The following is a 47,819-nucleotide window of genomic DNA, read 5'->3' as shown; positions in this document are numbered from 1 at the left end:
GCGCCAGCACGTCGCGGTCCAGCCCGGCGCGCTCCAGCCCGGCGCGCTCCAGCCCGGCGCGCTCCAGCCCGGCGCGCTCCAGCCCGGCGCGCTCCAGCCCGGCGCGCTCCAGCCCGGCGCGCCCCAGCCCAGCGCGCCCCAGCCCAGCGCGCCCCAACCCGGCGCACGCCAGCCCAGCCCAGCGCCCCTACCCGGCGCAGCCCTACCAGACGCACCTCACCCGAAGCCCCACCGCGCGCACACCCGACACCCACCGCGCACCCACTCGCCGAACCACAGGTTTGGCACTCGTGATCAGCGGGTAGAGCCGTTCCGGGCTCCGGTGGTTGCGGCACCTGATCATCGGGCCTACGTTCGTTCCACCCGCCGAGCCGTGCCGCGGTCCGGCGGGTGGGGCACGACGAGGTGCCGGGCGGTGCGGTCTGGCTCCTTGAGTTGTCGGGAAGGAGGCAGGGCCGATGAGGCGTCATCGGTTGGCCGCCGCCGGGAGTGCCGTGGTCGTCGCGGCGTCCGCGCTGGCGGGGTGCGGCTCGGGTGACGGCGGGGTCACCATCAACGTCTACAAGTACCCGCAGGAGAACTTCCAGAAGATCGTCGACCGCTGCAACGAGCAGGCCGACGGCTACCGAATCGTCTACCACAAGCTGCCCCGCGAGGCCGACGGCCAGCGCGAGCAGATGGTCCGCAGGCTCGCCGCCGAGGACAGCGGCATGGACGTCCTCGCCCTGGACGTCACGTGGACCGCGGAACTGGCCAAGGCCGGCTGGATCAAGGAGTTCACCGGCTCGGCGAAGTCCCAGGTCGAGAACGGCACGCTGGAGACCCCGCTGAACACGGCCCGTTACGAGGGCCGGCTCTACGGCGCTCCGGACAACACCAACGTCCAACTCCTCTGGTACCGCAGCGACCTCGTCCCCACCCCGCCCAGGACCTGGGACGAGATGATCAAGATGGCCACCGACCTCAAGAACCAGGGCAAACCCGGCCTGGTCGTGGGCCAGGGCAAGCAGTACGAGGGCCTGGTCGTCCTCTTCAACACCCTCGTCAACTCCGCCGGCGGGCAGATCCTCGACGAGAACGGCACCAGGGCCATCATCGACGACAACGCCGTCAAGGCGCTGGAGGTCCTCAAGACCTTCGCCACCTCCCCGGTCGTCGACCCGTCCTTCTCCAACGCCGCCGAGGACGACGCCCGCCTGGCCATGGAGAACGGCAAGGCGGCCTTCCAGCTCAACTGGCCCTACGTCTACGCCGCCGCGCAGAAGAACCCGACCCTCGCGCCCAACTTCAAGTGGGCCCCGTACCCGTCGATCAACGGCGACGAGGCCAAGGTGACCGTCGGCGGCATCAACTACGCGGTCAGCGCGTTCACCGAGCACTCCGAGCAGTCGTTCGACGCCGTCATGTGCCTGCGCAGCGCGGAGAGCCAGAAGTTCGCGGCCATCAACGACGGCGTCCCGCCGACCATCGAGTCGGTCTACGACGACCCGGAGATGGCCAAGCCGTACCCGATGAAGGAAGCGATCCTGGAGACGCTGAAGGGCGCGAGCGTCCGCCCGCGCACCCCGGCCTACCAGAACGTCTCGACCGTCATCTCCACCATCCTGTCGCCCCCCGCGAGCATCGACCCGAAGGCGACCGCGGACCGGCTGCGGCAGGAGTTGCAGGACGCGCTCGACTCGAAGGGGGTGCTGCCGTGAGCCACGCACTCACCACGGAGACCAAGGAGAAGCCCGGACCCTCCCCGAAGGCCAAGGCCGCCCTGTCCGAGGGCAAGAAGGCCGAGCGCCGCCTGGGGCTGCTGCTCTGCGCGCCCGCGATCCTGGTGATGGCGGCGGTCGCCGGGTGGCCGATCATCTACTCGGTCTGGCTGTCCCTCCAGCGCTTCGACCTGAAGTTCCCGGACCGGGTCGAGTTCGTCGGCCTGGACAACTACGTCACCGTCCTGTCCAACTCGTACTGGTGGAACGCCATGTGGATCACGATCGTGATCACCGTGGTGTCCGTCCTGATCGAGCTGGTGCTGGGCATGGCGCTGGCGCTGATCATGCACCGCACGCTGGTCGGCCGGGGCATCGTGCGCACGTCCTCGCTGATCCCGTACGGCATCGTCACCGTCGTCGCCGCGTTCTCGTGGCGGTACGCGTGGACGCCGGGCACCGGCTACCTCGCCGAGATCGTGGCCGGTGGCGAACCCGTGCTGACCGAGAAGATCCCGGCGGTCATGGTGGTGATCCTGGCCGAGATCTGGAAGACCACGCCGTTCATGGCGCTGCTGCTGATGGCGGGCCTGGCCCTGGTGCCCGACGACCTGCTCAAGGCCGCCGCGATGGACGGCGCGAACGCGTGGCAGCGGTTCATCAAGGTCATGGTGCCGGTGATGAAGCCCGCGATCCTGGTCGCGCTGCTGTTCCGCACCCTCGACGCGTTCCGCATCTTCGACAACCTGTTCGTGCTCACCGGCGGTTCCCAGGGCACGTCGTCGGTCTCGATGATCACCTACAACAACCTGATCAAGGGCCTGAACCTGGGCATCGGCTCGACCATGTCGGTGCTGATCTTCATCGCCGTGGCGATCATCGCGTTCATCTTCATCAAGCTGTTCGGCACCGCGGCGCCGGGCAGCGACAACGGGAGGCGCTGATGGCAGGCGTCGGCGGCGCCGAGACCACGGGCCGCAAGGCCCGCTGGACGGTGCTCAACATCCTCGTCGTGGTCTACGCGCTGTTCCCCGTGCTGTGGATCGTGTCGCTGTCGTTCAAGTCCAAGGCCACCCTCGCGGACGGCAACTTCATCCCGCGGGAGTGGACCCTGGACAACTACGCGGCGATCTTCTCCACCACGGAGTTCGTGCGGGCGCTGGTGAACTCGATCGGCATCGCGCTGATCGCCACCGCCATCGCGGTCGTGTTCGGCACCATGGCCGCCTACGCGATCGCCCGCCTGGACTTCCCGGGCAAGCGGTTCCTGGTGGGCGTCTCGCTGCTGATCGCGATGTTCCCGCAGATCTCGCTGATCTCGCCGCTGTTCCAGATCGAGCGGTCGCTGGGGCTGTTCGACACCTGGCCCGGCCTGATCCTGCCCTACATCACCTTCGCGCTGCCGCTGGCGATCTACACGCTGTCGGCGTTCTTCCGCGAGATCCCGTGGGAGCTGGAGAAGGCCGCGAAGATGGACGGCGCGACCCCGGGCCAGGCGTTCCGCCGGGTCATCGCGCCGCTGGCCGCGCCGGGCGTGTTCACCACGGCCATCCTGGTGTTCATCTTCTGCTGGAACGACTTCCTGTTCGCGATCTCGCTGACCTCCACCGAGAACTCGCGCACGGTCCCGGTGGCGCTGTCGTTCTTCACCGGCAGCAGCCAGTTCGAGGACCCGACCGGGTCGATCGCCGCCGCCGCGGTGGTCATCACCATCCCGATCATCCTGTTCGTGTTGTTCTTCCAGCGTCGGATCGTCGCCGGTCTGACCTCCGGCGCCGTCAAGGGGTGAAGCAATGGCCGAGATCGTGCTCGACAAGGTGACCAAGCAGTACCCGGACGGCGCCGTGGCCGTGAAGGACGTGGACATCGAGATCGCCGACGGCGAGTTCATCATCCTGGTCGGCCCGTCGGGCTGCGGGAAGTCCACGACGCTGAACATGATCGCCGGGCTGGAGGACATCACGTCCGGCGAGCTGCGCATCGGCGGCGAGCGGGTCAACGAGCGCGCGCCCAAGGACCGGGACATCGCGATGGTGTTCCAGTCCTACGCGCTCTACCCGCACATGACGGTGAAGGAGAACATGGCCTTCCCGCTGCGGCTGGCGAAGGTCGACAACGCGACCGTGGAGAAGAAGGTCCGGGACGCCGCCGAGATCCTGGACCTGACCCAGCACCTGGACCGCAAGCCGTCGAACCTGTCCGGCGGTCAGCGGCAGCGCGTGGCGATGGGGCGCGCGATCGTGCGCAGCCCCAAGGCGTTCCTCATGGACGAGCCGCTGTCCAACCTGGACGCCAAGCTGCGCGTGCAGATGCGGACGTCGGTGTCGCGGCTGCAGAAGCAGCTGGGCACCACCACCGTGTACGTCACGCACGACCAGACCGAGGCGATGACCCTCGGCGACCGGGTCGTGGTGATGCGCGGCGGGGCCGTGCAGCAGGTCGGCGCGCCCCAGTTCCTCTACGACCACCCGGCGAACCTGTTCGTCGCGGGGTTCATCGGCTCGCCGTCGATGAACTTCGTGCCCGCCGGGCTGGAGAACGGCGTGCTGCGCTCGGCGCTGGGCGACGTCCCGCTCACCGACCGGGTCCGCGGCCTGCTGGCGGGCGCCGACGCGCCCCGCGAGGTGATCATGGGCCTGCGCCCGGAGCACTTCGAGGACGCCCGGCTGGTCGAGGAGCACCTGCGCGGTGGCGGGGTCACGTTCACCAGCAACGTGGACGTGCTGGAGTCCATGGGCTCGGACAAGTTCGCCTACTTCAGCCTGTCCGGCGAGCAGGCCACCTCGCAGGAACTGGCCGAGCTGGCCGCCGACGCGGGGTCGGCCGACGTGCCCGGCGGCGGGGTCTCCCTGGTCACCCGCATCTCGGCGGCCTCGACGGCGACCGAGGGTGAGCAGGCGGAGATCTGGTTCGACGCCGACAAGGTCCAGCTGTTCGACCCCGACACCGGGCGCAACCTCACGTATTCCACCGAGTGATTGCCGCCGGGGGCCGCCCGACGTGCGCGGACGGCCCCCTTTTGGCGCTTGTCACGCGGAGTTACTGACCAGCCAAGACCATAGGTCGGGACGAACTCCATAGGCCATTCAGCGCAGCAAAGCCGCATCTCGCCGCTTTCGCGCCGCTTTCGCTTCTGTCGGTCACCACCCTGGTCGAAGGCGGGGATAACCCCGATCGACCGCTTCGGGGTAGGGGAGACCGCCGAGCACAGAAGAGAGCGCGCGATGGGGATTCTTGACGGAAAAGCAGTCGTGATCACCGGTGCGGGGCGGGGGCTGGGCGAGGCCTACGCGATGCACGCCGCGCAGGCCGGCGCCGCCGTGGTGGTCAACGACGTGGACGCCGACCTCGCCGAACAGGTCGCGGAGCACATCCGGGCCTACGGCGGGCGGGCGGTGGCGAGCACGCACACCGTGACCGACCCGACCGAGGCCGAGAAGATCGTGGGAATGTGCGTGACCGAGTTCGGGCGGCTCGACGGCCTGGTGAACAACGCCGGGCTGAACTACGAGACCCAGTCGTGGGATGACGACCCGGAAACCGTGCGCCGAACGGTCGAGGTGAACCTGCTGGGTGTCATATACACCGGTATCGCGGCGATGCGGGTGATGCGCGAACAGGGCAGCGGTTCCATCGTGAACATTTCCTCGGGCGCGTTCTTCGGGCAGCGCAAACTGGCCACCTACGCGGCCACCAAGGGCGCGGTCGCCTCGCTCAGCTTCTCGTGGGCGCTGGACCTGGAGACCGAGGGCGTCCGGGTGAACGCCGTGTGCCCGGTCGCCCACACCCGCATGGTGTGGAAATCGGAGCGGTCCCTGCGCGCGATCCCGGCCGACCGCACACCCGGCAAGGTCGCGCCGCTGGTGCTGTTCCTGCTCAGCGACGCCGCCGAGGGCATCACGGGCCAGATCGTGCGCTGCAACGGCCGCCAGCTGCACCTGGTGGGCCATCCCTACTTCAAGCAGCCGATCCTGGAGAGCGACTGCTGGGACACCACGTCGGTGAAGCGGGCGTTCGACGGCGTCCTCCAGGCCCACCTGGAGCCGTTCGGCCTGGAGAAGCGCATGCCCCCGCGCCTGCGCGAACTGGTGGAACCGGGCCGCACGGCCTGATCCCCTCGTGACGGGACCGGACCACCCCCGCGCGGTGGCCCGGTCCGGCCGGTGCCGGGCGCGCCGACCGCCACAGGGGGTGCGGTCGGCCGTCCGCGCCGGTGATCCACGCAGGTCACGCATACTGTCGCGGATGTCCTCCGAGAGACCCTGGCGCGTGACGCTGCACGACGACGACGTGACCACGTTCCCCGTCGTCGTGCCGGAGCCCGGCCTGCTGCGCCGCAACTCCGCGTCCGGGGTGGCGCGCCGCGTGTTCCCCGACGCCTACCGCGACCGGGCCGAGTCCGCGGACTTCCGCGCCCGGCACCGCGAACGCTTGCGCGACACCGGCCCGGCGATGCGCGCCGCGGAGTCCTGCCTGACGGGGTCCCCGTTCGTGCTCGACGCGGACGGCGTGGACGACTGGATCAGCACCATGGGCTTTCTGAGCAAGCTCCGGTCCCCGCTCGACGGTGCCCTGACGTCGGTGAACGGGAGCTGGTACACGCACATCCAGCCCCGTTTGGTGCCGGCCGCCGACCCGGCCCTGGCTTGATCACTCGGACGGCTGAGTGAAACGGAACGGGCCGGTGTCACCATCGGAAGTGTGGGGACGCGCAGGCCACGGGTGACGGACTGGCGGCTGGTGGTCCAGTCGCGGTTGGACCGCGTCCGCGCCGACCTCGCGGCCCTGGGTCCGCCTGACCCGCTCGACCCGGAGAGCCGGCAGTGGCGCGAGGTGGCCGAGCAGGAGGCGGCCGTCGTCGACGACATGATCAACCGGGAGGAGTCGCGGCTGCGGACGGTCGCCTCGTGGTGGTCGGGCTGGCACATCGAGCGGGCGTGGCGGTCGTTGCACGAGGCGGAGATCGCGGTCGTCGCGGCCGGGGACGGGTTCCTCGGGCGGCTGCCGGGGTTGAAGGCGCGGGTCGCGGAGAACCTGGACGAGGACGACCCGAGGCGGGTCGCGCTGGAGGAGCTGCGGCCGGGCGAGTTCCCGTTGTCCATCGAGCGCGAGATCGTGGTGGACGCGCTGCGGGCGGCGTTCGACAAGTCCGACTTCGCCCACGCGGGGTCGCGGGCGTTGCGGAACAAGCTGATCGCGGCGTCGTTCGTGCTGTTCGTGGTGAACACGCTGCTGGGCATCATCGGGCTGGTGAAGCCGGGGCTGATCCCGATGTGCGTGGGTTCGGAGCGGCTGCCGACGGTATGCCCGTCGGGGCGGACGGCGGCGGGCGCGGACGTGTGGCTGATCCAGGTGCTCGGCGCGTTCGGCGCGATCCTGTCGGCCGTGGTCCTCCTGCTGCGCCGCCGCCCCAGCCTCTCGCCGTACGTGATGATCGGCTACCAGGCCACCATCAAGATCCTGCTCGGGGCGGCCTTGGCGGTGATCGGCATCCTGGCCCTTGGCGCGGGTGTCACGACGGGCTTGATCGGCGTGGCGTCCCAGGCGGCTTTACTCCTGTGGGCCGTGATCCTGGGCTACTCACAGCAGATCGCCACCCGCCTCCTCGACAGCTACACCGACCGCGTCATGGACCAAGCCCGTCCGCTCCCCAGACTCGAAGGCCAGCGCTAGCGGCGGCGTGAGCGGAGGGCGTCGATCACGTCCGGGTCCCAGCGGTGGGTGCGGATCAGGCGGTAGCGTTCGGCGGCGACCCACATGTAGGCCTCGGTCTCCGTGCGGTCCCCCACCAGGTGGGCCTGGCGCAGCATCTCCACCACCGGCACGTACTCCTCCCGGTACCACCGCATCGCCACCGTCGCCCGGTCCAGGAACGCGCCCTCGTCCTGCATCAGGCGGAACCCCCACGCCTCGACGTGCTCGCCGAGTTCGGCGTAGTCCCACGGGTCCGACAGCAGCACCTCCGCCCTGGCCTGGCCGGACAGCGGCACACGCTCCAGGAACAGCCGGCGGTAGTCCTTCACGATCAGGTCGCCCCGGTGGCGGATGCCGTGGGCCGCGATCCGGGTCACCACCTCCGTCACGTACGCGTCGATGGTCTCCAGACCCAGGGCGTGCGCGACCGACACCCGGTGGTGGCCGTCCTGGACGAAGTGCAGGTCGCCCACCCGGTACACCTCGATCGGCGGCACGGACTCGCCCCGCCGCGCCGCCAACGCCAGGCGCTGCCAGCGTTCGCGGGTCCGGGCGGAGGTGGGGCGGAATCGGCGGTCGAAGTCCCGCGTCCGGTCGACGCTGCCGACGATCGAGTCCAGGCGGACGGTCTGCAGCCCCAGCCTGCGTTCGCTGACCACCCCCAGCGCCTCCACGACCTCGTGGAACGGCAGCATGATGTTGACGTCGTCGGGCTCCCGGCGCAGCCACGCCGCCAGCCGGGACAGCACCTGCCGGCGGCGGGCGCGCAGGAAGTCGTTCTCCGCGTCGGCTTGCGGGAAACCGGTGTCCCGGCGCATCAGGGAACCTCCAACACCTTGTACCCCACCACGTTCACCACCCGGGTCCGGCCCAGGTGCCGGTCGGGTTTCGGTGCCCCGTGCGGGTGGATGTGGCCGTGCAGCAGCAGTGTCGGGCGCAGCCGGCGGACGCCGTCGTGCAGGCAGGCGAACCCCCGGTGCGGCGGGTCGGGCTCGTCGCCGCAGTCCAGCGGCGGCGAGTGGGTGAGCAGGACGTCGACGTCCCGCCCGTCGCGCAGCTTCCGCCACGCCGCCAGCCGGGTCAGCCGCCGCAACCGGCGCGCCTGCTGGCGCTCGGTCCACTGGTTCGGCCCCTCGTTGTACCGGATCGACCCGCCCAGCCCGGCGATCCGCAGCCCCGCCACGTCCACCACCGCGCCGTCGGCGTTGACCCCGCCCGCCGGACCGGGCCAGCGCGCCGGCAGCCCCGCCCGCGTCCACAGCCCGCGCACGTTGGCGTACCCGGACAGGTCCACGTCGTGGTTGCCGGGCACGAACACGCACGGCCGGTCCAGCGCCGAGGACAGGAACTCGAGGTAGTCGAACGGCAGGTCGCCCGCCGCGACGACCAGGTCGACGTCGTGGCGCCGCACCTGTTCGGTCCACAGCTGCTCGACCACCTCGTCCGCCACCGCGAGCACCCTCGGCATCCGTCGAGCCTAAGCGGAAAGCCGGCTGCCGACGAACCGGTGGAACCGGTGTTTCCCCTGGTGCCGCACGGGGAAATCCGGTCTACCGTGCGAGACGTGCTCGCCGAGCTGTTCCTCGACGCCGCCGCCCTCTGCCGCGACCGCAGCCCGCTCACCCACACCCTGCTGGTGTCGGCGGCGGAGGACCTGACGCGCGGCGGGACCACCGCGAAGGTGATGGCGGGCAGCGAGTGCGACCGCAAGGGCAGCGTGCCGGGACTGCGGTTCGCGAGCGCCCTGCACCGCCTGGTCCTGGAGGGCCGCGCGCCGACCCTGGCCAAGCACTACCCGACCGTCGGCGGCGAACCGCACCTGCCGACGCTGTGGGCCGACGCGCTGCCCGTCCTCGACGAGCACGCCGACGAACTCCGCGCGCTGATCGCGTCGACCGTCGTGCAGACCAACGAGCCGGGCCGCAGCGCACCGCTGTTCGGCGGCCTGCACACGGCCACCCACCTGGCCGCCGAGGCCGCGGGCCGGCGGACCCCGTTCTGCGTGAAGCTGCTGGAGGTCGGCGCGTCCGGCGGCCTGAACCTGCGCCCCCACCGCGTCGCCTACCGCTTCGGGGACACCGTGCTGGGCGACCCGGGCAGCCCGCTGGTCCTGGACACCGGCTGGACCGCCCGCCCGCCCGTCGACCTGACGCACAGCCTGCGCCTGGTCGGCCGCGCCGGCTGCGACCTGAACCCGGTCGACGTGTCCACCGAGGAAGGCCGGTTGCACCTGTCGTCGTTCGTGTGGGCCGACCAGCTGGCGCGCTGGGACCGCCTCCAGGCCGCCCTCGACCTGGCCGTGCTCGACCCGGTCCCGGTGCGCCGCGCCGCCGGTCCGGAGTGGCTCGCCGACCAGCTGGCCCAGCCGGAACGCGACGTCCTCACCGTCGTCTGGCACTCGGTGGTCTGGCAGTACGCCTCCCCGGCCGACCGTGCCATGGGCCGCGCGATCCTCGCCGACGCCGCCGCCCGGGCCACGCCGATGGCCCCGCTCGCCCTCCTCGTCTTCGAACCCCGCCGGACCCACGACCAGACCCGGTACGAGTTCCAGCTCCTGCTGAAACTGTGGCCGGGCGGGGTTTCGCTGCGCCTGGGCGCGGGCGCGGGCCACGGCATCCCGTTCGAGTGGAACACCCAGCCGTGGGCGTGAACACGCGCAGCGCGCCGGAACAGCGCGCTGCGCGGCGAAAAGGGCTCAGTTGCCGGTGGCGATCAGCACGGTGACCGTGGTCAGCCAGCCGATGAGGAAGGCGACGATCCAAAACCGCAGGTTGGTGAACATTCTGGTCATGTCGGGGCATCCCGTCGGGGTCGGGGTGGAAGGGGGCTACAGCCAGCGGTTCCGACGGAATATTCGGTACAGGGTCAGGCAGGCGACCAGGATCACCGCGATCACCATGGGGTAGCCGTACTTCCAGCGCAGTTCCGGCATGAAGTCGAAGTTCATGCCGTACACGCCGACCACCATCGTGGGGACCGAGATGATCGCGACCCACGCGGAGATCTTGCGCATGTCCGAGTTCTGCTGGAGCGTGATCTTCGCCAGCGTCGCGTTCACCAGCGTGGTGAGCAGCTCGTCGAAGTTGATCACGCGCTCGGACACCTCGGTCAGGTGGTCGTCGACGTCGCGGAAGTACGACCGGACCTGCTCGGGGATCAGGGGCGTGTAGCCCTCGGCCAGCCGGCGCAGCGGGACGGCCAGGGGCATCACCGCGCGGCGCAGTTCGAGGACTTCGCGCTTCATCAGGTAGATCTGGTCGGCGCTGACCCGGCTGCGGGGCGCGAACACCAGGGCTTCCATCTGGTCGATGTCGTCCTCGATGTGGTCGGTCACGTCGAGGTAGTTGTCGACCACGTGGTCGGCGATGGAGTACAGCACCGCCGCCGGCCCCACCTTGAGCCGCTCGGGCTCGGCCTCCAGCTCGCGGCGCACCACGGCCAGGCCGGAGTGGTTGCCGTGCCGGACGGTCACCACGAAGTCGCGGCCGAGGAAGACCATGACCTCGCCGCTCTCCACGATCTCGTTGGCCGTGTCGGGCGACGCGTTCTGCACGTACCGGACCGTCTTGAGCACCATGAAGAGCGTGTTGTCGTACCGCTCCAGCTTGGGGCGCTGGTGGGCGTGCACCGCGTCCTCGACGGCCAGCTCGTGCAGGCCGAACGTCTCGGCGACGCCCTGGATCTGCTCCTCGTCGGGCTCGTGCAGGCCGATCCACACGAAACCTTCGCCGCGCCCGCGCACCTCTTCGACGGCGTCGGTGTGCGACCACCGGCCGGGCAGGCGCTCGCCGTCGACGTAGACCCCGCAGTCGACCACGTACGCCGACAGCGGCACCGGGATGGGCACCGCCGGGCGGTCGCGGTCGGGCACGCGGCCTCTCAGGCCGCCGAGCGAGGGCAAGCTGGGCACGAGTCCTCCAGTGGGGGGCGTCGGCTGCACGACGAAACGCGACGGCACGTCCCCGACCGGGTGTTGCTCCGGGCCCTAGAAGATCGACCCTCCGCTGAGGACGCGCGAGGTACTCGCAGGATGGGGGTCGTTACTCATCGGTAGTCCTCACCTCCTCGGGTCGGTCGTCCGCGGCGGTGGAGTCGCTCACAGACCGGTTGCCGAGGGTACTCCTCCCGAGTTCACACTGTCGTCCCGGTCGTGAGGGTTCTCGATCACAAGCCAACGGAGGCGTGCGGTGCAGTTCGGGCGTTACTACGAGGAGTTCGAGGTCGGCGCGGTCTACAAGCACTGGCCTGGCAAGACGGTCACGGAGTACGACGACCACCTGTTCTGCCTGCTCACCATGAACCACCACCCGCTGCACATGGACGCGCACTACGCGGCGGAGACCACCGACTTCGGCAAGAACGTCGTGGTCGGCAACTACATCTACTCGCTGCTGCTGGGCATGTCCGTGCCGGACGTGTCGGGCAAGGCGATCGCGAACCTGGAGATCGAGTCGCTGCGGCACATCAAGCCGACCTTCCACGGCGACACCATCTACGGTGAGACGGAAGTGCTCGACAAGACCCCGTCGAAGTCCAAGGACGACCGCGGCGTGGTCTACGTGGAGACGCGCGGGTACAAGCAGGACGGCACGGTCGTCTGCGTGTTCCGGCGCAAGGTGATGGTGCCCAAGCGGTCCTACGGCGACGCTCGCGGTGGCGAGCAGCCGGGCAGGCCCGAGCCGAAGGAGTGAGATGACCTCCGTGGACCTCGCGCGGCAGCGACTGGCCCGCTTCGCCGAGCTGGAGGCGCACGGCGTCTCCCCGCTCTACGAGCACCTGGCCGCGCACGCCGCCGAGGACCCGGAGGTCGCCGGCCTGCTGACCGCCGCCCCGGAGCGCTTCGCCCACGCGACGCTCCTGCTGGCGGCGGCGCACCGGCTGGTCCAGGCCGAACCGTTCCACGAGCTGTCGAACTACTACCCGTCGCTGGGTGGCACGTACGGACCGGACGAGGGCACGTGGCCGCTGTTCCGGTCCTTCGTGCTGGACCGCGCCGACCGCATGCGCGAACTGATCTCGGCCCGCTCGACCCAGACCAACGAGGTCCGCCGCGCGGCGCTGCTGTACCCGGCGGTGGCGATGGTGAAGGGACCGGTCGGCCTGCTGGAGGTGGGTTGCTCCGCGGGCCTGCTGCTGGGTCTGGACCAGTACGCGTACCGGTACCAGACGCAGGAGGCGGGCCAGCTGGTCGCCGGTCCGGCGAAGGCCGCGGTGGGCGTCCACTGCGCGCTGGAACTGGCGCCCGGGGCGACGCTGCCGAAGATCCCCAAGACGGTGAAGGTCGGGGCGAAGGTCGGCCTGGACCGGGCGCCCGCGGACCTGGCCGACGAGGACACCTACGCGTGGCTGGAGGCCTGCGTCTGGGCCGACCAGCCCGAGCGGCTGCGCCTGTTCGGCGTGGCGGCGGCCGTGCAGCGCAAGTCGCCGCCTTCCCTGGTCGCCGGTGACGCCGTCGCGGACCTCGGGAAGGCCGCGGCCCTGGTGCCCGCCGAGCTGCCGCTGGTGGTGATCACCAGCAACGTCCTGCCGTACGTGCCCGGCGACGAGTTCGTCGCGGCGCTGCGCGGCCTGGACCGGCCCGCGTGGTGGGTCAGCCACGAGGGCTACGCGGCGGGTCTGGAGCACGTGCTGCCCGGCCGGGACGACCTGCGGGCCGACGAGTCGGCCTTCGGGGTGCTCGGGCTCGCGCGGATCGAGGACGGCGAGGTCCGCTCGGCCAAGGCACTGGGCAAGACGGCCCTGCACGGCCAACGCCTGACCTGGCTGCTGTGACATCGGCGCCGCCTCCGGCGTCGCGGCGAGGCCGCCTGAAAGTCGGCCCATCGCGGCGGGTTTCCTCCGATCGAAGGGCGTGATCGGAGGAAACCCGCCGCGACAGACCGACGCGGCCTCGCGGGGCGGTGGGACCCGATCGGGCGAAGTCGATCAGGTCCGGGGGAGCTGTCCCCAGGCCTCCAGGGTCGCGTAGAGGCCTTCGGAGAGCGGAAGTGTGTCCAAGATCGCACCCGTCACCCATCGGACCTCGGCGGCGTCGTCCCCCGCTCGGAGCACACCGGATCGCACCTGGCAGGCGTAGTCGTGGATGTCGTACACGCCGTGCACCGCCGGTCGGGTGACGTTCCCTATCAACTCACCCACCGTCACCAGGAGACCGGTCTCCTCACGGATTTCGCGGATCACCGCCGTCCGGTCGTCCTCGCCGGGCTCGACTCGTCCACCCGGTATCGACCACTGTCCCTCACCTGGGGGATTGGCCCTTCGCACGAGTAGCAGTCGCCCGTTCGAGTCATGCACGATGCCGCCGACACAGCGGATCAAGGGGGCTCCATCGGCCGTCATGGTGACTCAGTGTAGTCACCCCGGAACGGCGGTGCAGGGCGCTGACCCAAGTGCGGTACAAAACTCCCAAGGTGCCGCGTGGTGCGGTACAACGGTTTTCACTGGCGCCAAACGGGTGCGGTAGCGAACGGGGTTGATCACCGTGAATCTGAAGAAGATTCTCACCTTCGCCGGGGTCGGCTTGCTCCTGTTCTTCCTCATCGCGGAGCCGAACCAGGCGGCTCAGCTGGTGCAGAACATCTTGGGCACGCTGCGGGAAGCTGCTGAGGCGCTCATCACCTTCGTGAAACAATTGTTCTGAGGCAGGCGCCCGGCACCTCCACCCACGGCGAAGGGTCCACCGGCATGTTCGCACCACGTGACCCCGACGAGTACCTGCTCCCGACGGAGCGGCGGGTCATCCGGGTCCGCAGGCACTGGAGCAGCCTGCTCTGGGATCTCCTGGAGGCGGCGGCGCTGCTCGCCGGCTGCATGATGATCTCGTACCTGCTGCCCCAGAACCTGGGCGTGGTCCAGAACATCCTGTGGTACGCGGCGCTGTTCGTGCTGCTCAGGCTCACCTACTTCGTCATGGAGTGGTGGGTGGAGCGCATCGTCGTCACCGACAAGCGGTTCATGATCTCCTCGGGGGTCTTCGAGACCAAGGTGGCCATGATGCCGATCAGCAAGGTCACCGACCTCACCTACGAGCGCTCGGTGCTCGGGCGGATGTTCGGCTTCGGCACCCTGATCGTGGAGTCGGCCGGTCAGATCCAGGCGCTGAACCGGATCGAGTACCTGCCGAACCCCGAGGAGGTCTACGACGCCATCTCGGAGCTGACCTTCGGCGACAAGAAGGCGCAGGCCGAGCGGTTCTCGATGATCAAGGCGCAGCGGGCGGCGCGCGGGAAGAAGATGGTGCCGTAGGTCAGACTGGGTGGGTGCGCATCGACCTGCACACCCACTCGACCGAGTCCGACGGGACCGACACGCCCGCGCAGCTGGTGACCGCCGCGGCGGCCGCCGGCCTGTCCGCGGTGGCGCTGACGGACCACGACACCGCGGCCGGCTGGGCCGAGGCGGCGGCGGCGCTGCCCCCGGGCCTGAGGCTGGTGCGCGGCGCGGAGCTGTCCTGCGCGTCCGACAACGGTTCCGGGCGGACGATCACCGTCCACCTGCTGGCCTACCTCTACGACCCGACCTCGCCGGCGTTGGTCGAGGAGCAGTTGCGGCTGCGCTTCGAACGGCGGCAGCGGCTGCGCAAGATGGCGCTGCGCATGGTGGAGGACGGGTTCCCGATCGACCCGGACGAGCTGATGGCGTCCATGCCCACCGACGCTCCGGCGGGCCGACCACACCTGGCGATGGCACTGATCCGGGCCGGCGTGGTGTCGACGGTCGACGAGGCTTTCGCCCGCTACCTGACCGGCGGCCGGTACTACGTGCCGCGGACGGACACACCGGTCGCGCGGGCGATCGAGATGATCGCCGAGGCCGGCGGGGTGACGGTCTTGGCCCACCCCTTCGCGTCGTCCCGCGGCCCGATCGTCTCCGAGCAGGTCCTGGCCGACTTGACGGACTTGGGCCTGACGGGCGTGGAGGTGGACCACCCAGACCACGACCCGGCCACCCGCGCCCGCCTGCGCGGCCTGGCGGACGAGCTGGGCCTGTTGGTCACGGGTTCTTCGGACTACCACGGCACCAACAAGACCGTGAAGCTGGGCGCCGAGACAACGTCCCCCGAGGTCCTGGACGCCTTGGCCGACCGGGCCACCGGCTCCAAAATCCTGGTCGGCTAACTCCTCCCTGCTCGCCACCCCTAAAACTGTCGTACCCCCGCGCGACAATGGAACCGGGGGCCGGAGGCCGCCCCCACCACACCAACCACCCCCGCCACCACAGCCTCGCTCCCACACCCACCCACCGCTGCGCCAACCCTCCCTCGCCCGCCCACCGCTGCGCCAACACTCCCGCGCCCGCCGGGCCGCGCCACCCTGCCGCGCCTACCGCGCCGGGCAGGCCGCGCCTCGCCCGGCCTGCCCGCCCCGCTCTGGCGCCCGGCCCCGCTCGCCCTTCCACGCCGGCCCGCCGGCCCCGCCACTACAGACAGCCGCTGGGTTGACTGTCGGGGTACCTGGGTAGCGTTGTGAGCGTGGCGGATCAGTTGGGGTTCGACTTCGGGGTCATGCCGAAGAAGTTGGTCAAGGTGACGCCGGCGAAGCTCGCCACCTGGGCTGATTGCCCGCGGCGCTTCCGCATGGCCTACCTCGACCGGCCCACCCCGCCCCGCGGCGGGGCCTGGGCGCACAACACGCTCGGGGCCGTGGTGCACAACGCGCTCAAGGCCCTGTTCGACCTGCCCGCGGAGAAGCGCACGCCGGAGCAGGCCGTCGCGCTCCTCAACCGGCAGTGGAAGGACGAGGGGTTCCGGGACGCCGAGCAGGCCGCCGTCTACCGCACCCGCGCCGAGGGGTGGGTCCGGGACTACGTGGCCGACCTCGACACGTCGATCGAGCCGATCGGGATCGAGCGGTGGGTCTCGACACCCACTCAGCGGATCGTCGCCGAAGGGCGGGTCGACCGGATCGACCTGCGTGACGGGGAGCTGGTGATCGTCGACTACAAGACCGGCCGGCACGCGTTGACCGTGGACGACGCTCGCGGCTCGCAGGCGTTGGCCTTGTACGCGCTCGCCGCACGGCGTACCTTGCGCAAGCCGTGCCGACGGGTCGAACTGCACCACCTGCCCACCGGCACGGTGGCGGTGTGGGAGCACACCGAGGAGAGCCTGGCGCGGCACGTCTCGCGGGCCGAGGAGTCCGCCGACGAGTTGGGGCTCGCGAGCGACACCCTCGCCGCGGGCGGCGACCCGGAGATCCTCTTCCCGCCCCGCACCGGCAACCAGTGCACCTGGTGCGACTTCCGCCGCAGCTGCCCGGAAGGGCAGCAGGCGGCCCCGACACTCGATCCGTGGGCGCTCCTCGCGCCGTAGGGAGACACGTGACACAGGTGGAGACCGAACCGCGGCTGCTTCGGGTGTGGCGCGGTGTCAGCGGCGCGGTGGCCGTGGGTCTCGTGCTGCTCGCGTTGGCGTTGCTCGGGGTGCAGGTCTACGCGGGGACCCGTGAGCTGCACGGTCCGGGCGTCGACATGGTGGTGGGCCACGTGGTGGCGGGACTGGTGGCCGTGGTGGGCCAGGTCGTCGCCGACCGGGCTCGGCGGTGGGTGGCCGCGGGGGCCGGCCTCGGGGTGCTCATGGTCGGTGCGCTGGTGTTGTGGGTCTACTGGTGGGCCTGAGTCAGGACGCGTACTCGCTGCGGATCAGGCCGGCGGAGGGCCGCCATGATGGCTTGGGCGCGGTTCGATGCGCCGAGCTCCTCGTAGAGGCGTGAAACGCAGGTCCTGGCGGTTGAAGCTGGCCGGTGTCCTGGGGGCGGCGCTGGGCCGGCCGGGGTGGCCGGATCTGGTGTTGGCGGCGCGCCGGCCTTCGTTCTGCCGGCTCTGACGACCCTGGCGCTGCTCGCGGCGCGGCGGATCACCGTGCGGGACGAGTTGGCGTTCGGCCCGTTCATGCTGGTCGGGGCACTGATCGCGATCGCCGTCTAGCGGTCAGGCCGAGAGCCAGGCGCGCCACGTCGGCAGGAGGGTCGCCAGGAGTTCTTTCGGGGCCTCGGTGTTGGGGGAGTGCATGACGCCCTTCAGGACCGCGAAGTCGGCGTCCAGGCGTTCGGCCATGTCCCGCTGGCCCGCCGCCGACCAGGCGTCGTCGAGTTCGCCGCACACGACCAGGCACGGGATGCAGGCCGCGCGCAGGGTCCGGGCCAGCTTGGCCACCAGGTCCGGCTCGGTGCGCAGGGAGTCGCCCATGCCGAGCAGGCCCGCCGGGGTGGAGCGCAGGAAGCGTTCCCGGTAGAAGTCCTTCAGCTCCTGCGGCATCAGCGACCACCTCGGGTGCAGGGCGGCGCGCACCTCGTTCAGCCGCTGCGAGGCCTCGATGCCCTGCTCCCGGAGGGTGATCTCGCCGTAGTCCAGCGCCGTGCGGCGTTCGCCCGGCGGGAGTTCGGACGGGCCGGAGGACAGCAGCGTCAGGCCGGAGATCGGCGCGCCGGCCAAGACGGCCGCGCGGGCCACCAGGCCGCCGTAGGAGTGACCCAGGAGCAGGACCCGGCGGCCTTCGGCGGTCAACTTGCCGACCAGTTCCGCCAGCGCCGCGCCGAGCGGACCCGGGCGGTAGTCGGCTTCGGCGGTGGGGCCGGCCGACTCGTACTGGCCGGGCAGGTCGATCGCGACGACCTCCAGGCCCGCGTCCGCGATCGGGTCGATCATCGGTGCGAAGTCCTCTTTGGACCCCGTGTAGCCCGGTACCAGCAGCGCCGTCGCACCGAGGTCGACGCCCGCGGCGGAGGCGCGCAGGGCGGCCACCGGGCCGTAGCGGCCCGGCAGGTCGACCCGCTGCGCGCGGTGAGGGCTGAGCTGGGAGTACACGCTTCGAAGTGTGCCGCACGACGCGGCCTCGTGCGTGGTCGAATCGGCACTCGCCGGGGACGCGCTGCGGTGCGTCCCCCGGCGAGTGGCGGAGCGTGAGCGGGGTCAGCGCAGGGCGACGAGGGTGTCGCCGCGCTGCTCCAGCACGATGGGGCCTTCCGTGGCCATCTGCACCGGACCGTCGTAGCCGCCCCGGTCGACCGGGATGCGGCCCGCCTCCTGGCCGGTGAGCTGGTCCACCACGGCCAGCGCGCCGGGCACCGGCACCAGGACCCGGCCCGCGAGCGTCGTGCCAGGACCCTTGGACGGCATGGACCACACCGGCTTCAGGTCGACCAGGGACAACGCGACCGTGCGCGACCCGGTGAACCAGTAGACGTTCGCCGTGCTGGTCATGGTCGGCACCACGCGGCCGGGCGGGTCACCCGCCAGCTCGTCGGCGGTGACCTCGACCGGGTAGTCCGCGACCAGGCTGCCCGAGTCGGTGTCGAACACCTGCACCTTGCCGGGCACCGCGACGGCCACCCGGTTGCCGCTCACCGCGATCACCCGCGCGCCCTTGGCGCCGATGATGACGGTGCTGAGCACCTGCGGCTCGTCGGACTTCTCCGGGTTGGGCTTGAGCACGGTCAGCCGGTCCGACGGGTCCTGCGCGTAGCAGCGCTCGACCACCGCGAGCTTGCCGCCGGTCACCGCGAACGACCCGTACTGGCAGCCGGGCCGGGGCTGCTTGTTGGGGTTCACGATGGCCCGCAGCGTGCCGTACTCCAGCGAGCGGACCAGGTCGTCGCGGCGGTAGACCTCGAAGTAGGTCTCGCCGGTGGTGGCGACGTGCGAGCCCTCGTTGAGCAGGCGGGTGTCGAGGGCGGCGTCGCCGTTGCGCTGCGGGCCGCGCTTGCCGGACGCGGCGTCCAGCGTGGTCAGCTCCGAGCAGTTGGTGTCCTTGCGGTAGAGCGCGAACACCCGGCCCCACGCGGTGCTGACCGTGCACAGCGGCCAGTCGCGGCTGTACCGCCAGCGGACGTCGCCGGTCACCGCGTCCCGGCCGACGACCTCGCCACCGTCGCCGGTCACCACCACGGAGTCGAGGCTGACCGGTTGCTGGGTGGCGCCGCTGGGCGCGCGCCACACCTCGCCCATGGACGGCGGCAGCACCGTCACCGGCGGCAGCGGCGTGACCTGGCTCGGACCGGTCTGCGACACGGTGTTCCGGGCGTCGCTGAACGCCCACACCAGCAGGCTCGCCGCCAGCACCCCGACCACCAGCAGGGTCAGCGCGATGTAGTCCCCGCGCCGCCGCCAGGACCGCGCGGGCAGCACCGGCTCGTCGTCGACCGGTGGGGTGTGGTCGCCGCCCAGGACGTCCTCACCGGGCGCGTGCCCGGTCTCGTGCTCGGCCGGTCCGTCTTCGGTCGTGGTGTCCACGACGACCCGACTGTTCGACTCCGCCTGCTCCGGCTGACCCACTGCCCGGCTCCCGCTGCGTTTCGGTGGGGTGATCTGTCCGGCCACATGCTGCCGCACGTGGCCGGTGATCCGTGTAAGGCGTCAGTCTGCCGACGCGGTGGCGTCGGCGGAACCGCCGGTCTCCACACCGGAGCGGCGGCGACGACGGCGGCGGGGGCGGTCCGAAGAGCCCTCGGCGGCCTGCTCGGACTGGGCCGGGGCCTCCGAGGTCGGGGTCTCGGCGGTGTTCTCGCCGTTCACGACGACCCCGCCGCGGCGGCGGGTGCGGTTGCGGGTGCGGCGGGGGCGGGTGGTGTCCTCCGACTGCTCCTCGGCCTGCGGGGTGTCACCCGACGTCGAGGCGGAGCCCGAACCGGAGCTGCGGCGGCGGCGCTTGCGCTTGCCCTTGCCGCCGCTGAGGTCCTCCTCGACCTCCGCGTCCAGCCCGGCGCGGGTGCGCAGGCCCAGCGGGAGGCGGCCGGTCGAGCCGGCCGGGATGTCCAGGTCGGCGAACAGGTGGTCGGACGTCGAGTACGTCTCCACCGGCTCCGGCTTGTCCAGGCCCAGCGCGTCGCTGATCGACTTCCAGCGCGGGATCTCGTCCCAGTCCACGAGGGTGACGGCGACACCCGTGCGGCCCGCGCGACCGGTGCGGCCGATGCGGTGCACGTAGGTCTTCTCGTCCTCCGGGCACTGGTAGTTGATCACGTGCGTGACGCCCTCGACGTCGATGCCGCGCGCGGCCACGTCGGTCGCCACCAGGACGTCGATCTTGCCGCTGCGGAACGCCCGCAGCGCCTGTTCGCGCGCCCCCTGGCCCAGGTCGCCGTGGACGGCGGCGGCGGCGAAACCGCGTTCCACCAGCTCGTCGGCGACCTTCTGGGCGGTGCGCTTGGTCCGGGCGAAGATCATCGACAGGCCGCGCTCGCGGGCCTGGAGGGCGCGGGCCAGCAGCTCGGTCTTGTCCAGCGCGTGGGCCCGGTAGACGAACTGCTCGGTGCGCTCGTGGATCGCGCCGGCGTCGTTCTCCTCGGCCCGGACGTGCGTGGGCTGGTTGAGGAACGTGCGGGCCAGCGTGATGATCGGGCCGGGCATGGTCGCCGAGAACAGCATGGTCTGCCGCTGGTCGGGCACCATGCGCAGGATGCGCTCGATGTCGGGCAGGAAGCCCAGGTCGAGCATCTCGTCGGCCTCGTCCAGCACCAGGCCGCGGACCTTGCCCAGCACCAGGTGGCGCTGCTCGGCGAGGTCGAGCAGGCGGCCCGGGGTGCCGACGACCACGTCAACGCCCTTGCGCAGGGCCGCGATCTGCGGCTCGTACGGCCGGCCGCCGTAGATGGCCAGCACGCGGACGCCCAGGTGCTTGGACGCGTCGGTCAGGTCGTGGGTGACCTGGAGGCACAGCTCGCGGGTCGGGACGACCACCAGCGCCTGCGGGGTGCCATCACCCGGCACGGTGATGCGCTGGAGCAGCGGGATGCCGAAGCCCAGGGTCTTGCCGGTGCCCGTGCGGGCCTGCCCGATGACGTCGTCACCGGCCAGGGCCAGCGGCAGCGTCAGCTCCTGGATGGCGAAGGCCCGCTCGATGCCGGCCTCGGCCAGCGCCCGGACGATCTCCTCGCGCACACCCATCTCGGTGAACGTGGGGGAGTCGCTGCGGACCGGCGCGTTCGCGACCAGCGGGTGGGAGGTGTCCTCATCGGGCACTCCGGCCTCGGAGTGCTCGAGGGCCACCGGATCAAGATGCGTTCGTTCGTTCGTCGCGGTCAGGATGATCGCCTCTCTCGTACCAGCGCGCACGGCCTGTACGGGCCGCTCGACCACGCCTGCCGCCTCTCGGCCGTGGGGAGCGGCCGGGCAGTGGCGCGGGAGGGCCTGCGAGGTATGCGCGCACCCTCTCCGGGCGGCACGGTGCCGCCGTAGTTTCAGCCTGCGGCACCGCTGCGAGCCCCCACTGGGCCGCGCCGCGCCGGGCGTCAAGGGGCGAGTCTACCCGGCGACTAGGCCGATCGGGGTGGAACAGGCGGAGTACCTGCGGCTTCCCACGCGTGGCCTGTTGCCAACACCACTGTGTTGGATGGCGCCGCCTCCGGCGTCGCGGGCGGGGTCGCCGGGGAGTCGGCTCGTCGCGCCGCGTTTCCCGCCGACCGAAAAGCGTGATCGTCGGGAAAGGCGACGCGACAAGCCGACGCGGCCCCGCCGGACACTAGGCTGCTCGGCATGGGTGAGGCGGAGGCGGGTCAGACGGTGGTGTCCGGGCAGGTGGCGGAGGGCGTGGTCGACCTCCTCGGCGCGCTCGCGTACGGCGAGCTGTCGGCGTTCGACCGGTTGGCCGAGGACGCGCGGACCGCGCCCACCCTCGCCGGCCGGGCGGACCTGTCGGCGATGGCGGCGGCCGAGATCGGGCACTACACCCTGATCGAGAAGTACCTGGCTGCCCACGGCCACTCGGTCGAGGACGCGATGCGCCCGTTCGTGTCGGGCTTCGACGCCTTCCACGCCTCCACCGCGCCCAAGTCGTGGCACGAGTCGCTGGTCAAGGCCTACGTCGGCGACGGGCTGGCGGCGGACTTCTACCGCGAGGTCGCCGGGTGGCTCGACGACGAGCCGACCAAGGAACTCGTGCTCGCCGTGCTGGCCGACACGGGGCACTCCGCGTTCGCCGAGCGCGAAGTCCGGGCGGTCTGCGAGAACGACCCGAAGGTGAGGGACCGGCTCACTCTGTGGGGTCGCCGGCTGCTCGGGGAAGCGTTGACGCAGGCCCAGTACGTGGTGGCGGAGCGCGATCCGCTGGCCGAGCTGATCGTGCGCGGCTCCGGGGACCTCGCGGGCATCGCGGCGCTGTTCCGGCGGCTCCAGCAGAGCCACACGCGCCGCATGACGGCCCTCGGCCTCGGCTAGGGTTGGTTTCGACAGTTGTCGGACCGCCGCCGCAAGCCGGTGGTCCACGCGTGTACGGAGGTCAGCGTGGAGGTCAGGGTCGGCGTCGCGGACAGCCCGCGTGAGCTGGTGGTGTCGAGCGCTCTTTCCCCCGACGAGGTGGAGACGCAGGTCGCGGACGCGCTGAAGGCGGGCAGCGGTCACCTCACGCTGGTCGACCAGAAGGGCGCCCGGTTCGTGGTGCCCTCGGCGCGCATCGCGTACGTGGAGATCGGGCCGAGCGACTCGCGTCGCGTCGGTTTCGTCGCGGACTGAACGAGCTTTCGAACGACGAGAGGGGCACCCGCCGCGGGTGCCCCTCTCGTCGTTCTTGCAGGTCGGCGCTACTCGTTCAAGCCCGGGAGCGAGGGCGCGTCGTCCTGACGCGGCGCGTTTCCCGCCGATCAGCTCTTCCGATCGGCGGGAAACGCGGCGCGATGGGCCGACTCTCAGGCGGCCTCGCCGCGACGCCGGAGGCGGCGCAATCAAACGCGGAACGGCGGGGTGGAGATCCCCGCGACGCGGTAGCGCGACCAGGGGTCCGGGTCGGTCAACTGGCCGGTCGCCGAACCGTCCGGGGTGCGCAGCAGCGCGGTCCGCGCACCGCCCTCCACCAGCTCGGTGACCTGCTCGTTCGCCGCGACCCGGCCGTACCAGTGGTACCGCCCGTCGATGGGCTGGAAGTACCCGCGCAGCGCCACCTCGACCGGCACCTCGCGCTGGTCGAACACCAGGACCGCGGACCCGGTGTAGCCGTCCTCGTGGTGCTCCTCCTGCTCCTCGTGCTGCACGGACATCACGCCTCCTCGCCGTTGACGAGCCGCAGCCGGGCGGGCTCGGTGGAGAAATCGGTGGTCAGCGGCGCGTCCGGGTCGAGTTCGATGCCCGCGGAGCGGAGCAGGCCGTCGATGGCGTGCCAGATGATGGTGGTCAGGTAGTCGCTCAGGCTCGCCCGCGTCATGGACTGGCGCTCCAGCCACCAGTCGCCGGCGTTCTGCACCATGCCGACCAGCGCGTGCGCCCACGGCTCGGCGCCGCCGGAGTCCATGTCGAACGCGCGCAGGTAGTCGCCGAGCAGCCGGGCCAGGGCCGCCGCGATCAGCTCCTTGTCCTCCTGCACCACGTCCTGCTCGACCGGCCGGTCGGCGAAGGACTTGCGCACCACGAACCGGTACAGGTTCGGGTTGTCCTCGATGACCGTCAGGTACGCGTCCACGATCCGGCGGATGCGGGTGCGGATCGGGCCGTTCTCGGCGATCGCCGGGACCATCGACTCCATCAGCAACTCGGTGCCCCGCCGCCCGACCGCCAGGTACAGGTCGGACTTGTCGGTGAAGTGCCGGTACAGCACGGGTTTGCTGACTCCCGCCTCGGCGGCGATCTCGTCCATCCCCACGTCGGGGCCGTGCCGGGCGACCGCGCGGATGGTCGCCTCGACGAACTCCGCCCGGCGCGCCTCGCGGTGCCCCTTCCAGCGCTCCCGACGTGCGTCCGTTCCGCCCTTGACAGTTCGAGCCATGTGACGCACGCTACCAGAAGTAACTGTTACCTCAAGTCACAGATAAACCCGAGCGGGGAGGGACCCGATGACGAGGACCTTGAAGGTCGCCGATCGCGAGAAAACCGCCGAGCGGCTGCTCAACTCCTCGGCTGACAAGTTCTACGACCCCGAGGTCGACATCGACTGGAACGCGCCGCTGGTCGAGGGCCTGCGCTACACCCCCGAGCACCGGTGCTCCCTCTACGGCACCGCGCTGTGGGAGCGCATGTCGGAGGAGCAGCGGATCGACCTGTCCCGCCACGAGGTCGCCAGCGTCGCCAGCGTCGGGCTGTGGTTCGAGATCCTGCTCATGCAGATGCTGCTCAAGGAGGTCTACCGGTCCGACCCGACGACCAAGCACGCGCAGTACGCGCTGACCGAGGTCGCCGACGAGTGCCGGCACTCCACCATGTTCGCCCGCATGGTCGAGCGCATCGGGTGCCCGCCCTACGGCCCCCGCCGCTACACCTACCACCTGGCCAAGCTGCTGCCGGTGATCGGCTACGGCCCCGCGCTGTACGGCTCGATCCTGGTCGCGGAGGAGATCCTCGATAAGCTCCAGCGCGAGACCATGGTCGACGAGACCGTCCAGCCGCTGGTGCGGATGGTCAACCGCATCCACGTGCTGGAGGAGGCGCGGCACGTGCGGTTCGCCCGCGAGGAGGTCGTGCGCGGGATGCAGACGATCACCAAGAAGGAGCTGCCGTTCCAGCGGTGGCTGCTCGCGACGACGTCGATGTTCGTGACTCGGTCGATCATCAACCCCGAGGTGTACGCGGCGGTCGGCCTGGACAGGGACGAGGCGCACAAGGCGGCCCTGTCCAACCCGCACTGGCACGAGACGATCCAGTGGGCGGGCAAGGGGATCATGAAGTTCCTCGACGACAACGGTCTCGTCGGCAAGCCGGGGATGCGCGCGTGGCGCCGGTCGTTCCTCATCGGATGAGCGCCCCCTGGGAGCCGGGCCACCGGTTCGTGACCGCGGACGGCACCGCCCTGCACGTGGTGGACACCGGTCCGCGCGACGCCGACGTGACCACCGTGCTGGTGCACGGGTGGACGCTGGACCACACGTCGTGGGACCACGTCGCCCCCGCGCTGCCCGGCCGGGTCCTGCGCTACGACCACCGCGGACATGGCGGATCCGCGGCGGCGACGGCCCAGGACGCGACCATCGCGCAGTGCGCGGACGACCTGGCCGAGCTGCTCGCGGCACGGGTGCCCAAGGGGCGCATCGTGTTCGCCGGGCACTCGATGGGCGGCATGACGCTCATGGCGCTGGCCGAGCGGCACCCCACGCTGCTCGACCGCGTCGCCGGGGTCGTGTTCGTCGCGACCTCGTGCGGTGAGCTGTCCGGCTCGACGCTCGGGCTCCCGGGCCTGCTGGGCCGGGTGTTCCTCGCCGGCGAGGCCGCGTCGAACCGGCAGCTCGCGAAGCTGAAGCGGGCGCAGTTGTTGCAGCGCACGGAGGTGTTGCGGCCGGGGCTGCGGTGGCTGCTGTTCGGCAAGCGGCCGTCGTGGGCGGACGTGGCGTCGACGGCGGCGATGGTCGGCCGGTGCAACCCGGTGGCCATGGTCGCGTTCCGCGAGTCCCTCAACGACCACGACCGGAAAGCTGCTTTGAAGGAGTTCGCCGGGATTCCCAGCGTGGTCTTGGCGGGTGGGGCGGACAAGCTCACCCCGCTGCGGCACGCGCGCACCATTGCGGACGAGTTGCCGGGCACAGAATTGGTGATCTACCCGGGAGCGGGGCACATGCTGCCGCTGGAGAGATCAGCAGAGGTCACAGCACACATCACCGCGCTGCTGTGAACAGGGAAGAGGGCCGGTCGCGGGGGACCGGCCCTCTTCCGGGCTGCCGGCCACCACGCGAGGCCGCGTCGGCCTGTCGCGTCGATTTCCCGCCGACCAGCTTCACCGATCGGCGGGAAATCGACGCGATGGGCCGACTTTCAGGCGGCCTCGCCGCCGCGACGGAGGCGCCGGTCATTCAACTCAGTGCTGGAGCGGGAAGCCGCCGCCGATGCCGCGCCAGGCCAGGTTGGAGATCAGCGCGACCGCGTCCTCCTTCGGGACCTTGCGGTCGTCGGCCAGCCACGAGCGGGCCGTCACCTGCGAAAGGCCCACCAGGCCGACGGCCAGCAGGCGCGCGCGGTCCTCGTCGAGGCCGGTGTCGGCGGTGATGGTCTCGGTGATCGCGTCCACGCTCTCGGTCGTCGCGCGCTCGACCGCCTGGGCCACCGCGGGCTCGCCGCGCAGGTCCGACTCGAACACCATCCGGAACGCCTGGCCCTCGCCGTCCACGAAGTCGTAGAACGCCGCGACCGTCGCCTTGACCCGCTGCTTGTTGTCCGTGGTGGACGCCAGCGCGCCGCGCACCCGGTTCACCAGCTCGTCCACGTGGGACTCGAGCAGGGCCATGTACAGCTCGAGCTTGCCCGGGAAGTGCTGGTAGAGCACCGGCTTGCTGACGCCCGCGCGCTCGGCGATCTCGTCCATCGCGGCGGCGTGGTAGCCGTTGGTCACGAACACGTCCTGCGCCGCGGCCAGCAACTGGGCACGCCGGGCGGTGCGTGGGAGGCGGACCCCTCGTCCCGCGCCGCCGTTGTGCCCGACCGTGGTCTGGGCCGTCTCCGTCATGGTGCCTCCAGCCAGCCTTCACATCGCGGAACCGGCGGGGGGTGGCCTCCCCGGTTCGTCGGGAGCAACCTTACTCGCTGGTAGCAGCGTTGCGGGAAAGCTTCCCGTTTCACGGGACGTCCGAGCAGGCATCCTGGTGACGTGACCGAGACCCTGGAGGCGCGCAGACCCGCCATCACCCACGTGCCCCTGTCCTCCGCACCGCTACCTCCCCTGGACACAACGAGCGGCCCCTGGCCTGGTGACTACGTCGAGGTGGCGGGGCACCGCGTGCACGTCCGGCGCACGCCCGGCCCGGCCGCGGAAACCGCCGTCTACGTGCACGGCCTGGGCGGTTCGGCGACGAACTGGACCGACCTCGCGGGCCAGCTGTCCGGGCACGTCTCGGGGCACGCGCTGGACCTGCCGGGGTTCGGGCGGTCCGAGCCGATCCCCGGCTACACGTTCAGCATGGCGACGCACGCCGAGGTCGTCGCCGGGTTCATCGACGGGCTCGGGGCGGGTCCGGTTCACCTGTTCGGGAACTCCATGGGCGGGGCGATCTCGCTCATCGTCGCCTCCACCCGACCCGATCTGGTGAAAACGCTGACCTTGATCTCACCCGCCGTGCCGGACCTGCGGCCCAGGCTGAGCCGGGTGTCCGACCCGCGGATGCCGCTGGCTTTCCTCCCCATCGTCGGGCCGCGGGTGCGCCGGCAGCTCACGCTGATGACCCCCGAGCAGCGCGCCCGGCAGATGCTCAACCTGTGCTTCGCCGACCCGACCCAGGTGCCCGACCAGCGGTTCCGGCAGTCGGTCGAGGAGTACACGGAGCGGTCCGCGCAGCCGTGGGCGCCCGACGCGCTGGGTCGCAGCACGGTCGAGCTGATCCGGACGTGGCTGGTGCCGCGGTCGAAGTCGATGTGGCTGCTGCCGCCGAAGGTCACCGCGCCCGCGCTGGTCGTGTGGGGTGCGCAGGACAAGCTGGTCAGCGCCCGCAAGGCGCCGCGGGTGGCCCGGCTGCTGCCGCGCGGGCGGCTGCTCGTGCTGCCGCGGACCGGGCACGTGGCGCAGATGGAGCGGCCGACGACGGTCGCGCGGGCCGTGCTGGGCATGTGGGAGCGGGGTGCGGACTGGTAGCGCGGCCGTGCTGGGGATGTGGGAGCGGGTGCGGACTGGTAGCGCGGTCGCAGTCGGTGGTGCGGTGGAATCCGGTAGATCGGTTCAGTGCTGTGACCTGCGGAGGGCCACCGGCGTCGACCGGGTTTCGGCGCTTGTGGCACTCTGGTCGCCGTGAACCGGACGTCGGAGGGTGGGCGTGAGGCGGCGCCGTCGCCGCCTTCCGAGGACCGCTACCGCCGCGGCACGCGACGCACCGCCGCCGAGCCGCTGACCGCGTCCTGGGAACCCGCGGGCAGGCACCGCCGCAAGCGCAAGCGCGGGGTGAAGGGCCTGGTCGCGAACTACGGCTGGCGCATCTACGCGGTCCCCGTGCTGCTGGTGCTGACCGCCTTGGTCGTGCTCGACACCGCCGCGCCGACGAAGATCGGCGAAGCCGGCCAGTCCGGCACCGACAACGCCGGCGCCGCGCCCGGGACCAGCATGTCCTCCGGCCCGCCGGTGGCCACCGAGACGCCGCCGTCCAAGGTCGACCTGGTCAACATCCCGACCGCCGAGCTGCCCGACGGGCCCAAGTACTCCGAGCAGGGCGCCGGGACGTGGCAGGTCCTGCCGGGCGGCACCGCGCAGGCCGGCACGGGCAAGCTCTACAAGTACTCGATCGCCATCGAGGACGGCATCGACGCGGCGGACTTCGGCGGCGACCGGGACGCCTTCGCCCGGACCATCGACGGGATGCTGGCCGACCAGCGCAGTTGGGTCGGCACCGGCCAGGTGGCCATGCAGCGCGTGGACAGCGGTCCGGTCGACTTCGTCATCAGCCTGACGACGCCGAACACGACCCACGGGCTGTGCGGGTTCCAGATCCAGTACGAGACGTCGTGCTGGCACCCGCCGACCAAGCGCGTGGTGATCAACGTGGCGCGGTGGGTGCGCGGCGCGAAGGCGTTCAACACGGACCTGTCGTTCTACCGGACGTACGCGGTGAACCACGAGGTCGGCCACGTGCTGAAGAACCCGCACGAGGGCTGCAAGGAGAACGGCCAGCCGGCGCCCGTGATGATGCAGCAGACCTTCGGCGTGGCGAACGACTACGTGGCCCGGCTGAACGAGGTCGACCTCTCCAACCGGGGTGTCGTGGCCGCTGACGGCAAGGTCTGCACCCCCAACGCGTTCCCGGTCGCTCCCCGCTGACCCCGCGCGGTCACTTCGTGTCCACGCAATGGGACGACTTCCCATCCGGGAAGACGGTGGTCCAGTCTGGTGTTGTCCATCGGTAGAGGACATGTCTCGTCGAGGAGGATCAGATGGCGCTTCCGCCGCTCGTGGAGCCCGCAGCGGAGCTGACGAAGGAGGAAGTCGCGCGGTACAGCCGGCACCTGATCATCCCGGACGTCGGGGTGGACGGGCAGAAGCGGCTCAAGAACGCGAAGGTCCTGGTCGTCGGCGCGGGCGGGCTCGGATCGCCGGCGCTGCTCTACCTCGCCGCGGCGGGGGTCGGCACGCTGGGCATCGTGGACTTCGACACCGTCGACGAGTCGAACCTCCAGCGCCAGGTCATCCACGGCCAGTCCGACATCGGCAAGCCGAAGGCCGAGTCCGCGCGCGAGTCGATCGCCGAGATCAACCCGTACGTCAAGGTGAACCTCCACCAGACGCACCTGAACTCGGAGAACGTCCTCGACATCTTCCGCGACTACGACCTCATCCTCGACGGCACCGACAACTTCGCCACCCGCTACCTGGTCAACGACGCCGCGGTCCTGCTGGGCAAGCCGTACGTCTGGGGCTCGATCTTCCGGTTCGAGGGCCAGGTAAGCGTGTTCTGGGAAGACGCCCCGAACGGCCAGGGCCTGAACTACCGCGACCTCTACCCGGAGCCCCCGCCGCCCGGCATGGTCCCGTCGTGCGCCGAGGGCGGCGTGCTGGGCGTGCTGTGCGCGTCGATCGGCTCGATCATGGTCACGGAGGCCATCAAGCTCCTGACCGGCATCGGCGAGCCGCTCCTGGGTCGCCTGATGGTGTACGACGCCCTGGAGATGTCCTACCGGACGATCAAGATCCGGAAGGACCCGGAGAGCGTCAAGATCACCGAGCTGATCGACTACGAGGCGTTCTGCGGCGTGGTCTCCGACGAGGCCCAGCAGGCGGCGGCGGGCAACACCATCACCCCGCTGGAGCTGAAGCAGAAGCAGGACAGCGGCGAGAACTTCGTCCTGATCGACGTCCGCGAGCCGCACGAGTACGAGATCGTGCGGATCCCGGGTTCCGTGCTGATCCCGAAGGACCGGATCCTGTCCGGCGAGGCGTTCGCGGAACTGCCGCAGGACAAGCAGATCGTGCTGCACTGCAAGTCGGGCGGGCGGTCGGCGGAGGCGCTGGCGGTGCTCCACCAGGCCGGGTTCAAGGACGCGGTGCACGTAGGTGGTGGGGTGTTGGCTTGGGCGCGTGAGGTCGACACGAGCTTGCCGACTTACTGAGCTGTTGCCTTACTGAGCTGTTGCTTCGAGCCGCCCGCCGCGACCCTCGGGTTGCGGCGGGCGGCTCGCTTTTCGCCGCGTGGCGGCTGCTTTTCGGCGCACTTCGTCCGCCCGGGGCCTCCAGGCGCGCTCTTCGTCGTAAGGGCGCGCCGGCGGGTTCGAGCTTGAAAGCGCGAAGCGCGTTCCTCCTCAAGTAGCGCGGAGCGCGTCCTGTTTTGACCCGCGAAGCGTGGATTTGAGCAGGTGAGCGCCGGTTTAAAGATCAAAAGCGCCTCGCCGGCGGGCGAGCCGCCAAGGATGACACAACTACAACTGCGGGGGCTTCTTGCTTGTGTCATCCCCGCATGACCGGCAAAGCCGACCACAGATTTCCCGGGTGCCGCTAAAAACTTTTGCTCGTTCCTCGCAAAACTTTTCAGCGGCACCCGGGAAATCTGTGGTAGCCCTTCGGGCGGGCCATACGGGGATGACACAAGCAAGAAGCCCGGGTCGGGGTGTGTGCCCCGGCGGCGCTGCCCGACCCGGGCGCTACGCGCCGAAGAGCGCCGGGGGCAGGGTGTCTTGCCGTGGCGTGGGTGTGGTGGAGGACACATCCGGGGTTTGGGCTGAAACCGCAATAGTGCGGATAGGCCGGACGGGTGCACACGGCGGCAGAGCCGGGCGAGGTCCACCAAACACGAGGGCTCGACGGGTAGCGTGCCGTGCCGTGACCCCATCTCCGGAGCCGCCGCCGTCGCACGTGCGTGCCGCGTTTGGTGCGCGTGACGCTGAACCGGAGTTGATCGACGCCGGTCCGGTGTGGCGGTGCGGTGATGCGGCGATCCGGCCGGCGGGCAAGCCCGCCGAGGCCACGTGGGTGGCCAAGACGCTGGACACGCTGTCCGTGGACAACGTCCGGGTGGCCAGACCCCTGCGGTCCACCGACGGGCGGTACGTCGTCGGCGGGTGGGCCGCCACCAAGTACCTGTCGGGTCGCGCGGAACCGCGGCACGACGAGGTGGTCGAGGTCGCCGTCAAGTTGCACGCGGCCACCAAGGACCTGCCCAAGCCGCGTTTCCTGGACGCCCGCGCGGACCTGTTCGCCCGGGCCGACCGGCTCGCCTGGGAAGAGGAGTCCGCCGACCTCGACCCCGACCTCGGCGGGCGGCTGTTCCAACTGCTCTCCGCCTACCGCAAGCCGGTCCAGCTCAAGCCCCAGGTCGTGCACGGCGACCTGTTCGGCAACGTGCTGTTCGCGGGGGACGCCGCGCCGGCGATCATCGACTTCACCGCCTACTGGCGGCCGGCCGAGTACGGCGCGGCGATCGTGGTGGTCGACGCGCTCTCGTGGGGTGGCGCGGATCACGGGCTCGTGCAGCGGTGGTCCCACCTGGCGGAATGGCCACAGGTGTTGTTGCGCGCGACACTCTTCCGCCTCGCCGTGCACGCCCTGCACCCGCTGTCGAGCACGCAATCGCTGGTAGGGCTGGAAAGAACGGCCACGAAGGTGACCGCCTTGCTGTGACCTCACCCGCGGTCCACGCGTGGTGCCGGAGCAAGTTCGCGTGGACGAAACATTCCGCGCTGCGCCGTTAACAGGCCGTTCTTACCGTCGGCCCCGTGACCGACACCCACTGCCCGTACTGCGCGCTGCAGTGCGCGATGTCCGTGACCGACGGCAAGGTGTCGCCGCGGGAGTTCCCGACCAACCGCGGCGGCCTGTGCCAGAAGGGCTGGACGTCCGCCGAGCTGCTGACCTCGCCCGCCCGGCTCACCACGCCGCTGGTGCGCCGGGACGGCGTGCTGGAGCCGGCCACGTGGGACGAGGCGCTTGATCTTGTCGCCGCCAAGCTGCGCGAACTGCGTGAGCTGCACGGGCCGGACGCGGTCGGCGTGTTCGGCGGCGGTGGGCTGACCAACGAGAAGTCCTACCTGCTGGGCAAGTTCGCGCGGGTGGCGTTGGGGACGTCCCAGATCGACTACAACGGCCGGTTCTGCATGTCGAGCGCGGCGGCGGCGGGCATCAAGGCGTTCGGGCTCGACCGGGGGATGCCGTTCCCCGTAACAGACCTCGACCAAGCGGACGCGGTGCTGTTGGTCGGCGGTAATCCGGCGGAAACCATGCCGCCGTTCGTGCAGCACCTCAAGGGCGCGGAGCTGATCGTCGTCGACCCGCGCCGCACGGCCACCGCCGAGCTGGCCACCCTGCACCTCGCCCCCGCGCCGGGCACCGACCTGGCGCTCGCGCTGGGCCTGCTGCACTGCGCCGTCGCGGACGGCCACCTGGACAAGGACTACCTGGAGGAGCGCACCAACGGGTTCGCCGAGGCCTGGCAGATCGCCGCCTCCTGGTGGCCGGAGCGGGTCGAGCGGGTCACCGGGGTGCCGGTCGCCGACCAGCGGGCCGCCGTGCGGATCCTGGCCGAGGCGGAGAACGCCTACGTCCTGACGGGACGGGGCACCGAGCAGCACGCCAGCGGCGCGGACACCGTGTCGGCGTGGATCAACCTCGCGCTGGCGCTGGGCCTGCCGGGGCGGCGCGGTTCGGGGTACGGGTGCCTGACGGGTCAGGGCAACGGGCAGGGTGGGCGTGAGCACGGGCAGAAGGCCGACCAACTGCCCGGGTATCGGAAGATCGACGACCCGGCGGCCCGTGCGTACATCCAGGACGTGTGGGGTGTGGACGACCTGCCCGGGCCGGGGCGCTCCGCCTACGAGCTGCTGGACGCGTTGGGCCAGGACGGTGGGCCGAAGGCGCTGTTGGTGTTCGGGAGCAACCTGGTCGTGTCCGCGCCCCGGTCGCAGCACGTGGCTGACCGCTTGGGTGCGTTGGACCTGCTTGTTGTTTGCGATCTCGTCTTGTCCGAGACGGCCGCGATGGCCGATGTCGTGCTGCCGATCACGCAGTGGGCGGAGGAGAGCGGCACGATGACCAACCTGGAGGGCCGCATCCTGCTGCGCCAGGTGGCTGTTGAGCGGCCATCGGGTGTGCGCAGCGACCTGGAGGTTCTTCAGGGGTTGGCCTTGCGGTTGGGGCAGCCGGTGGAGCGGTTCCCGATCGAGCCCGAGGTGGTGTTCGAGGAGCTGCGGGTCGCTTCCAAGGGTGGGATCGCGGACTACTCGGGTGTCACCTACGAGCGGCTGCGGTCCGGGGAGGCCCTGCACTGGCCGGTGGTGGAGAAGAGCACGCCGCGGGTGTTCCTGGACCGGTTCGCCCATCCGGACGGCCGTGCCCGGTTCATCGCTGTCGATCACCGCGGACCTGCGGAGATGCCCGACGCGGACTACCCGTTGCAGGCGACCACCGGCCGGGTCCTCCAGCACTACCAGTCCGGCGCGCAGACCCGGCTGGTGAAGGAACTGGTGAACGCCGAGCCGGAGGCCTACGTCGAGGTCCACCCGGACACCGCGGTGCGCGCCGGGCTGCGCGAGGGCGACCTCGGCGCGGTGGTGTCGCGGCGCGGCCGGACGGTGGCGCGGGTGCGGTGCGTGCCGTCCATGCGGATCGACGTGGTGTTCCTGCCCTTCCACTTCGCCGGTGAGGGCCGCGCCAACCTGCTGACCAACCCGGCGCTGGACCCGACCAGCCGGATGCCCGAGTTCAAGGTGTGCGCCGTCCGATTGGAGCCGGTATGACCAGGAACGTTGTCGTCGTGGGCTACGGCATGGCCGGGGCCCGGCTGGCCGACGAGATCCGCAGGCGGGACCCGAAGGCGGAACGGGTCTCCGTGACCGTGCTCGGCGACGAGGCGCACCCCGCCTACAACCGGGTGCTGCTGTCCAGCGTGGTCGCCGGGTCGCTGACGCCGGAGGCGGTGCGCCTGCACGACCCGGACTGGGCCGCGAAGCACCACGTGGACCTGCGGCTGGGCGGCTCGGTCACCAAGATCGACCGCACCCGCCGGGTCGTGCACGTGGGCGACACCGAGGTCCCGTACGACTCGCTGGTGCTGGCCACCGGTGCGCGGTCGTGGGTGCCGCCGACGGACGGCCTGTTGGACGGCAACGGCTCGTTGGCGCCGGGTGTGGTGGCGTTCCGGTCGTTGGACGACTGCGCGCGGATCGTCGACGCGGCCTCGCCGGGCACGCCGGTGGCGGTGCTGGGCGGCGGTCTGCTCGGGCTGGAGGCCGCGCGGGGGCTCGCCGGTCGCGGCTGCCTGGTGACCGTCGTGCACCCGGTGGGGCACCTGATGGAGCGCCAGCTCGACCCGGGCGCGGGCCGGGTGCTGGCCAAGACGTTGGAAACGCTGGGGATCGAGTTCCGGCTCGGGGCGCTGGCGGCGAAGTACCTGCCGGGTGAAGGGCTCCTGCTCGACGACGGCACGCAGGTGCCGGCTGAGCTGGTCGTGGTGTCGGCCGGCGTGCGCGCCGAGACCGGGCTGGCGGAGCAGGCGGGGATCGCGGTGGACCGGGGCATCCTGGTGGACGACGCCCTGCGCACCAGCGACCCGCGCGTGCACGCCATCGGCGACTGCGCGCAGCACGTCGGCACGGTGTCCGGCCTGGTGCAGCCCGCCTGGGAGCAGGCCGCCGTGGTGGCGGACCTGGTGACCGGCGCCGCGCCCGCGTCCCGCTACTCCGGGACCACCGTGGTGACCCGGCTCAAGGCACGGGACGTCGACCTGGCCGCTTTGGGTGACGTGCACTGCGATGTGGACGCACCGGACGCGGAAGTCCTGTGCTTCCAAGATCCCGCGCGCGGCCGGTACGCGAAGCTGGTGCTGCGCGACGACAAGGTGACCGGCGCCATCGTCCTCGGCGCGCCGGACGCGGCGGCGGCCATCACCCAGCTGTTCGACCGCGGCCTGCCCGCGCCGACCGACCGGCTGGCGCTGCTGCTGGGCCGCGCGCTGCCCGCGGAGAACGAGGCGAGCCCGGCGGACCTGCCCGCGTCGGCGGTGGTGTGCCGGTGCAACACGGTCAGCAAAGGACAGATCGTCAGCGCCTGGAGGTCGGGCGCCACAACGGTTTCCGCGATCGCGGAGAAGACGCGCGCGAGCACGGGGTGTGGCGGGTGCAAGGACGCGGTGTGCGGCATCGTCGACTGGCTCTCCGCCTCACAGCCCCAACCCGTCTGATGTGCGCCGGAGTTGCCGCACGCGACACCTGGTCGAACGTCGAGGTAACGGGCCGTTCCTACGGTCTGCGCATCACGAGCCTGGGAGGCCGCAATGAGCACGGTGGTTGAGACCGAAACCCTTGCGCCGCAGCCGAAACGACGCGGACGGTGGATCGACGACTGGAACCCGGAGGACGCGGAGTTCTGGGAGCGCACCGGGAAGAAGGTGGCGCGCCGCAACCTCGTCTTCTCGATCCTGGCGGAGAACCTGGGCTTCACGGTGTGGAGCCTGATGAGCATCGTCGTGGTGAGCCTGGGCTCGGTCGGGTTCAGCTTCAGCGTCGGCCAGACGTTCTGGCTGCTGATCGTGCCGAACCTGGTCGGCGCGGTGCTGCGCATCCCCTACACGTTCGCGGTGCCGAAGTTCGGCGGCCGGGCGTGGACCACGGTCAGCGCGAGCCTGCTGCTGATCCCGACCACCATGCTGATCATCGCGGTCACCAACCCGGGCACGCCGTACTGGTTCTTCCTGCTGACCTCGGCGGCGATGGGCTTCGGCGGCGGCAACTTCTCGTCCTCCATGGCGAACATCTCGTTCTTCTACCCGGAGGGCAAGAAGGGCCTGGCGCTGGGCCTGAACGCGGCCGGCGGCAACCTCGGCGTGGCGATGGTGCAGCTCGTGGTGCCGATCGTGATCAGCATCGGCACCGGCGTGAACCTGGCCTACGCGGCGCTGTTCTGGATCCCGTTCATCGTCGTGGCCACCGCGTGCGCGTGGTTCCTGATGGACAGCCTCACCCAGGCCAAGCCGGACGGCACGTCCTACCGCAAGGCGATGTCCAACAAGCACACGTGGGTGATGTCGTTCCTGTACATCGGCACGTTCGGCTCGTTCATCGGCTTCTCGTTCGCGTTCCCGTCGCTGATCAAGATCAGCTTCGTGGAGCACAAGAGCTTCGTCGCGCTGGCGTTCCTGGGCGCGCTGATCGGGTCGGTGAGCCGGCCGTTCGGCGGCTGGCTGTCGGACCGGTTCGGCGGCGCCAAGGTGACGATGGCGGTGTTCCTGGGCATGGCGCTGGGCGTGGTGGGCGTGCTGGTCAGCGTGAGCACCAAGAACTTCCCGCTGTTCTTCACCTCGTTCATCGCCCTGTTCGTGCTGGCCGGCATCGGCAACGGCTCGACCTACCGGATGATCCCGGCCATCTTCGCCACCCAGGTGGCGGACACCGCGTCGGCCAAGCGGCAGGCGGCGGCCGTGGTCGGCATCGCGGGCGCGATCGGGGCGTTCGGCGGCGTGCTGGTGAACCTGGTGTTCAAGTTCTCGCTGGAGGGCAGCAAGACCCTGGCCCCGGCCCTCACCGCGTTCCTGGTGTTCTACGGCCTCTGCGTGGCCACGACGTGGTGGTTCTACCTGCGCAGCCGCGTCTTCGCGCGGGTGCCGAGCCTCGCCTACGCGGGCGTGTGACACGCGGGTTGTGACGCGCACGACGCTCTGACGTGCGGCGTGAGGCTGCTTTAACACCTGCGCAACATTCGCGACCTTGTCACGACACGGTCCCCGGTGAGCATAGCCGGGCAAGAGGAAGGAATGGTCCCATGACGCGAACGCTGGTTGTCGTCGGTCACGGCATGGTCGGACACCGTCTCGTGCAGGCGCTGCGCGAGAAGGACGTCACCGACCAGTGGCGGATCGTCGTGTTCGCCGAGGAGGGGCGTCCCGCCTACGACCGGGTCGCGCTGTCGTCCTATGTGGACACCTGGGACGCGGACACGCTGAGCCTCGCGCCGCACGAAGACCCCTTGGTTGAGCTGAACCTCAACGACCTGGTCGTGCACATCGACCGGGACGACAAGGTCGTCCGGAGCATGTCCGGCCGGGCGCAACCCTACGACGCGCTGGTGCTGGCGACCGGGTCGGTGCCGTTCGTGCCGCCGGTCCCCGGCCGCGACCTGCCCGGGTGCCACGTGTACCGGACGATCGAGGACCTGGACGCGATCCGGGCCACGGTCGAGGGCGCGCACTCCTCCGGTCGGCACGCGGGCATGGTGCTCGGCGGCGGTCTGCTCGGCCTGGAGGCCGCGAACGCGTTGCGCGGCATGGGGATCTCGCCGCACGTGGTCGAGCTGGGTCCCCGCCTGATGCCGTTGCAGGTGGACGAGGGCGGCGCCGGGCTGCTGCGGCGGCTGGTGGAGAAGCTGGACCTGACCGTGCACACCGGCACGTCCGCCTCGTCCATCGAGCGCGACGGCGACCGGCTGATCGCCAAGCTGTCCAACGGGACCGAGCTGGACCTCGACGTCGTGGTGTTCTCCGCGGGCATCCGGCCGCGCGACCAGCTCGCCCGCGAGTTCGACCTGGCGGTGGGGGAGCGCGGCGGCATCGTCGTGGACTCCGCCTGCCGGACCTCGGACGAGAACATCTACGCCATCGGCGAGTGCGCCAACATCGGCGGCGTGGTGTACGGCCTGGTCGCGCCGGGTTACTCGATGGCCGAGGTGGTGGCGGACCGGCTGCTCGGCGGCACCGCGGAGTTCCCCGGCGCGGACACCTCGACCAAGCTGAAGCTGCTGGGTGTGGACGTGGCGTCGTTCGGCGACGCGCACGCGCAGACCGAGGGCGCGCTGGAGGTCGTGGTCAACGACGCCGTCGCGGGCACCTACGCCAAGGTCGTGGTGTCCGACGACGCGAAGACGCTGCTCGGCGGCATCCTGGTCGGCGACGCCTCGAAGTACCCGGTGCTGCGGCCCCTGGTCGGCCGCCCGGTGCCCGGCGACCCGGTGTCGCTGATCGGGCCGGCGGGCGGGGTGGAGCTGTCGCTGCCCAACGACGCCCAGGTGTGCTCGTGCCACGCGGTGACCAAGCAGCACATCGTGGACGTGATCGGCTCCGGCGAGGCCGTGGACGTGCCGGGGATCAAGGCGTGCACCAAGGCGGGCACGGGCTGCGGTTCGTGCGTGCCGATGCTGAAGAAGCTGCTCTCGGAGTGCGGTGTCGAGCAGTCGAAGGCGCTGTGCGAGCACTTCGAGCAGTCGCGCGCCGAGCTGTTCGAGATCGTGCGGGTCACCGGCATCACCACGTTCACCGAGCTGATCTCGCGGTACGGCCGCGGGCGCGGCTGCGACCTGTGCAAGCCCGCCGTGGCGTCGATCCTGGCGTCGCTGGACAACGGCCACGTGCTGGAGGGCGAGCAGGCGGTCCTGCAGGACACCAACGACCGCTTCCTGGCCAACCTCCAGCGCAACGGCACGTACTCGGTGGTGCCGCGCATCCCCGGCGGCGAGATCACGCCGGAGAAGCTCATCGTGATCGGCGAGGTGGCCCGGGACTTCGGCCTCTACACCAAGATCACCGGCGGGCAGCGGATCGACCTGTTCGGCGCGACCGTCGACCAGCTGCCGCAGATCTGGAAGCGGTTGGTGGACGCCGGTTTCGAGTCCGGCCACGCCTACGGCAAGGCGCTGCGCACGGTGAAGTCGTGCGTGGGGACCACGTGGTGCCGCTACGGCGTGCAGGACTCGGTGGGCCTGGCGATCGAGCTGGAGCTGCGCTACCGGGGCCTGCGGTCGCCGCACAAGCTCAAGTCCGCGGTGTCCGGCTGCGCGCGGGAGTGCGCGGAGGCGCGGGGCAAGGACTTCGGCGTCATCGCCACCGAGAAGGGCTGGAACCTCTACGTGGGCGGCAACGGCGGGTTCACGCCCCGGCACGCCGACCTGCTCGCGTCCGACGTGGACACCGAAACGCTCATCAAGCTCATCGACCGGTTCCTGATGTTCTACATCCGCACGGCGGACCGGTTGCAGCGCACCTCGACCTGGATCGAGGGCCTGGAGGGCGGGCTGGACCACCTGCGCGCGGTGATCGTGGACGACAGCCTCGGCATCTGCGCCGACCTGGAAGCCGCGATGGCCAAGCACGTGGACAACTACGCCGACGAGTGGCGCGGTGTGCTGGAGGACCCGGAGAAGCTGGCCCGGTTCACCTCCTTCGTGAACGCGCCCGGCACGCCCGACCCGACGATTTCCTTCCGCGAGGAACGCGGTCAGAAGGTTCCTGTCCTGCTGGGGATTCCGGAGGTCGTCAGATGACACCCGTGTGCGAGTTGAGCGCGTTGCAGCCGGAGAGCGGCGTGGCCGCCCTGCTGCCCGACGGGACCCAGGTCGCCGTCTTCCTGACCCACGACGGCCAGGTGCACGCGTTGGGCAACATCGACCCGTTCAGCGGCGCCGCCGTGCTGGCTCGGGGCATCGTCGGCGACCGGGGCGGCGTGCCGGTGGTGGTGTCGCCGGTGTACAAGCAGGCGTTCGAGCTGAGCACCGGCAAGTGCCTGGACGACCCGTCCACGGCGGTCCCCGTCCACCCGGTCCGCGTGGCCGACGGCATCGTCCAGGTCGGGTCGCCGTGAACGCCGCCCCGCTGGCCGGGTACACGGTCGGCGTGACCGCCGCCCGGCGGGCCGACGAACTGACGGCGCTGTTGGAGCGCAAGGGCGCGACCGTGCTGCACGGCCCGGCGATCCGCATCGTGCCGCTGCCCGACGACGCGGAACTGCTGGCCGCCACCCGCGAGGTGGTGGAACGGCCGCTGGACATCGCGGTGGCGACCACCGGCATCGGTTTCCGGGGCTGGGTCGAGGCCGCGGAGGGCTGGGGCCTGGCCGCGCGCCTGCTCAACCGGCTGTCCGGCGCGCAGGTGATGGCCCGCGGTCCGAAGGCGCGCGGGGCCGTGCGGGCGGCGGGTCTGGTGGAGGCGTGGTCGCCGGAGGGCGAGAGCAACGCCGAACTGCTCGACCACCTGATCCGATCGGGGGTGGCGGGCAAGCGGATCGCGGTGCAGCAGCACGGCGAGCCCTTGCCCGATTTCGTGTCGGCGCTGGAGAACGCGGGTGCGGAGGTCGTCCCGGTCTCGGTGTACCGCTGGACCGGCCCGGTCGACTCCGCTCCGCTGGACCGCCTGGTGGACGCCGTCCTGGCTCGTCAGGTGGACGCGTTGACCTTCACCAGCGCGCCGGCGGCGGCGAACCTGCTGAAGCTGGCTTCGGCGACCGGTCGCTACAAGGAGCTCGTGAGCGCTCTGCGGTCGGACGTGCTGGTGGTGGGCGTCGGGTCGATCACGGCCGGTCCGCTGGTCGCGGCCGGTGTGCCCGTGGTGCAGCCGGCCAGGGCTCGGATCGGCGCCCTGGCCCGTGAGCTGACCTTGGCCCTGCCCGCGCGGGCGACCCGCCTGCGCATCGCCGCCCGGGACATCGAGCTGCGCGGCCAGGCGGTCGTGGTGGACGGCGAACTCCGGCCCGTCGCGCCCGCTCCGATGGCGGTTTTGCGCGTCCTGGCCGCCGCGCGGGGCCGGGTGGTGTCGAGGCGCGAGTTGCTGGCCGCGTTGCCCAGTGGTGGCGAGGAGCACGCGGTGGAGACGGCGATCGGCCGGCTGCGGACGGCGCTGGGCGAGCCCCGGATGGTGACGACGGTTGTGAAACGCGGCTACCGACTGGCCATGGACCCCGCTGGAGTCGCGGTATGACGTTGGTTCTCGTGGCACACGGCACGCGTGATCCCGCTGGTGCCGTCGTGGTGGAGGAGATCGCCGCGCTGGTGCGGTCGCGGTTGGGCGGCGTGCCGGTGCGGGTGGCTTATGCGGACGTTCGGCAGCCTGACGTGACTGCCGTGCTGCGCTCGGTAGACGGTCCAGCCGTGGTCGTGCCGGCGTTCCTGGCGGCCGGGTACCACGTGCGGGTGGACATCCCGGCCCAGATCGAGGCGTCGGGCCACCCCGATGTGGTGGTCACCGCTCCCATCGGGCCGGCTTTGGTGCCGGCTTTGGTGGCGCGGTTGGAGGAGGCGGGCTGGGAGCCCGGCGACTCGGTGGTGCTGGCGGCGGCGGGGTCTTCGGACGCGCGGGCGTTGGCCGAGGTCGGCAAGGTGGCCCAGGCGCTGTCACGGCGGGTGGGCGGTCCGGTCCAGATCGGCTACGCGGCTACCGCGTCGCCGCACATCTCGGAGGTGATCGCGTCGACGCCGGGCCGCGTGGCGGTGGCGTCTTGGCTGCTCGCGCCGGGTTTGTTCCACCGGGCGGTGGCCGAGTCGGGCGCTTCAGTCGTGGCCGCGCCCATCGGGGCACATCTGCGGGTCGTCGAGGCCGTGTTGTTGAGGTACTACCAGGCGCGTTGCCTGGAGGACGTGGCGTAGGACTTCGCCGGGGAATAGTTGAGACTTCAACCAGGTTGTGCGGGCTGAGCGACCCCCGCATCCTGGAGGTCCCCGTCGAAGGAGGCAGCGATGCCCGCCGTCACCGCAGACACCCTGACCCTGCCCAGGCTGCCCGAGCTGTCCGAGGTCGCGACCGGCTGGCGGCCGGTCCGGAAGGTGGTCCAGGCGCAGAAGTTCCTCGAAGGGGAGGGCTTCCAGGTCCGGCGGCCGTTCCCCGGCGCGGACCTCGCGCTGGCCGACCCGTTCCTGCTGCTCGACCACATGGGTGCGGTCGAGTACGGGCCGGGTGAGGCCAAGGGGGCGCCGTGGCACCCGCACCGGGGGTTCGAGACGGTCACCTACATGATCGACGGGGCGTTCGAGCACCAGGACTCGACCGGTGGTGGCGGGTTGATCACCGACGGGGCCACCCAGTGGATGACCGCCGGCAGCGGCGTTTTGCACAGCGAACTCCCGCCGCAGGAGATGGTGGCCAAGGGCGGGTTGTTCCACGGCGTGCAGTTGTGGGTGAACCTGCCCAAGGTGGCCAAGTGGTCGCCTCCGCGCTACCAGGACATCAAGGCGCGTGACGCCGTGCTGCTGTCCAGCGACGACGGTGGCGCGCTGGTCCGGGTGATCGCCGGGGACGTGGCGGGCTATCGCGGGCCGGGGATGACCTACACGCCGATCACCTACCTGCACGCGACCTTCAGCGCGGGCGCTCGTCTCGCGCTGCCGTGGCCGGAGGACTTCAACGCCCTGGTCTACGTGCTGTCCGGGCGGGGGACCGTCGGGGCGGAGAAGCGGCCGCTGGAGGAAGGGCGGCTGGCCGTGTTCGGCCACGGGTCGGCGGTGACCATGCAGGCCGACACCACCTGGGACGTGCTGGTCCTGGGCGGGCTGCCGCTGAACGAGCCGGTGGCCCGGTACGGGCCGTTCGTGATGAACACCCGGCGGGAGATCCTCGACGCCATCGAGGACTTCCAGGCCGGTCGACTGGGCCGGACCCACGTGCCGCACGTGAGCCCGGCGGACGAGGAGGTCTGAATGTCCGACGTCCGCGAGCTGCTGGCCAAGGGCCGCGAGTTCCGGGCCGCCGGCGACCCGAGCGGTGCCGCGCGGTTCCTGGTAGAGGCCGCCGAGCACGCCCCGACCGACCGGACGGTGCTCACCGAGCTGGCGCTGGCGCACTTCCAGTCCGCCGCGCTGGGGCGGGCCGAGGCCGTGTTGCGCACGCTGGTCGACCTCGACCCGTCCGACGGTTACGCCCGGCTGCTGCTGGGCCGCACGCTGACCCGGCGGAGCCGGCCCGCCGAGGCGCTGCCGGAACTGCGGCTGGCCGCCGCGCTGACCCGCGACCCCGACGTGGCCGCCGAGGTCGAGCGGGTCGCCGCGCGGGTCACCACAGGCCCGGTGGCTCCTCCTCCTTCTCCTTGACCGCCTCTTCCCAGCGGTACGTGCGCAGGTTGACCTTCCCGTTGTCGGCCACCACGCCTTCCTCGCGCAGCAGTTGCAACTGCTCGTCGGCGATGTGCGGCGCGCACGTGCCGTTGGCCCGCAGCACCCGGTGCCACGGCAGGTCGTGCCCGTCCTGGTTCAGGACCTGGCCGACCAGCCGGGGCGACGGGGCGCGGGACAGGTCGGCGACGTCGCCGTAGGTGGCCACGCGTCCGCGGGGGATCGACCGCACCACCTCGCGGACCAACTCGTGCAGCTCTTCATCCACCCGGCCAAGGATTCCACTCAGCCCGTGTAGCCGGCCACGACCCTCGTGAAGTCGTAGGTGCCCTGGTTGGTGCCGGAGCAGTCGGACGTGGACCCGCCGCAGTTGCCGCGGTCCCGGTTGGTGGCCCAGAAGGTGAAGCGCGCCAGGTGTTTCGAGGTCGCCCAGTCGCGCATGGCGCGGAACTGCGCGGTGGTGACGGTCTCGCCGGTGTCGGTGACGCCGTTCATCGAGGACAGGCCGCTGCGGCGGTAGGCGGCGTCGTCGGTGAGCCCGAACGTGGCCTTGACGTGGTTCTTCAGGCCGTCCACGGCGGACTTGGTGCCGGCCACGAGGTCGCTGGGGCCGCCGAAGTTGAACGGCATCACCGACCAGACGTCGATCTGCGCGCCGAGGTCCTTCGAGCGGGTGATCAGGCGCTTCCCCCAGGTGTTCGGGCCGGACCGGTCGGTGGGCATGGTGATCACCGTGCGGATGCCGGGGTTGTTCTGCTTGACGATCTTCAGCGCGCCGAGCACGCGGTCCTGCACGGTCGCGTTCTCGAACTCGGCGGCCTCGATGTCGATGTCGATCGCCTTGAGCTGGTAGGCGTTGATCACCTTCTGGTAGGCGCCGGCCAGGGCGCTCGCGGACGAGCAGTACTGGCCGAGCTTGCGGCCGGACCAGCCGCCGAAGGACGGGATCACGTCGCCGCCGGCCGCGCGGATGTTGCGGATCAGGGTGGCGTCCGAGCCGGTCAGGGAGCGGGTGCCGTCCCACGCGGGGTTGCAGCCGCCGTCGGAGAGGACGAACGCGAGCGTGAAGGTCTTCACGCCGGTGGCGTTCATGACATTCACCGGATTGGGTTTGTTGCCCCACTGGTACAGGTACGGGGACGCCAGGACGGGGTTCGGCGCGGCCTCCGCGACCGGGGCCAGGGCCATCGCCGCGACACCCGCGGTGAGTGCGATCGTCAACCGCCGCAAGGGTTTCATCGTTCCTCCAGACCACAGGGAGGAGTCGTCCGGCGGCGGGGAGACGGCTCCGGTCGGGTCTCAAAGTGGACTAGACCACTGCGTTTTGTCAAGACCTCGTACAAATGGGCGGTGCCGGGATTGTCGGTGGGTCGTGGTTCCATCGGCACGTGGCAGTGAACCGGGCTCCGTTGCTGGTGCGCCGGGTGCGGGAGGACCGCCCCGAGCGCCACTGGGACGCGCCCGCGCGCGCCGTGTTCGACCACGCCGGCGGGCCGCTGCGGGTGCTCGGCGGCCCCGGCACGGGCAAGACCGAGCTGCTCGCGGAGGTGGTGGCCGATCGGGTGCGGCGGGGCGGGGTGCACCCGGAGCGGATCTTGGTGTTGACACCGAACCGGCGGGCGGCGGTGTCCCTGCGCGCCCACATCACGAGGTCGCTCACCAGCAGCGCCGAGGGGGAGGTGCTGCCGACCACGCAGGAACCGCTGGTCAGAACGGTTCACTCGTACGCCTACGCGGTGCTGCGGGCGCAGGCCGTGCAGGCGGGCGAGCCGACACCGCGCCTGCTGTCCGGTCCGGAGCAGGACGCGGTGGTGCGCGAGCTGCTGGCCGGTGACGTGGGGATGGGCGCGCGGAAGTGGCCGGAGCGGCTTCGGCCGGCGCTGGCGTTGCCCGGGTTCGCCCACGAGCTGCGCGACCTGCTGCTGCGCGCCACCGAGCGCGGGCTGGCCCCGGAGGACCTGGTGGAGCTGGGACGGGCGCAGGGGCGGGACGAGTGGGTGGCGGCCGGGCTGTTCGCGATCCAGTACGAGCAGGTCAGCCTGTTGGCCGGGGCGGGGCAGGGGCTGGCGGCGTCCTACGACGCGGCGGAACTGGTCGGCAGTGCCCTGCTGGCGTTCGACACCGAGCCGGACGTGCTGCTGGGGGAGCAGCGGCGGGTCCGGCACCTGCTGGTGGACGACGCGCAGCACCTGGACCCGTTGCAGTTCGAGTTCGTGTCGCGGCTGGGGGCGGCGGCGGAGGAGTTCGTGCTGACGGGTGACCCGGACCAGGCGGTGTTTTCGTTCCGCGGGGCGGACCCGGTGCTGCTGGCCGATTCGGACTGGCCGACCGTGGTGCTGCGGCAGAGCCACCGGATGGCGCCGGAGGTCCGGGACGCGGTGCGGAGACTGTCCGCGCGGCTGCCCGGCACGTCGCCGACGCGGGACGTGCTGCCCGTGGAGGGGTCGGGTCACGTGCAGGTGCGGCTGTTCGCGTCCGGGGCGCAGGAGGCGAGCTGGGTGGCCGACCAGTTGCGGCGGGCGCACCTGATCGATGGCGTGCCGTGGTCGGAGATGGCGGTGGTGGCGCGGTCCACCAGCCGTTCGCTGCCGGTCCTGCAACGAGCCTTGCTGGCGGCAGGCGTACCGGTGGCAGTGCCGACCAACGAGTTGCCTTTGGCCCAGCAACCCGCCGTGGCCCCTTTCCTGGCCCTCCTCAGATGCGCCGCCTCCCCAGGTTCCCTGGACGAGGACACCGCAGCCATGCTCCTCGCTTCCCCTCTGGGCGGCGCGGACCCGTTGGCACTTAGACGCTTGCGCCGCGGCCTGCGCCGTCTCGAAATGGCGGCAGGCGGCGACCGCCCCAGCGGCGAGCTCCTCGTCGAGGTGATCGAATCCGACGACCGCCTGGCGGCCCTGGAGGACGCCGAGGCCATGCCCGCCCGTCGCGTGGCCGGCCTGCTCCGCAAGGCGCGCAAGGGCATCTCTGACGGCCACAGCGTCGAGCAGGTGCTGTGGGACATGTGGCAGTCCACCGGCCTGGAGAACCGCTGGGTAGCCCAGTCGGCTCGGCACGGCACGTCCGGCATGCAGGCCGACCGCGACCTGGACGCGATAGTCGGCTTGTTCGAGGCGGCGGCCAAGTACGTGGATCGCCTGCCAGGCGCAGGCGCCGAGGGTTTCGCCGACTACCTGGCGTCCCAGGAAATCGTAGGCGACACACTCGCCGCCTCCGCCCCCATTGGCGAGGCGGTAACCGTCCTGACCGCACACGCGTCCGCCGGCCGAGAATGGACGGTCGTCGCCGTCCCAGGTGTGCAGGAGGGCAGCTGGCCAGACCTCCGGCTGCGCGGCTCCCTGCTCGGCGTGGAACGAATGGTGGACACCCTCACCGGCGTAGGCGAGGAGGTCTCCGCCATCGCCCCACTCCTGGCCGAGGAACGCCGCCTGCTCTTGGTCGCCGTAAGCCGGGCGCGCCGAACCCTCCTGGTCAGCGCCGTTCGAGGCGAAGACGAACAACCGTCCCGCTTCCTGGACGAGCTGGAAGAACTCTCCACCGACCAGCCCGAGCGCCCGACCTTCACCCCAGAACGGGGCTTGGTCCTAGCCGAACTCGTCGGCGAACTCCGCCGAGTCGTGTGCTCCGACGACGAACCCGAAGACCGCCGCACCCGAGCCGCGACCCAACTGGCCCGCCTAGCAGCAGCCGGCGTCCCCGGCGCACACCCGGACTCCTGGTACGGCTTGGCCGACGTGACGACCGACGATCCACTGTGGACAGAGGACCACACGGTCAGCGTGTCCCCGTCCACCGTCGAGGTCCTCTCAAAGTGCCCGCTCCGCTGGGTGGTGGAACGCCACGGCGGCCAGGACCCAGCCGAGTTGGCGTCCGTCACCGGCACCCTGGTCCACGCCCTGGCCCAAGCTGCGGCGACCGGTGCCGACGAAAAGGAGCTGCGCGCCAAACTCGCCGAGGCCTGGTCGGCCGTCGACGCCGGCGCCCCGTGGTTCTCCCGCCGCGAACGCCTACGCGTGGAAAAGATGCTGGACACATTCCTGACCTGGCTGGCTTCAAGCCGCGACCAGCTGACCCAGGTGGCGGTCGAACACGAGATCAACGTGGAGGTCCCGAAACCGTCGGGCGGCCCCCACCTACGAGTCCGAGGCCGAGTAGACCGCCTGGAAACCGACCGCGAGGGCCGCCCGGTGGTGATCGACCTGAAAACCGGCAAGTCCCCGGTGACAAAGGAAGAGGCCCGCCAGCACCCACAGCTAGCCGTCTACCAACTCGCATCGTCGTTGGGCGGCTTCACCCACCTCGGCCTGGGCACCGACCCCGGCGGCGCCCGCCTGCTCTACGTGGCAAAGGAGAACAAGAAGACGGGCGCCACCGAACTGGAACAGGCCCCTCTGGACGAACAGGGCGTCCGAGTCTGGCTGGAAGCCGTACAAGCAGCCGCAACCTCCAGCGTGGGCCCGACCTACACAGCCACCGAAAACCCCGACTGCGACCGCTGCCCAGCAAGAACAACCTGCCCAATCCACCCCTCAGGCCGCCAAGTAAGCCAATAACCCACCCCACCCGCCCACGCCCACCCCGCTCCGCCCACCCCTCGCCACCCGCCGCTGCGGTCGGGCACCACCCACCACCGCCCGCCGCGCCGCCCGCCCACCATTACCGCCACCGCCACCGCCACCCCAGGCACCGCCGCCGCCCGCGCCGCCCCGGCGCTGCCTGCCGGCGCTGCCTGCCGGCGCTGCCTGCCGGCGCTGCCTGCCGGCGCTGCCTGCCGGCGCTGCCTGCCGGCGCTGCCTGCCGGCGCTGCCTGCCGGCGCTGCCTGCCG

At 71.1% G+C, this 47,819-nt stretch carries 46 protein-coding genes; 34 read left to right on the top strand and 12 right to left on the bottom strand.

The features are described 5' to 3' along the window. Window positions 1-458 precede the first annotated feature (458 nt). The 7 genes from RIN75_RS37330 (at window position 459) to RIN75_RS37300 (ending at window position 7,373) form a co-directional block, all read left to right on the top strand. The gene (locus RIN75_RS37330; RefSeq protein WP_309116817.1) at window positions 459-1,700 is read left to right on the top strand and encodes an ABC transporter substrate-binding protein; all 1,242 of its coding nucleotides are present in this window, start codon (window positions 459-461) and stop codon (window positions 1,698-1,700) included. Beyond that, window positions 1,697-2,644 carry a sugar ABC transporter permease gene (locus RIN75_RS37325; RefSeq protein WP_309116816.1) on the top strand — a complete coding sequence of 316 codons (948 nt, stop codon included), beginning with the start codon at window positions 1,697-1,699 and terminating at the stop codon, window positions 2,642-2,644. The genes RIN75_RS37330 and RIN75_RS37325 overlap by 4 nt, the downstream gene beginning before the upstream one ends. After that, the gene (locus RIN75_RS37320) at window positions 2,644-3,489 is read left to right on the top strand and encodes a carbohydrate ABC transporter permease (RefSeq protein WP_309116815.1); all 846 of its coding nucleotides are present in this window, start codon (window positions 2,644-2,646) and stop codon (window positions 3,487-3,489) included. Before RIN75_RS37325 ends, RIN75_RS37320 begins: the two co-directional genes overlap by 1 nt. 4 nt (window positions 3,490-3,493) lie before the next feature. Then, window positions 3,494-4,678 carry a sn-glycerol-3-phosphate ABC transporter ATP-binding protein UgpC gene (locus tag RIN75_RS37315; RefSeq protein ID WP_309116814.1) on the top strand — a complete coding sequence of 395 codons (1,185 nt, stop codon included), beginning with the start codon at window positions 3,494-3,496 and terminating at the stop codon, window positions 4,676-4,678. 246 nt (window positions 4,679-4,924) lie between these two features. Next, the gene (locus RIN75_RS37310) at window positions 4,925-5,812 is read left to right on the top strand and encodes an SDR family oxidoreductase (RefSeq protein ID WP_309116813.1); all 888 of its coding nucleotides are present in this window, start codon (window positions 4,925-4,927) and stop codon (window positions 5,810-5,812) included. Between the two features lie 133 nt (window positions 5,813-5,945). Beyond that, complete coding sequence (locus tag RIN75_RS37305; protein WP_309116812.1) at window positions 5,946-6,350, top strand: hypothetical protein; 405 nt, start codon at window positions 5,946-5,948, stop codon at window positions 6,348-6,350. Between the two features lie 51 nt (window positions 6,351-6,401). Continuing rightward, window positions 6,402-7,373: a hypothetical protein gene (locus RIN75_RS37300; protein ID WP_309116811.1), complete on the top strand. Its 972-nt coding sequence runs from the start codon at window positions 6,402-6,404 to the stop codon at window positions 7,371-7,373. Here RIN75_RS37300 and RIN75_RS37295 read toward each other — a convergent pair. Both RIN75_RS37295 and RIN75_RS37290 read right to left on the bottom strand, forming a co-directional pair. Next, window positions 7,370-8,212, bottom strand: coding sequence for a chromosome partitioning protein ParB (locus tag RIN75_RS37295; RefSeq protein WP_309116810.1), 843 nt, complete (start codon window positions 8,210-8,212; stop codon window positions 7,370-7,372). The two genes, RIN75_RS37300 and RIN75_RS37295, sit on opposite strands and share 4 nt — an antisense overlap. Next, window positions 8,212-8,862: a metallophosphoesterase gene (locus RIN75_RS37290; RefSeq protein ID WP_309116809.1), complete on the bottom strand. Its 651-nt coding sequence runs from the start codon at window positions 8,860-8,862 to the stop codon at window positions 8,212-8,214. Before RIN75_RS37290 ends, RIN75_RS37295 begins: the two co-directional genes overlap by 1 nt. 96 nt (window positions 8,863-8,958) lie before the next feature. On the opposite strand from RIN75_RS37290, the gene RIN75_RS37285 reads away from it, so the two are divergent. Beyond that, a complete protein-coding gene (locus RIN75_RS37285) occupies window positions 8,959-10,044 on the top strand; it encodes a DUF2332 domain-containing protein (protein ID WP_309116808.1) in 1,086 nt (361 codons plus the stop codon). A gap of 177 nt (window positions 10,045-10,221) precedes the next feature. Here RIN75_RS37285 and corA read toward each other — a convergent pair whose 3' ends face one another. Next, window positions 10,222-11,304 carry a magnesium/cobalt transporter CorA gene (gene corA / locus RIN75_RS37280; protein ID WP_309116807.1) on the bottom strand — a complete coding sequence of 361 codons (1,083 nt, stop codon included), beginning with the start codon at window positions 11,302-11,304 and terminating at the stop codon, window positions 10,222-10,224. A gap of 277 nt (window positions 11,305-11,581) precedes the next feature. Between corA and RIN75_RS37275 the strand changes: the two genes are divergently transcribed. Together RIN75_RS37275 and RIN75_RS37270 are read left to right on the top strand one after the other, a co-directional pair. Then, the gene (locus RIN75_RS37275; RefSeq protein ID WP_121222903.1) at window positions 11,582-12,085 is read left to right on the top strand and encodes a MaoC family dehydratase; all 504 of its coding nucleotides are present in this window, start codon (window positions 11,582-11,584) and stop codon (window positions 12,083-12,085) included. Between the two features lies 1 nt (window position 12,086). Then, window positions 12,087-13,166 (top strand): DUF2332 domain-containing protein, encoded by a 1,080-nt coding sequence (locus RIN75_RS37270; RefSeq protein WP_309116806.1) that lies wholly within the window; start codon window positions 12,087-12,089, stop codon window positions 13,164-13,166. Between the two features lie 153 nt (window positions 13,167-13,319). Here RIN75_RS37270 and RIN75_RS37265 read toward each other — a convergent pair whose 3' ends face one another. Then, window positions 13,320-13,733, bottom strand: coding sequence for an NUDIX domain-containing protein (locus tag RIN75_RS37265; protein WP_309116805.1), 414 nt, complete (start codon window positions 13,731-13,733; stop codon window positions 13,320-13,322). A gap of 142 nt (window positions 13,734-13,875) precedes the next feature. On the opposite strand from RIN75_RS37265, the gene RIN75_RS37260 reads away from it, so the two are divergent. The 6 genes from RIN75_RS37260 to RIN75_RS37235 all read left to right on the top strand — a co-directional run bounded on the left by RIN75_RS37260 (window position 13,876) and on the right by RIN75_RS37235 (window position 17,318). Beyond that, a complete protein-coding gene (locus RIN75_RS37260; RefSeq protein WP_309116804.1) occupies window positions 13,876-14,034 on the top strand; it encodes a hypothetical protein in 159 nt (52 codons plus the stop codon). Window positions 14,035-14,078: 44 nt separating this feature from the next. Then, window positions 14,079-14,639 carry a PH domain-containing protein gene (locus RIN75_RS37255; RefSeq protein WP_309116803.1) on the top strand — a complete coding sequence of 187 codons (561 nt, stop codon included), beginning with the start codon at window positions 14,079-14,081 and terminating at the stop codon, window positions 14,637-14,639. Between the two features lie 14 nt (window positions 14,640-14,653). After that, a complete protein-coding gene (locus RIN75_RS37250; protein WP_309116802.1) occupies window positions 14,654-15,511 on the top strand; it encodes a PHP domain-containing protein in 858 nt (285 codons plus the stop codon). 353 nt (window positions 15,512-15,864) lie between these two features. Further along, window positions 15,865-16,704, top strand: a complete 840-nt coding sequence (locus RIN75_RS37245) for a PD-(D/E)XK nuclease family protein (RefSeq protein WP_309116801.1) — start codon at window positions 15,865-15,867, stop codon at window positions 16,702-16,704. A gap of 8 nt (window positions 16,705-16,712) precedes the next feature. Beyond that, window positions 16,713-17,009, top strand: a complete 297-nt coding sequence (locus RIN75_RS37240; protein WP_309116800.1) for a hypothetical protein — start codon at window positions 16,713-16,715, stop codon at window positions 17,007-17,009. Window positions 17,010-17,165: 156 nt separating this feature from the next. Beyond that, a complete protein-coding gene (locus RIN75_RS37235; RefSeq protein ID WP_309116799.1) occupies window positions 17,166-17,318 on the top strand; it encodes a hypothetical protein in 153 nt (50 codons plus the stop codon). Between the two features lie 3 nt (window positions 17,319-17,321). Here the strand turns inward: RIN75_RS37235 and RIN75_RS37230 are convergent, their stop codons facing one another. The 3 genes from RIN75_RS37230 to RIN75_RS37220 form a co-directional block, all read right to left on the bottom strand. Continuing rightward, window positions 17,322-18,197, bottom strand: a complete 876-nt coding sequence (locus RIN75_RS37230; protein ID WP_309116798.1) for an alpha/beta hydrolase — start codon at window positions 18,195-18,197, stop codon at window positions 17,322-17,324. Between the two features lie 105 nt (window positions 18,198-18,302). Further along, on the bottom strand, window positions 18,303-19,664 hold the full coding sequence (locus RIN75_RS37225; RefSeq protein ID WP_309116797.1) for a PQQ-binding-like beta-propeller repeat protein: 1,362 nt from the start codon (window positions 19,662-19,664) through the stop codon (window positions 18,303-18,305). A gap of 81 nt (window positions 19,665-19,745) precedes the next feature. Then, the gene (locus RIN75_RS37220) at window positions 19,746-21,377 is read right to left on the bottom strand and encodes a DEAD/DEAH box helicase (protein WP_309116796.1); all 1,632 of its coding nucleotides are present in this window, start codon (window positions 21,375-21,377) and stop codon (window positions 19,746-19,748) included. A 486-nt stretch (window positions 21,378-21,863) separates the two neighbouring features. Here RIN75_RS37220 and RIN75_RS37215 point away from each other — a divergent pair, with 486 nt between their 5' ends. Continuing rightward, window positions 21,864-22,544: a ferritin-like fold-containing protein gene (locus RIN75_RS37215; RefSeq protein ID WP_309116795.1), complete on the top strand. Its 681-nt coding sequence runs from the start codon at window positions 21,864-21,866 to the stop codon at window positions 22,542-22,544. Between the two features lie 66 nt (window positions 22,545-22,610). Further along, complete coding sequence (locus tag RIN75_RS37210) at window positions 22,611-22,838, top strand: DUF3107 domain-containing protein (protein WP_309116794.1); 228 nt, start codon at window positions 22,611-22,613, stop codon at window positions 22,836-22,838. 209 nt (window positions 22,839-23,047) lie between these two features. On the opposite strand, the gene RIN75_RS37205 is transcribed toward RIN75_RS37210, so the two are convergent. Together RIN75_RS37205 and RIN75_RS37200 are read right to left on the bottom strand one after the other, a co-directional pair. After that, entirely contained in the window at window positions 23,048-23,359 is a 312-nt protein-coding gene (locus tag RIN75_RS37205; RefSeq protein WP_309116793.1) for a DUF4873 domain-containing protein, read from the bottom strand. Further along, on the bottom strand, window positions 23,359-24,081 hold the full coding sequence (locus RIN75_RS37200; RefSeq protein ID WP_309116792.1) for a TetR/AcrR family transcriptional regulator: 723 nt from the start codon (window positions 24,079-24,081) through the stop codon (window positions 23,359-23,361). The genes RIN75_RS37205 and RIN75_RS37200 overlap by 1 nt, the downstream gene beginning before the upstream one ends. 67 nt (window positions 24,082-24,148) lie before the next feature. On the opposite strand from RIN75_RS37200, the gene RIN75_RS37195 reads away from it, so the two are divergent. Both RIN75_RS37195 and RIN75_RS37190 read left to right on the top strand, forming a co-directional pair. Next, a complete protein-coding gene (locus tag RIN75_RS37195) occupies window positions 24,149-25,048 on the top strand; it encodes a diiron oxygenase (protein WP_309116791.1) in 900 nt (299 codons plus the stop codon). Then, window positions 25,045-25,914, top strand: coding sequence for an alpha/beta hydrolase (locus RIN75_RS37190; RefSeq protein WP_309116790.1), 870 nt, complete (start codon window positions 25,045-25,047; stop codon window positions 25,912-25,914). The genes RIN75_RS37195 and RIN75_RS37190 overlap by 4 nt, the downstream gene beginning before the upstream one ends. A 183-nt stretch (window positions 25,915-26,097) precedes the next feature. Here the strand turns inward: RIN75_RS37190 and RIN75_RS37185 are convergent, their stop codons facing one another. Continuing rightward, the gene (locus RIN75_RS37185; protein ID WP_309116789.1) at window positions 26,098-26,742 is read right to left on the bottom strand and encodes a TetR/AcrR family transcriptional regulator; all 645 of its coding nucleotides are present in this window, start codon (window positions 26,740-26,742) and stop codon (window positions 26,098-26,100) included. A 141-nt stretch (window positions 26,743-26,883) separates the two neighbouring features. On the opposite strand from RIN75_RS37185, the gene RIN75_RS37180 reads away from it, so the two are divergent. From RIN75_RS37180 to RIN75_RS37120, 13 genes are all read left to right on the top strand, one after another. After that, window positions 26,884-27,861, top strand: a complete 978-nt coding sequence (locus RIN75_RS37180; RefSeq protein WP_309116788.1) for an alpha/beta fold hydrolase — start codon at window positions 26,884-26,886, stop codon at window positions 27,859-27,861. Window positions 27,862-28,014: 153 nt separating this feature from the next. After that, entirely contained in the window at window positions 28,015-29,034 is a 1,020-nt protein-coding gene (locus RIN75_RS37175) for a DUF3152 domain-containing protein (protein WP_309116787.1), read from the top strand. Window positions 29,035-29,147: 113 nt separating this feature from the next. Beyond that, complete coding sequence (gene moeZ / locus RIN75_RS37170; RefSeq protein WP_309116786.1) at window positions 29,148-30,320, top strand: adenylyltransferase/sulfurtransferase MoeZ; 1,173 nt, start codon at window positions 29,148-29,150, stop codon at window positions 30,318-30,320. Between the two features lie 706 nt (window positions 30,321-31,026). Continuing rightward, the gene (locus RIN75_RS37165; protein WP_309116785.1) at window positions 31,027-31,824 is read left to right on the top strand and encodes a TIGR02569 family protein; all 798 of its coding nucleotides are present in this window, start codon (window positions 31,027-31,029) and stop codon (window positions 31,822-31,824) included. Window positions 31,825-31,919: 95 nt separating this feature from the next. Beyond that, window positions 31,920-33,935, top strand: coding sequence for a molybdopterin-dependent oxidoreductase (locus RIN75_RS37160; RefSeq protein WP_309116784.1), 2,016 nt, complete (start codon window positions 31,920-31,922; stop codon window positions 33,933-33,935). After that, window positions 33,932-35,377, top strand: a complete 1,446-nt coding sequence (locus RIN75_RS37155) for an FAD-dependent oxidoreductase (RefSeq protein ID WP_309116783.1) — start codon at window positions 33,932-33,934, stop codon at window positions 35,375-35,377. Before RIN75_RS37160 ends, RIN75_RS37155 begins: the two co-directional genes overlap by 4 nt. A 93-nt stretch (window positions 35,378-35,470) precedes the next feature. Further along, entirely contained in the window at window positions 35,471-36,823 is a 1,353-nt protein-coding gene (locus tag RIN75_RS37150; protein WP_309116782.1) for a nitrate/nitrite transporter, read from the top strand. Window positions 36,824-36,954: 131 nt separating this feature from the next. Beyond that, the gene (gene nirB / locus RIN75_RS37145) at window positions 36,955-39,444 is read left to right on the top strand and encodes a nitrite reductase large subunit NirB (RefSeq protein ID WP_309116781.1); all 2,490 of its coding nucleotides are present in this window, start codon (window positions 36,955-36,957) and stop codon (window positions 39,442-39,444) included. After that, window positions 39,441-39,761 carry a nitrite reductase small subunit NirD gene (gene nirD / locus RIN75_RS37140; protein WP_309116780.1) on the top strand — a complete coding sequence of 107 codons (321 nt, stop codon included), beginning with the start codon at window positions 39,441-39,443 and terminating at the stop codon, window positions 39,759-39,761. The genes nirB and nirD overlap by 4 nt, the downstream gene beginning before the upstream one ends. Next, on the top strand, window positions 39,758-40,873 hold the full coding sequence (locus RIN75_RS37135) for a uroporphyrinogen-III synthase (protein ID WP_309116779.1): 1,116 nt from the start codon (window positions 39,758-39,760) through the stop codon (window positions 40,871-40,873). Before nirD ends, RIN75_RS37135 begins: the two co-directional genes overlap by 4 nt. Beyond that, entirely contained in the window at window positions 40,870-41,538 is a 669-nt protein-coding gene (locus RIN75_RS37130) for a sirohydrochlorin chelatase (protein ID WP_309116778.1), read from the top strand. Before RIN75_RS37135 ends, RIN75_RS37130 begins: the two co-directional genes overlap by 4 nt. 90 nt (window positions 41,539-41,628) lie before the next feature. Then, entirely contained in the window at window positions 41,629-42,585 is a 957-nt protein-coding gene (locus tag RIN75_RS37125) for a pirin family protein (protein WP_309116777.1), read from the top strand. Then, window positions 42,586-42,975, top strand: coding sequence for a tetratricopeptide repeat protein (locus tag RIN75_RS37120; protein WP_309116776.1), 390 nt, complete (start codon window positions 42,586-42,588; stop codon window positions 42,973-42,975). It begins immediately after the preceding gene. Here RIN75_RS37120 and RIN75_RS37115 read toward each other — a convergent pair. Next, the gene (locus RIN75_RS37115; protein WP_121222825.1) at window positions 42,938-43,264 is read right to left on the bottom strand and encodes an MGMT family protein; all 327 of its coding nucleotides are present in this window, start codon (window positions 43,262-43,264) and stop codon (window positions 42,938-42,940) included. The two genes, RIN75_RS37120 and RIN75_RS37115, sit on opposite strands and share 38 nt — an antisense overlap. Before the next feature lie 17 nt (window positions 43,265-43,281). Next, window positions 43,282-44,235 carry a chitinase gene (locus tag RIN75_RS37110; protein WP_309116775.1) on the bottom strand — a complete coding sequence of 318 codons (954 nt, stop codon included), beginning with the start codon at window positions 44,233-44,235 and terminating at the stop codon, window positions 43,282-43,284. A 104-nt stretch (window positions 44,236-44,339) separates the two neighbouring features. Between RIN75_RS37110 and RIN75_RS37105 the strand changes: the two genes are divergently transcribed. Further along, window positions 44,340-47,546: an ATP-dependent helicase gene (locus RIN75_RS37105; protein WP_375296072.1), complete on the top strand. Its 3,207-nt coding sequence runs from the start codon at window positions 44,340-44,342 to the stop codon at window positions 47,544-47,546. The last annotated feature ends 273 nt before the right edge of the window (window positions 47,547-47,819 follow it).

The organism is Saccharothrix sp. (assembly GCF_031180885.1).
Taxonomy (GTDB): Bacteria; Actinomycetota; Actinomycetes; order Mycobacteriales; family Pseudonocardiaceae; genus Actinosynnema.
Note: the sequence above shows the minus strand (reverse complement) of the source record. Positions and strands in the feature narration are given on the sequence as shown.

Coding starts and splice junctions, on each gene's coding strand:
- moeZ (WP_309116786.1), top strand. CDS start 29,148: ATGGCGCTTCCGCCGCTCGTGGAGCCCGCAGCGGAGCTGACGAAGGAG.
- RIN75_RS37310 (WP_309116813.1), top strand. CDS start 4,925: ATGGGGATTCTTGACGGAAAAGCAGTCGTGATCACCGGTGCGGGGCGG.
- RIN75_RS37315 (WP_309116814.1), top strand. CDS start 3,494: ATGGCCGAGATCGTGCTCGACAAGGTGACCAAGCAGTACCCGGACGGC.
- RIN75_RS37205 (WP_309116793.1), bottom strand. CDS start 23,359: ATGTCCGTGCAGCACGAGGAGCAGGAGGAGCACCACGAGGACGGCTAC.
- RIN75_RS37200 (WP_309116792.1), bottom strand. CDS start 24,081: ATGGCTCGAACTGTCAAGGGCGGAACGGACGCACGTCGGGAGCGCTGG.
- RIN75_RS37105 (WP_375296072.1), top strand. CDS start 44,340: ATGGGCGGTGCCGGGATTGTCGGTGGGTCGTGGTTCCATCGGCACGTG.
- RIN75_RS37110 (WP_309116775.1), bottom strand. CDS start 44,235: ATGAAACCCTTGCGGCGGTTGACGATCGCACTCACCGCGGGTGTCGCG.
- RIN75_RS37320 (WP_309116815.1), top strand. CDS start 2,644: ATGGCAGGCGTCGGCGGCGCCGAGACCACGGGCCGCAAGGCCCGCTGG.
- RIN75_RS37295 (WP_309116810.1), bottom strand. CDS start 8,212: ATGCGCCGGGACACCGGTTTCCCGCAAGCCGACGCGGAGAACGACTTC.
- RIN75_RS37290 (WP_309116809.1), bottom strand. CDS start 8,862: ATGCCGAGGGTGCTCGCGGTGGCGGACGAGGTGGTCGAGCAGCTGTGG.
- RIN75_RS37195 (WP_309116791.1), top strand. CDS start 24,149: ATGACGAGGACCTTGAAGGTCGCCGATCGCGAGAAAACCGCCGAGCGG.
- RIN75_RS37155 (WP_309116783.1), top strand. CDS start 33,932: ATGACCAGGAACGTTGTCGTCGTGGGCTACGGCATGGCCGGGGCCCGG.
- RIN75_RS37150 (WP_309116782.1), top strand. CDS start 35,471: ATGAGCACGGTGGTTGAGACCGAAACCCTTGCGCCGCAGCCGAAACGA.
- RIN75_RS37330 (WP_309116817.1), top strand. CDS start 459: ATGAGGCGTCATCGGTTGGCCGCCGCCGGGAGTGCCGTGGTCGTCGCG.
- RIN75_RS37120 (WP_309116776.1), top strand. CDS start 42,586: ATGTCCGACGTCCGCGAGCTGCTGGCCAAGGGCCGCGAGTTCCGGGCC.
- RIN75_RS37255 (WP_309116803.1), top strand. CDS start 14,079: ATGTTCGCACCACGTGACCCCGACGAGTACCTGCTCCCGACGGAGCGG.
- nirD (WP_309116780.1), top strand. CDS start 39,441: ATGACACCCGTGTGCGAGTTGAGCGCGTTGCAGCCGGAGAGCGGCGTG.
- RIN75_RS37270 (WP_309116806.1), top strand. CDS start 12,087: ATGACCTCCGTGGACCTCGCGCGGCAGCGACTGGCCCGCTTCGCCGAG.
- RIN75_RS37305 (WP_309116812.1), top strand. CDS start 5,946: ATGTCCTCCGAGAGACCCTGGCGCGTGACGCTGCACGACGACGACGTG.
- RIN75_RS37215 (WP_309116795.1), top strand. CDS start 21,864: ATGGGTGAGGCGGAGGCGGGTCAGACGGTGGTGTCCGGGCAGGTGGCG.
- RIN75_RS37185 (WP_309116789.1), bottom strand. CDS start 26,742: ATGACGGAGACGGCCCAGACCACGGTCGGGCACAACGGCGGCGCGGGA.
- RIN75_RS37265 (WP_309116805.1), bottom strand. CDS start 13,733: ATGACGGCCGATGGAGCCCCCTTGATCCGCTGTGTCGGCGGCATCGTG.
- nirB (WP_309116781.1), top strand. CDS start 36,955: ATGACGCGAACGCTGGTTGTCGTCGGTCACGGCATGGTCGGACACCGT.
- RIN75_RS37125 (WP_309116777.1), top strand. CDS start 41,629: ATGCCCGCCGTCACCGCAGACACCCTGACCCTGCCCAGGCTGCCCGAG.
- RIN75_RS37190 (WP_309116790.1), top strand. CDS start 25,045: ATGAGCGCCCCCTGGGAGCCGGGCCACCGGTTCGTGACCGCGGACGGC.
- RIN75_RS37130 (WP_309116778.1), top strand. CDS start 40,870: ATGACGTTGGTTCTCGTGGCACACGGCACGCGTGATCCCGCTGGTGCC.